The organism is Pseudomonas sp. D8002 (assembly GCF_013385695.1).
GTDB lineage: Bacteria > Pseudomonadota > Gammaproteobacteria > Pseudomonadales > Pseudomonadaceae > Aquipseudomonas.
In genome coordinates, this window is the sequence record NZ_JACAPM010000008.1 from 1 (window position 1) to 57501 (window position 57501).

Genomic DNA, 57501 nt, shown 5'->3' on the forward strand with positions numbered 1-57501 from the left:
ACATTGATGGGTGCGAAGAGGATGTTCATGGACTCTTACGCACACATCTTTACTTGTACATACAAGCATATGCAATCAAGCGGCCAACTTTGCGCGCAAGGTTTGAAGATTTTTCCGGGACGAGGGTGGAAGCCTTGGAAAACAAGGCTTCGCAGCATGATGAATTTTCTTACGGGGGATTTTTACAGTGCGGGAGACTTGTCATCGAGGCAGGGCTTTGCGCCATGCTGGGGCGTTCGGTAACAAGTTGGTGCGCGAAGAGGGAAACAAAATGTGGGGGAAGAAACCCCCACCTGTTCAAGCGGCGGCAGTCAATTCGATAACGCAGCAACGGCCAGTCACGCTGACGTCCAGCAGGGCGGTGTTACCGTCCAGTTGCAGGCAGTCGTGACGGTTCAGCCGCTCACCGAGCACCTTCACTTCATCGGCCACGCTGAACACCAGCACGGTGTGCGCGGCACTGAAGAAACGCTGCGTGCCGTCCATCCATTGCAACCGCGCTTGATAGCGCTGCGGCGAATAGATGAGGTTGAAATCGCGGATCGGCCCGCCGATCAAGCGGCAGGACACCTGGCTGTCACCCTTGAACGGGAATGGCTGCAGCGGTAACAACCCGAGCTGTTCCTCGCCATCCACCGTCAGCACCATGCCCGAGCCTTGCAGCACGGTGATAATGCGCTGGTACCCGGCAAAGGTGGAGAACCCGCCCGACTCGGCGATATCGGCAATCGACAGGCGCCAGCCGAAACCGTCCAGGCCCTCCCCCGCGTCACGGGTGATCTCTTCAGTGCTGCCGCCGCCGTTTTTCCACGGCATGCGAATGTAATCGGTAGCGCGCCAGACTTTCATCGAACTCATTTACTGAAACGTCCTTCCAGGCTATGACGGGAACCGGGGTGGATCAAACGTGCGGCCGTGACCGGCTGGCGGCCAGACCAGGTGCGGCGGCGAATCAGCAGGCACGGCTCGCTGGTTTCGATTTGCAGCAGCTTGCATTCGTCGGCGTCGGCCAGGATCGCCTCGACCACGTGCTCGCCTTCGGTCAGCGGCGCCACCTGGTTGAGGTAGGCATAGGGCGTTTGCTGGGTGAAATCCTGCTGCAGGTATTCCGGTGCTACCAGGGCGTTGACGAAACGGTCTTCGATTTGCACCGGAATGTCGTTTTCGTAGTGCACGATCAACGAGTGGAACACCCGCCCGCCTTCGCGCATTTCCAGCGCGACGGCGCGCTCGGAGCCGGCGGCTTCTTCACCGAGGGTAATGACCTTGCACGTATGGCGATGACCGCGGGAGGCGATCTCATCGGCAATGTTGTGCACTTCAAACAGCGCCGACTGGCTCTTGGGCTCGGCGACAAAGGTGCCCACACCTTGCATGCGTACCAGCAGACCTTCGGCAGTCAACTCGCGCAGGGCGCGGTTGATGGTCATGCGGCTGAAGCCCAACTGGTTGACCAGTTCGCTCTCCGAAGGCACGCGATAATGCGGCGGCCAGTTGCCGTTGAGAATCTGCTGGCTGATCATCTGTTTGACGCGGGCATACAAGGGCGCCGGACTTTCGTCCATGTGGGCAGCCAGTGGAGACTTGGCGGGCGGAGTCGACACAGGAAATCCTTGTAGGTGAAAAAGAAGCATAGCTTGCCGGAGTTTACCGAGCAGGCAAACGTCTGTATATGTATATACAAATAAACACACGACTGGGGTGCCTGAATCATGTCCGCTTTCTTTGCCGAACGCGCGCTGCTGCCTAATGGATGGGCCAACGATGTACGTCTTGAAGTCAGCGCCGATGGCCTGCTGACCAAGGTTGAGCCCAACACCAGTGCAGACGGTGCCGAACGGCTCAGGGGCCCCGTGCTGGCGGGCATGCCGAACCTGCATTCCCACGCATTCCAGCGCGCGATGGCCGGGCTGGCGGAAGTGGCCGGCAACCCGAATGACAGTTTCTGGACCTGGCGCGACCTGATGTATCGGATGGTCGGCAAGATCCGCCCCGACCAGTTGCAGGTCATCGCGCGCCAGTTGTATATCGAAATGCTCAAGGCCGGCTACACCTCGGTGGCCGAATTTCACTACGTGCACCACGACGTCAGCGGCCAGCCCTATGCCGACCCTGCGGAGCTGTCGCGGCAAATCAGCCAGGCCGCCGCCAACAGCGGTATCGGCCTGACGTTGTTGCCGGTGCTCTACAGCCACTCCGGTTTCGGCGGCCAGGCACCCAATGAAGGCCAGCGCCGCTTTATCAACAGCACCGAAAATTACCTGAGCCTGCAATCACGCCTGCAACCGATTCTGGCCGCGCAACCGGCACAACGGCTGGGCCTGTGTTTCCACTCGCTGCGCGCCGTCACACCGCAACAGATCAGCGAAGTGCTGGCCGCCAGCGACAAGGCGTGCCCGGTGCATATCCACATCGCCGAGCAGCAGAAGGAAGTCGACGACTGCCTGGCCTGGAGCGGCCAGCGCCCGCTGCAATGGTTGTATGACCATGTTGAAGTGGATCAGCGCTGGTGCCTGGTGCACGCCACCCACGCCAATCCGGAAGAAGTGACGTTGATGGCCAGGAGCCGGGCGATTGCCGGGTTGTGCCTGACCACTGAAGCCAACCTGGGCGACGGGATTTTCCCGGCGGTGGACTTCCTGGCCCAGGGCGGGCGCATGGGGATTGGTTCCGACAGCCATGTGTCACTGAGCGTGGTGGAAGAATTGCGCTGGCTGGAATATGGGCAGCGGCTGCGGGACCAGCGGCGCAACCGGCTGTATCGCAGCGATCAACCGATGGTTGGGCGTACGCTGTTCGATGCCGCGCTGGACGGCGGTGCCGAAGCGCTGGGGCAGCCGATTGGGCGCCTGGAAGTTGGCAAGCGTGCGGACTGGCTGGTGCTGGACGGCAACGATCCGTACCTGGCGACAGCGAACGAAGACGGGATCCTCAATCGCTGGTTGTTTGCCGGTGGTGATCGCCAGGTGCGCGATGTGCTGGTCAACGGGAAGTGGGTGGTGCGCGACGGGCATCACGCCGCCGAAGAAGACAGCAGCCGGGCGTTTACCCAGGTCCTGCGGGATTTGCTGGGCTGACAGACGACACATAACAAATGTGGGAGCTGGCTTGCTCGCGAAAGCAGTGGATCAGTCAATACATCTGGTGACTGTCACACCGCCTTCGCGAGCAAGCCCGCTCCCACATTGGATTGGCGCTGTTTCGTATTACTGCGAGGTCTTCGCCATCTGCTTGTCCGACGTACGCCAGATCAAACGCGTGGTGTCATACCCCTGCTGCCGCGCCCTGCTCAGCAGGTCTTCGCGGGTGTCGGCGCTGACCGTCGGCGTGCGCGACAGCAACCACATGTAGCGCCGGCTCGGGCTGCCGACAATGGCGGTCTTGTAGTCATCGCTGACGTACAGCACCCAGTAATCGCCCTTGGCCACGCCCGGCAACAGCGAGGTGAACCAGTTATTGAATTCGACCCACAGTTTGTCGGTCTTGCCGGCGACCTGCGGCGTTGCGGTGCCCTTGGCTTCCTGCCACTTCCACTCAGGGGTCAGGCAGCGGTTGAACACCGACATGTTGCCATCGGGCAACAGCGTGTAGCGGGCTTCGGACTGCGCACAATTGCGCTGGAAGTACATCGGCAAACGGGCCAGCTCATACCAGGTGCCCTGGTAACGCTTGAGGTTGACGCTGCCAACAGTCTTGGGTTGCAGATCATCGCCAGAATGGCTGGCGCAGCCCGCCAAAAACAGGCTGGCGCAGAGGTATAGAACGAAACGCATCATGTTGTTTTTCTCCCGCAGGCTTTCGCCCCGGTTTACTTCAGGCCTTGCCCGGAAAAAATCAGTACTTTGTCACCGGCATATTGCACGCTGATAAAGCTGTTTTTATCGCCCCAGGTGCAACTGGACATACCCAGCGCGCCAGAACAATCAGTCGGCTTGCCCAACAACGACTCCACCTCGGCCTTTGGCATGCCGGCCGACAGTTTTGCGTAATTTTCTTGAGTGACCTTGCTGCAAGCGGCCAGAAGCACGCAAAACGACAACAGGGCGAGACGGCGTAACGACATGGAAAAACTCCTGGAGAGACGAAGCAGCTTGGGGGTCTGCCAGAAGCTTAGAAGGGAAAAGAGGTGTCTGGTTCCCGACGAGCGAAAACAAAAAAGCCCCGAAAACGCTGAAACGTTTCGGGGCTTTTGCTTACCGCAAGGACTTACGCCTTGTGGTAGCCGGTCACACGCTCAACTTCTTCCTTCGAACCCAGGAACACCGCTACGCGCTGGTGCAGGCCTTCAGGCTGGATGTCGAGGATGCGCTGGTGGCCGTCGGTGGACGCACCGCCCGCCTGCTCAACCAGGAACGACATCGGGTTGGCTTCGTACATCAGGCGCAGCTTGCCTGGCTTGGACGGCTCGCGGCTGTCGCGTGGGTACATGAACAGGCCACCACGGGTCAGGATGCGGTGCACGTCGGCAACCATCGCAGCCACCCAGCGCATGTTGAAGTTCTTCTTCAGCGGGCCTTCTTCGCCGGCCATCAACTCGCCCACGTAGCGGGTAACCGGCTCTTCCCAGTGACGCTGGTTGGACATGTTGATTGCAAATTCCTGGGTGGACGCAGGAATGGTGATGTCTTCGTGGGTGAGCACGAAGCTGCCCATTTCGCGGTCCAGGGTGAAGCCCTTGACGCCGTCGCCCAGGGTCAGCACCAGCATGGTCTGTGGGCCGTAGATCGCGTAACCGGCAGCTACCTGCTCGGTGCCCGGCTGCAGGAAGGCCTTTTCGTTCAGGGCTTCGTTCTGGCTCAGGTATTCGTTCGGGCAACGCAGTACCGAGAAGATGGTGCCGACTGGCGCGTTGATGTCGATGTTCGACGAACCGTCCAGTGGGTCGAATACCAGCAGGTACGCGCCTTTCGGGTATTTGCCCGGGATCTGGTAGGCATTGTCCATTTCTTCGGACGCCATGCCGGCCAGGTGACCGCCCCACTCGTTGGCTTCGAGCAGGATTTCGTTGGAGATCACGTCAAGCTTCTTCTGCACTTCGCCTTGTACGTTTTCAGTGCCCATGCTGCCCAGGACACCACCCAGCGCGCCTTTGGACACGGCGTGGCTGATTTCCTTGCAAGCACGCGCCACCACTTCGATAAGGAAGCGCAGATCGGCAGGCGTGTTGTTGCTGCGGGTCTGCTCGATCAAATAGCGACTCAGGGTAACGCGGGACATGGAAGGCTCCGGAAATGGGGGGCTAAAAACCCGCGCAGTTTAACGCGAGTCGGGGCGTATTTCCTCCTATCAGAGGATTTAAACCCAATAGAGTTCATGGACTTTATTTAACGTGCCACCGGTGGCTTGCGCAGCAAACTGTAGGCCATGGCGCCCAGGGCCGCCACACCGAGCAGCAGCACGGCCCAAAGACCGAGCTTTTTCCAGTTCGGCCCGGCAACAACCGGGGCCGCGACCGCAGCCGATGTGACCACCGCCTCGCCCGCCACCTTGGCCTGCCCAAGCCCCGCGAGACGTTCGGCGCTGTAGTCCGGAATCAGGGTCGACAGCGGCAAGTTCGCGCCTTTCACCGACGGATTGCCGAGCACAAGGGTGAACGGTGGCTCGCCCCGCGCCAGGAACACCAACTGCGTGGCCCGCACCGCAAAGCTCAAGGTCGGCGCCTCCACGCCCAGGCCACCACCACGCTCGTCCACGTCGAGCTTGAGCTGCGCAACAGCCTGGCCCGGCAACTGCAGTTCGTTCTGTAAAACGTCCTGGCCATTTTGTGTCAACCGGTAGAGCAAACCGCTGCTCATGGGCTGCCAGGCCTGATTACTTTCCCGGCGGCCCGACAAGGTGACCGGCGCCAGGCTGTTGGGTTGGCTCAAGTCGATTCGCAAGCGTTCGACGTTCAGTGCGTTGGGTAACTGCCAGCTGTATTCCCCGGCCTTGAGCCGGCTGCCCGACAACGGCTGCGACCACACCAGCGGCAACGGCAGGTTGTGGGCGCTGACACTCTCCAACTGCGCCGACGTCAGCGCCGGTGCCGCCTGGCCTTTCCACAGCAGACGCAGATACCGCGCCGACTGCCCCGGCAAACTCACTTCATGCTGCTCGACGCGCTCATCGGCAAACGACAACCGCGCCACCTGCCCTTCGCCCCAGGCGCGCCAGTGCTGCAAGTCGTCGCTGGCTTCGATGCTGAAACGCTGGAAGCCGTCGCGCTCGCTCGTCCAGTCGAGGATCAGTTGCTGCAACGGGGCCTTGATCGCACTCGCATCGAGCAGCCAGCCGCGCAGCACTTCTTCGCCGGCCTCCAGTTGGCTCGGCGGCTGCACTTGCACCAGCGTGCCGGTGGACGTGGATTGCACACGCACGCTGGGCACGGCTTCGGAGGAGTCAGCCGCAGCGTACAACGGGAACCACTTCACGTTGGACAGGCTGCGGCTTTCGGTGCTTTGCGCCGACTGCCGCGCCAGCGCGTAAGCCTGGGGCTCGCCAGCGGCGTTGAACACCCGCACATCACTCAGGTCGGCCTGACGGGCGCTCAATTGCACCGCCAGCGGCAGTTCCAGGCGGTACCACGGGCCTTCGCCAATGACCGTCAGCGGCACCCGCGTGGTGAAATCGGCGGGCGTCTCCTGGGCCCAGGCCGATAACGTCGTGCACAACCCCAACAGCGCCACACTCAGCTTGCCCATCAAGAGGCCACTCCTTCAGTTTCAACCACCGGCTCGGGGCGCTTGGGCGGCAGCGGCGCGAAATAGCCCACCACCAGCAACAGCCCGCCCACACCGATAAACGATACGATCCGCGCCAGCCCGCCGCGGTTGCTCAATTCGACGAAGAACAATTTGGCCACCACGACGGCAATCAATGCCGCACCGATCAGCCACACCTCACGCCGGTGACGCAGATGGCCGCCGATCATCAGGCTCAGGGCAATCAGGGTCCACACTATCGACAGCCCGGCCTGCACCAGCATCGACTCCAGCAACGCATCCAGATGGAACGGCACGCCACCCCAGTGATGAGCCGTGCGCATCACCAGCGCAGTGAAGAAGGCGAACAACGAGACACCGGAGACCGCCTGGGCGACCAGTTCGGCGCACGGCCCGCGTTGCGGTGCGGCACTGCGGGACCACAGGTACACACCCAACAGCGCGAATAGCAATCCAATATCCAGCGGGTTAAGCAGCGGCACATACGGCAGCGGCTCGGCGGTGCCGTCGCTGAAGATATTCGCCAGCCAGAACCAGCCGAGCATCAACACCGCCAGCGGCAACGCGGCATACAACCGGTACTCGCGCGGGTACGCCGACACCGGCCACGGCCAACTGCGTGGCGCGGCGGCCAGCACCAGGTATAGGCTCGGCAGGATCGCCCAGCCCAGCCAGCTCCAGGCGTTGTATTCCTCGGACAGCAGCAACAGGCCGTAGCGCAGCTCCAGCGCCAGCACGCCGATCAGCAGCCAGCAGCCGAGCACGTGCGCGGCGCCCAGGGCTTTTTCCGGGATGACCAACGCCAGGCGCCGCAGCGACACGAAATGCACCGCAAATACCGCTGCCCAGGCCAGCCAGGCGAAGTTCGCCGCCGGGTGATAACGCGAGCCCCACGCGCCCAGCAACACCACGCCCACCGCCGGCATCAACAGCGTGCACAGCAAGCCCAGCGACGCCCATTGCAGCCTCAGGGCCAATACCGCCCAGATCACCACACTCACCGCCGCTACCGCCAACAGCCAGGTGCCTTGCAGCATCGACGGTGCAAAACGCAGCACTTCGCTGACCAACGCCAGCGTCCACCAACCCGCACCCCACACCAGCAGTACGTCGGACAGCCGCTGCAAACTCAACGCCTCGAACACCGGCGCATGAGGCCTGCGCTGCAAGCGCCAGGCACCGACCAGCGCCGCCAGCCCGAGCACCATTGGCGTCCAGAAACCGCTATGGCCCAAAGGACGCAAACCCTCGCTGGTCAGCGGCCCGAGCAGGTCCGGCACCGCGATCAGGAACGAAGCGCCGCCGATCACTTGCAGCAACAACCCGAAGACAAAACTGACGCGCTGTTGCAGGTACAGGCTCAGCCAGATGATCAACAAACCACTGGCCGCCCACACGCCGCTGGCGGTCTCCCACGGCAGCACAAACAGCACCGCCAGGTTGATCAGCACCAACCCGGCGAGCAACACCACCGACAGGCCACGCAACAACCGCACATCGCTGCGCACCATGGTGTCCCGCGCGGCCAGCAGCATGCCGCCGATCAATGCCAGGCCAATCAGCGATGCGGTGAGCAAGCCGCTCCAGCCCGCACTGAACACCGCGCCTGAATCAGCCCCCGCTTGCAGGCGCAGCAGGAACAGCGCACCACCCAGCAGTTGCACGGCAAACGCGGTGAAGAGGAACGTGCGCGAGCCGATTCGCAGGCCCACCAACAAGGTCGCAAGACCGGCAAGCGCCCAACTGATGGCCGTGCCCTGGGTCCACAGCAGCAACGGTGCGAGCAGGTACAAGAAGCCCAGGCCCACACTGGCCAATACCGGCAAGCCTCGACGCTCCCACTGCGCCGCGTGCTCCACCGGCGCCTTGCGCAACTGGTCGAAACTGAACAGCAAGGCCGCCCCCAGCAACAACGCACCCAAGGGTGCACCGTCCAGCAGGCTGGTCTCGCCAATCCGCAATTCGCTGAGGAACGCCAGCGCCGAACCGACTTGCAACAGCAAGCCAAACGCCCGTGCCAAAGGCCGCTGCTGACGCAGGCCGAGCCAGAAAATCCCGGCGCCTTCCACGGCCCAGGCCGCCGCGGTCCAGCGTGCGTCAAGGCCCAACGGAATCGCCAGGCTGGCGAAGATCACACCCAGCGCCAGGCAAGTTTCCGCCAGCAGCAAGGCGCGCCCGCCACTCAGCAAACGAGCCAGGCCCATATAGATAATGCCCAGGGCCAGCGCGCTGAACGCAGCGGCAAATTCCAGGTGCTGCACCAGCGCAAACTGCAAACCGAAGCCCACCAGCGGCGGACCGAACAGCATGCTGCCGTCGACATAATCGCCCTTGGCCGCCGACCAGCGCAGCAACGCGCCACGGCTGTCATCGTCCGGCGCGTCGCGCATCTCCAGCAACTTGCGCCGGGCGAACAACAGGCCGATGCCCAGGTACATCAGGAAAAATAGAATCAGGAACGGCTCGGTGCTCCACAGCAGCTCCGTTGTATAGGAGCGCATGCCCCAGGCGAAGCCGATGCCGAAGGTGCCGACAAAACCGATCAAATTGAGCAGGCGCCAGGCCTTGAACCAGGCGATGGCGAGAATGCCTGCGTTTAGCAGGGCGAAATAGCTGAACAGCGCCACATGGTTGCCGGCACCGGTGGACGTGAGGATCGGTGCCGCAAAACCGCCGAGTGCAGCGGCGCAGGCCAGGCCGAGGGCGTCCTGGGTAATCGCCAGGATCGCCGAGAAAACGGTGACCGCCACCAGCAAGCCGAGTGCCGCGCCGGGGTCGAGCAGCGGGTGCAGGCGCATCGCGGCGAACACCGTGAGGTACAACACCGCAATGCCGGTGCCCTGCAGCATCAACCCGTAATTACTGTTGCGCAGCCGCAGCCACCAACCCAGGCCCAGCAGTGCCAATGCGCAACCGGCGACACCTGCGTAACGCAACTCGATTGGCACCACCATGCCTTCAGTGGCATAGCGCAGCAGGAAGGCCAGGCCGAGGAACAACAACACCACGCCGACCCGCAGCACGGTGTTGCCACCGAACAGCCAGTTGCGGGCACCGCTGATTGCGCGCTCGATAAAGTTGGGGCCGCGAGGCACCGCAGGCGCGGCAGGTTGTTCAGGGATTTTCGCGCTCGGTTCGGCCCGCCACACATCAGCCGGCAATGGCTGGCTGGGTTCGGCCACCACACTTGAGTAGGCAGGTTCCAGTTCGGCGGGTAATTCCCAGACGAGTTCAGGCGGCGCCGCTACCGGCAGCGGCTCTTCGACAAACACAGGTCCGGCGGTTTCAACGGCGGCAGGGCTTTCCAGCAAGGCCAGGCGTTGCTCGACCACTTTCAGGGCGTTGCGGGCAGACTCCAGCTGACGGCCTTGTTCCTCCGTACGCGAGGCGAGCATCGACAGGCGAATCGCCTGGCCAATGCCCAAACCGAGCAGCGCACCAATGCCCGCATCACTGAACGACTCGTCGAGCGTCCAGCCGAGCACCAGGCCAATCAGCATGAAAATCCATTGCATGGCGGATATCCCTAAGCAGCCCGAAGCGGGCAAAGGCGATGCTCAGTATATCGACACGGACCCCATGTGGGAGCGGGCTTGCTCGCGAAGGCGGTGGATCAGTCACAAATTTGTCGACTGACGCTGCGCTTTCGCGAGCAAGCCCGCTCCCACATTTTTTATTGCGGTGTCTAATCCAACGCTTTCCAGATTTCCGTCGCGTATTCGCGGATGGTCCGGTCCGACGAGAACCAGCCCATGCGCGCGGTATTGAGCACCGCCGAACGCCACCATTCCTTGGAGTCGTGCCAATGGGCCTCGACCCGCGCCTGGGCATCCCAGTAGGAATCGAAGTCGGCACAGACCAGGAAGCGGTCGTAGTCGATCAGCGAATCCACCAACCCGGCATAACGGCCCGGATCATCCGGTGAGAACACCCCGCCACGAATCGCTTGCAGCACATCATTCAAGCGATGGGACGCGGCGATCTCTGGCCCGGCGTTGAACTCGCCCGCGTGTTTGCGCGCTTCCACCTGCTGGGCACTGAGGCCGAAGATGAACATGTGGTCGGCACCCACGCGCTCGTGCATCTCGACGTTGGCGCCGTCCATGGTGCCGATCGTCAGCGCGCCGTTGAGGCCGAATTTCATGTTGCTGGTGCCCGAGGCTTCAAAGCCAGCGGTGGAAATCTGCTCCGACAAGTCGGCCGCCGGAATGATGCTTTCCGCCAGGCTGACGTTGTAGTTGGGCAGGAATACCACCTTGAGCAACCCGCGCACGGTAGGGTCGTTGTTGACGGTACGGGCGATGTCGTTGGTCAGCTTGATGATCAGCTTGGCCTGGTGATAGCTGGCCGCGGCCTTGCCGGCGAAGATCTTCACCCGCGGCACCCAGTCGGTGCCCGGCTCGGCCCGGATCGCCTGGTACAGCGCGACGGTGTGCATCAGGTTCAGCAGCTGGCGCTTGTACTCGTGGATCCGCTTGACCTGCACATCGAACATCGCCGCCGGGTTGACCGAAATCCCCAGGCGCTCGTGAATGATGTCGGCCAGTGCCCGCTTACTGTGCAGGCGCTGTTCGGCGAAGGCCTTGCGAAAGGCTTGCTTCTCGGCAAACGGTTCCAGGTCTGCCAGGCGCTGTTCGGGGTTATCCAGCACGTCCGGGCCCAGTGCCTCCACCAGCATCGCCGTGAGCTTGGGGTTGGCCTGGTACAGCCAGCGGCGGAAGGTAATGCCGTTGGTTTTGTTGTTGATGCGGTCCGGGTAGAGCTTGTGCAGTTCGGAGAACACCGTGCTGCGCATCAGTTGCGTGTGCAGGCCGGATACGCCGTTGACACTGTGGGAGCCGAGGAACGCCAGGTTGCCCATGCGTACGCGGCGACCGTTGTCTTCTTCGATCAGCGAGACGGCACGCAGCACGTCGAAGTCATGGATGCCCTTGGCCCGCAGCGAGTCGATATGCTGGGCGTTGATCAGGTAGATGATCTGCATGTGCCGCGGCAGCATGCGCTCCATCAGGCCGACCGGCCAGGTTTCCAACGCCTCGGGGAGCAAGGTGTGGTTGGTGTACGAAAGGGTTTCGACGGTGACGTCCCAGGCGGCATCCCACGGGATGTCGTGCAGGTCCACCAACTGACGCATCAACTCGGCCACCGCGATCGAGGGGTGAGTGTCGTTGAGCTGGATGGCCGCGTGCTCGCCCAGGCTCAATACCGAGCCGTGCATGTTCTTGTGGCGACGCAGCAGATCCTGCAACGAGGCGGAAACGAAGAAGTACTCCTGGCGCAGGCGCAGCTCCTGCCCTGCTTCGGTGCTATCGGCCGGGTAAAGCACTCGGGAGATGCTTTCGGCGCGGGCCACCTCGGCGACGGCGCCCAAGTGGTCACCGGCGTTGAAACGTTCCAGGTGCAGGTCTTCCACCGCACGGGCACGCCACAGGCGCAAGGTGTTGACGCTGGCGCCGCGCCAGCCGACGACCGGGGTGTCATACGCCACCGCACGTACGGTTTCATTCGGCGACCAGACCTGGATCGACTTGCCGGACGCGTCCAGCACGGTTTCCACACCACCGCCAAAGCCGATCGGGTAGATCACTTCGGCGCGCTCGAACTCCCAGGGGTTGCCGAAATCCAGCCAGCGTTCGGTTTGCTCCTGCTGCCAGCCATCGACAATCGCCTGGCGAAACAGCCCGTGCTCATACCGAATGCCATAGCCATGGCCGGCGATGCCCAGGGTCGACATGCTTTCCATGAAGCAGGCCGCCAGGCGGCCAAGGCCACCGTTGCCCAGGGCCGCGTCGGGCTCCAGCAGGCGAATGCGCTCCATGTCCACACCCAACTCGCTCATGGCCTCACGGGCCACGTCCAGCAAGCCAAGGTTGCTCAGGCTGTCGTAGAGCAGACGGCCGATCAGGAATTCCAGCGAGAGGTAATAGACCCGCTTCTGTCCCTTGCGGTAGATGTGCCGCGTGTGGTCCATCCAGTGGTCGACCATGTGGTCGCGGGCGGCCAGTGCGATGGCTTCAAACCAATCGTGGTCGAAGGCGTGATCGGGGTCCTTGCCCACCGCATAGGTAAGTTTGGTCAAGACAGCATCGCGAAATGCGGCTACCTCTGCTTCTCGTACAAGCGGTTCCTGAGACATCGATGCGACCTCGGGCGAGATAGAAGGAGTTGCTAGAGCCTAGACGGTCTGACAGACGGTAGACGCTCTGGTTCGGCAGTTTTTTAACTCATTCACCTTTGCGGGAATTTGATGCAGGGGCCGTGCCCGTTTGTGGCCCGGCACAGCCTTCGAGCTGAAAGCTGGAAGATATTGTTCAAAAAACCACCAGTTCCGGTATGATCCCGCGCCGGATAACACCCCTCTTGGAAACCTGATGAAGCCTCAACTGATCGCCGCCGCGGAACTCGACCGTCTCGAGACCTGGCAGAAATACTCAAGCCATATGTGTGGCGGCTGTGTGTCGAGCTGCTGCACCCTGCCGGTTGAGGTGAAGATCAAGGACCTGATCCGCATCGGCATCGTCGATGAGTTCGAGCGTGGCGACCCGCCGAAGAACATCGCCAAGCGCTTGCAGAAGGAAGGCATCGTCGAGCGCTTCAACGCCAAATCCGAGATCTTCACCCTGCAGCGCATGAGCAACAACGATTGCCTGTACCTGGATCGTAAGAGCCGCTTCTGCACTATTTATGACAAGCGCCCGGATACTTGCCGCAATCACCCGAAAATCGGGCCGCGCCCGGGGTATTGCGCGTACAAGCCGAAGGAAGTGGTGCGCGAGACCAGGTTCAAGACCCTCGACAAGTTCTGATCCAGATTTTTTATTGCTTGAACTACCGCTTTCGCGGGCAAGCCCGCTCCCACACTTGACCTCATTCATCCTGAAAAAACGCGGTCGAATGTGGGAGCGGGCTTGCTCGCGAAGGGGCCCGCACAGTCACTACAGATATTGCAGGCATAAAAAAACGCCCCCGGCCTTTCGACCGGGGGCGTTTTTCATTCAGCCTGAGTTAACTCAGTTCTTGGCTTTCTTGGCAGCGCGGGTACGCTCGCCTTCGTCCAGGATCTTCTTACGCAGGCGGATCGACTTAGGCGTAACTTCGCACAGCTCGTCGTCCTGGATGAATTCCAGAGCCTGTTCCAGGGTGAAGCGAACAGGTGGAACCAGAGCGATGGTTTCGTCTTTACCCGAAGCACGCATGTTGTCGAGCTTCTTGCCTTTGGTTGGGTTGACGCCCATGTCGTTGTCACGGCTGTTCAGGCCAACGATCTGACCGTTGTAGATCTCTTGACCGTGTTCAACGAACAGCTTGCCACGCGCCTGGAGGGTTTCCAGGGAGTAGGTCAGCGCCTTGCCGGTTTCTACCGATACCAGAACACCGTTCTGACGGCCGGACATGTCGCCGGACTTCATGGTGTCGTAGCGATCGAAGATCGAGGTCAGGATGCCAGCACCGTTGGTCAGGGTCAGGAACTGGTTACGGAAACCAATCAGACCACGAGCAGGGATGTTGTATTCCAGACGCACACGGCCTTTGCCATCCGGCACCATGTTGGTCAGGTCGCCCTTACGCAGGCCCATCTCTTCCATGACCTTGCCCTGGGATTCTTCAGGGGTGTCGATGGTGACGTTTTCAAACGGTTCCTGCTTCACGCCGTCAACCTGACGGATGATCACTTCAGGACGACCAACGCCCATTTCGAAGCCTTCGCGACGCATGGTTTCGATCAGTACCGAGAGGTGCAGCTCACCACGGCCGGAAACCTTGAACTTGTCAGCCGAGTCGCCTTCTTCAACGCGCAGAGCAACGTTGTACAGCAGCTCTTTGTCCAGACGTTCCTTGATGTTACGGGAAGTCACGAACTTGCCTTCTTTACCGCAGAAAGGCGAGTCGTTTACCTGGAAGGTCATGGAAACGGTTGGCTCGTCAACGGTCAGAGGCTTCATCGCCTCGACGTTGTCCGGCTGGCACAGGGTGTCGGAGATGAACAGCGAGTCCATACCGCTCACACACACGATGTCACCGGCAAACGCTTCTTCAACGTCGATGCGGTGCAGGCCGTGGTGACCCATCAGCTTCAGGATACGACCGTTGCGCTTCTTGCCGTCGGCGCCGATGGCGACCACCGGAGTGTTCGGCTTGACGCTACCACGAGCGATACGGCCAACACCGATAACACCCAGGAAGCTGTTGTAGTCCAGTGCCGAGATTTGCATCTGGAACGGGCCTTCACGGTCAACTTTCGGAGCCGGTACGTTGTCGACGATCGACTGGTACAGCGGGGTCATGTCTTCAGCCATGTCGGTGTGTTCCAGACCGGCAATGCCGTTCAGGGCCGAGGCGTAGACGACTTTGAAGTCCAGCTGTTCTTCGGTGGCACCCAGGTTGTCGAACAGGTCGAAGATCTGGTCCAGAACCCAGTCCGGACGCGCGCCTGGACGGTCAACCTTGTTGATGCACACGATCGGACGCAGGCCGGCTTCGAAAGCCTTCTTGGTCACGAAACGGGTTTGCGGCATAGGGCCGTCTTGAGCGTCAACCAGCAGCAGAACGGAGTCAACCATCGACATTACGCGTTCAACTTCGCCGCCGAAGTCGGCGTGGCCCGGGGTATCCACGATGTTGATGTGGTAGCCGTTCCAGTTGATGGCGGTGTTTTTCGCCAGAATGGTAATACCGCGCTCTTTCTCCTGGTCGTTGGAGTCCATCACGCGCTCGTCGTTGAGCTCGTTGCGCTCCAGGGTGCCGGATTGACGCAAGAGTTTGTCTACCAGGGTGGTCTTACCATGGTCAACGTGAGCAATGATGGCGATGTTGCGTAGATTTTCGATCACTTGTGTATCTCGATCAGAGGATTCGGTGTGCTGACAGGTCGTGGCAGCGATTAACAGTAGAGTCAGGCCTTGCCGTTACAGCTTGACGGCAGAGTCGGGGGGCCGGTGACGCAGGCCACAGGCAAACAGCCCCGGGCTCTTAGCTCGGTCGATAAACGCGCACATTGGCATGCCCCTCACTGAGCAAATGGTGGGCATGCAGGCGACTCATCACGCCTTTGTCGCAATACAACAGGTACTGACGGCTGTCATCCAGTTCCTTGAAACGCGCATTCAATGCATAGAACGGCAGCGTTTGTACGTCGATGCCAGCAATTTCCAGCGGCTCGTCTTCAGCGGCATCCGGGTGACGGATGTCGATGATGATCTGACCGGCCAGAGCCTCGCTGACTTCTTCGATCTGCAAATCCTGGCCCAATTCGTCGATAACCCGATCGATCGGCACCAGCTTGGCGTTCTCAAGCGCACGCTCGAGCACCGCCATATCGAACTGTTGTTCTTCGTACTCCACGCGGTTGCGCTTGGCGTGGGTCTTGGGGTTCACCGAGATGACCCCGCAATATTCCGGCATGTGCTTGGCGAAATCCGCCGTGCCGATCTGGGTCGCCAGGTCGATGATGTCTTGCTTGTGACTGGCGATCAGCGGGCGCAGTACCAGCTTCTCGGTCACAGAGTCGATCAACGACAGGTTCGGCAGGGTCTGGCTGGACACCTGGGAAATCGCTTCACCGGTGACCAGTGCGTCGATTTCCAGCCGATCCGCGATTCGGGACGCAGCGCGTAACATCATACGCTTCAATACTACGCCCATATGACTGTTATCGACTTTCCCGAGAATTTCTCCCAGGACTTCCTCGAACGGTACGCTGACAAACAGCACCCGTTGCGAGCTGCCGTACTTCTTCCAGATGTAATGCGCGACTTCCATCACGCCCAATTCGTGTGCACGCCCGCCCAGGTTGAAGAAGCAGAAGTGGCTCATCAGCCCGCGGCGCATGATCTGGTAGGCCGCGACAGTGGAATCGAAACCGCCGGACATCAATACCAGGGTCTGTTCCAGGGCACCCAGCGGGTAGCCGCCGATGCTGTCGTGCTGGCTGTGGATCACAAACAACCGTTGGTCGCGAATTTCCATCCGCACTTCAATTTGCGGCTCTTTCAGGGAAATTCCGGCAGCGCCGCACTCGCGACGCAGCTTGCTGCCCACGTATTTCTCGACATCCATGGAGCTGAACGGGTGCTTGCCGGCGCGTTTGCAACGCACTGAAAACACCTTGCCTGCCAGCACATCGCCGTAGTGCTGCTTGCACTTTTCGGTGATGTCGTCGAAGTCGCCCAGCGGGTACTCGTCGACCTGCAGGAAATGCGCGATGCCCGGCACGCAGCTCAGGCGCTCGGTCATGTCCTTCAGGGCCTTGGGGTCTGTGAGGCGGGTTTCCAGCTCGAGATTGTCCCACACACCATTCACCACCACAGCCGGGTCCAGATCGCGGAGCACGGCACGGATGTTCTTGGCCAATTGACGGATGAAACGCATCCGTACCGGTCGGCTCTTGATGGTGATCTCGGGGAAGACTTTAACGATTAATTTCATGAAAACAGCGCGCGCAGGCCCAGCCGAAAAAGGGGGGCGCGGATTATAGCGGAAATCGCTCAAGGTTTAACCAGTTAATATGCAACTGACCTTTCGCGCACCAAAACGGGCCATAAACCAAAATAAGCGCTACATTGCGGTGCGCAATTTCTTCCGTTTCAGCGGATTGCACCTTTATAGGGGCGTTTTTGTGGCAAAAAACCCATGTCGGGGCACTGGCATGCAATTTGCTCTCTTGTGAGGCAGGTTGCCTTGGTCGAGTATTCGCGCCGGCATCACCCACATTCTAAGGGCTACTCCACTACCCCAGCCCGAAGCCACCCGGAGGACACTATGTCGAAGTCGGTTCAACTCATCAAAGATCATGACGTCAAATGGATTGATCTGCGCTTCACGGACACCAAAGGCACTCAGCACCACGTGACCATGCCGGCTCGCGACGCGCTGGATGACGCCTTCTTCGAAGAAGGCAAAATGTTCGACGGCTCCTCCATTGCCGGCTGGAAAGGAATCGAAGCGTCCGACATGATCCTGATGCCGGACGACAGCACTGCCGTACTCGACCCGTTCACCGAAGACCCAACCTTGATCATCGTCTGCGACGTGATCGAGCCTTCGACCATGCAGGGCTACGACCGTGACCCACGTGCGATCGCCAAGCGTGCCGAGGAATACCTGAAGTCGACCGGTATCGGCGACACCGTATTCGTAGGCCCGGAACCAGAATTCTTCATCTTTGATTCGGTCAAGTTCAAGTCCGACATCTCTGGCTCCATGTTCAAGATCTTCTCCGAACAAGGTTCGTGGATGTCCGACCAGGACGTGGAAGGCGGCAACAAAGGCCACCGTCCAGGTATCAAAGGCGGCTACTTCCCGGTTCCTCCGTTCGACCACGACCACGAAATCCGTACCTCCATGTGCAACGCCATGGAAGAGATGGGCCTGGTCATCGAAGTTCACCACCACGAAGTGGCGACTGCCGGCCAGAACGAAATCGGCGTGAAGTTCAACACCCTGGTTGCCAAGGCTGACGAAGTTCAGACCCTGAAGTACTGCGTACACAACGTGGCTGATGCCTACGGCCGTACCGCTACCTTCATGCCTAAGCCTCTGTACGGCGATAACGGTTCGGGTATGCACGTTCACCTGTCCATCGCCAAAGAAGGCAAGAACACCTTCGCTGGCGAAGGTTATGCCGGCCTGTCCGACACTGCCCTGTACTTCATCGGCGGTATCATCAAGCACGGTAAGGCCCTGAACGGCTTCACCAACCCATCGACCAACTCCTACAAGCGTCTGGTTCCAGGTTTCGAAGCTCCGGTAATGCTGGCCTACTCGGCTCGCAACCGCTCCGCCTCGATCCGTATTCCTTACGTGTCCAGCCCTCGCGCTCGCCGTATCGAAGCCCGTTTCCCGGATCCGGCAGCCAACCCGTACCTGGCCTTCGCTGCCCTGGTCATGGCCGGCCTGGACGGTATCCAGAACAAGATCCACCCTGGCGATGCCGCCGACAAAAACTTGTACGACCTGCCGCCTGAAGAGGCCAAAGAGATCCCACAAGTGTGCGGCAGCCTGAAAGAAGCCCTGGAAGAGCTGGACAAGGGCCGTGCGTTCCTGACCAAAGGCGGCGTGTTCAGCGACGACTTTATCGATGCCTACATCGCCCTGAAAAGCGAAGAAGAAATCAAGGTCCGCACCTTCGTACACCCACTGGAATACGAGCTGTACTACAGCTGCTGATCCGGTAGCGCTGCGTAACGCGGCGTGATGAAAAAGGCCTCCTTCGGGAGGTCTTTTTTTGCCCGCAAAACCCTGTGGGAGCCGGCTTGCCCGCGAAAAATTCAAAGGCACCGCATTTCTTCAATACTTACGCGTTATCGTTAACGACCTTCGCGAGCAAGCTCGCCCCTACAGAAGAGGGATCTGCCTTGAAACTCAAAATTGGGTTCATCTTGCTGGCCATCAGCGCCAATGTATTCGCAGCACCACCCACCCTCGCCCCGCTGCTCGACAGCATTGCCGAACGCCTGGCGATTGCCGACCAGGTGGCCCTGAGCAAATGGGACAGCCACAAGCCCGTCGAAGACCGCCCACGGGAGCAGGACGTGATCGCCAGCGTCGTCGCCCAGGCGCCGAGCTACAAACTGGCACCGGCACAGGCCGAGCAGTTTTTCTCGGCCCAGATCGAGGCGAACAAACTAGTGCAGTACGCCCACCTTTCCGACTGGCAGCTGCAAGGCAAGGCGCCGAATGACCCACGCCCGGATCTGGTCGGCCAGATCCGCCCTAAACTGGACCTGCTGCAAAAACGCCTGCTGCAACAGCTGGCGGACTTCACCCCGGAGCGCACCAACCCGCAATGCCCGCAATGGCTGGCCCAGGCCAATCACGCACCTGCCAAAGACTCGCTGCACCAGCTGGCAATTATCCGCGCCACTGCCGAGCTGTGTATCTATAAAATCTAAAATTGCGAACCCCATCAAAATGTGGGAGCGGGCTTGCTCGCGATGGCGGTGTGTCAGTTGATATATGCATGACTGACACGCCGCCTTCGCGAGCAAGCCCGCTCCCACAATTTAGATCCGACCCATTCAGCCAATCAGTCGCTGCCACCAGCTTCCTGAACAGACTTTTCAAAACCGCACTATATTGGTGCGATACGCTGCACCCTTCCCACTTACGCAACCCATTTTGGTTCGAAACTTCCCGTCCAAGCTGGCAGAACGCCACAGTTTCGCGCCTTAATCCCCCATTTCAGGGCTTTAACGCTTCTTTTCGGAGCTTTGGTTTGGTTTTTGCATTTTCCTTGTATCAGCGTGTGCCTCAAGCCCGCGCCTTGCTCCAAAAGAGGTCCTAATGACCATCAGCGACGCACTGCACCGCCTGTTACTCGACAACCTGACCACCGCGACCATTCTGCTCAATGACGAACTGCGCCTTGAGTACATGAACCCGGCGGCGGAGATGCTGCTGGCCATCAGCGGGCAGCGCAGCCATGGGCAATTCATCAGTGAGCTGTTCACTGAGTCGGCCGAGGCCTTGAGCTCGTTGCGCCAGGCCGTGGAGCAGGCGCACCCGTTCACCAAGCGCGAAGCGATGCTCACCGCCCTCACCGGCCAGACCCTCACCGTCGACTACGCGGTAACACCGATCCTCAGCCACGGCGCCACCTTGTTGCTGCTGGAGGTGCATCCCCGCGATCGCCTGCTGCGCATCACCAAGGAAGAGGCGCAGCTGTCCAAGCAGGAAACCAGCAAGATGCTGGTGCGCGGCCTGGCCCATGAGATCAAGAACCCCCTGGGCGGGATTCGCGGTGCCGCACAGCTGCTGGCCCGCGAGCTGCCGGACGAAAACCTCAAGGACTACACCAACGTCATCATCGAGGAAGCCGACCGCCTGCGTAACCTGGTAGACCGCATGCTCGGCTCCAACAAGCTGCCGTCTCTGGCAATGACCAACGTGCACGAAGTGCTGGAGCGGGTTTGCCAGTTGGTGGAGGCCGAAAGCCAGGGCTGCATCACCTTGGTGCGCGACTACGACCCAAGCATTCCCGACGTATTGATCGACCGCGAGCAGATGATCCAGGCGGTGCTCAATATCGTGCGTAACGCCATGCAGGCCATCAGCAGCCAGAACGAGCTGCGCCTGGGCCGCATCAGCCTGCGCACCCGTGCCCTGCGCCAGTTCACCATTGGCCACGTGCGCCATCGCCTGGTGACCAAGGTCGAGATCATCGACAACGGCCCCGGCATCCCTGCAGAACTGCAGGAAACCATCTTTTTCCCAATGGTCAGCGGCCGCCCGGACGGTACCGGGCTCGGCCTGGCCATTACCCAGAACATCATCAGCCAGCACCAGGGTTTGATCGAATGTGAGAGCCATCCCGGTCACACCACCTTCTCGATCTTTCTGCCACTGGAACAAGGAGCCCCATCGACATGAGCCGTAGTGAAACTGTCTGGATCGTCGATGACGACCGTTCTATCCGCTGGGTCCTGGAGAAAGCCTTGCAACAGGAAGGCATGACCACCCAGAGCTTCGACAGCGCCGACGGGGTGATGAGCCGCCTGGCTCGCCAGCAGCCCGATGTGATCATCTCCGACATCCGCATGCCCGGCGCCAGTGGCCTGGACTTGCTGGCGCGGATTCGCGAGCAGCACCCGCGCCTGCCGGTGATCATCATGACCGCGCACTCGGACCTGGACAGCGCTGTCGCGTCCTATCAGGGCGGCGCCTTTGAATACCTGCCAAAACCGTTCGACGTGGACGAAGCGGTGGCGCTGGTAAAACGCGCCAACCAGCACGCCCAGGAACAGCAGAACCAGGAAGCCCCGCCGGCCCTGACGCGTACCCCGGAAATCATCGGCGAAGCGCCGGCGATGCAGGAAGTGTTTCGCGCCATCGGGCGCTTGAGCCACTCCAACATCACCGTGCTGATCAATGGCGAGTCGGGTACCGGTAAAGAGCTGGTGGCCCACGCCCTGCACCGTCACAGCCCACGGGCGGCGTCGCCGTTCATTGCGCTGAACATGGCGGCGATCCCGAAAGACTTGATGGAGTCGGAACTGTTCGGCCATGAAAAAGGCGCGTTCACCGGTGCGGCCAACCTGCGCCGTGGCCGTTTTGAACAGGCCGACGGCGGCACGCTGTTCCTCGATGAAATCGGCGACATGCCGGCCGACACCCAGACGCGCTTGCTGCGGGTCCTGGCCGACGGCGAGTTTTATCGGGTAGGCGGGCACACGCCAGTCAAGGTCGACGTACGTATCATCGCGGCGACGCACCAGAACCTGGAAACCCTGGTGCACGCCGGGAAATTCCGTGAAGACTTGTTCCACCGCCTGAACGTGATCCGCATCCACATCCCACGGATGTCGGACCGTCGCGAGGACATCCCGACCCTGGCCCGTCACTTCCTCAGCCGCGCCGCCCAGGAGCTGGCCGTCGAGCCGAAGCTGCTGAAAAGCGAGACCGAGGAATACCTGAAGAACCTGCCATGGCCGGGCAACGTGCGTCAGCTGGAGAACACCTGCCGCTGGATCACGGTGATGGCTTCGGGGCGCGAAGTGCATATCAGCGACCTGCCGCCTGAGCTGCTGAGCCTGCCGCAGGATTCGGCACCGGTGACCAACTGGGAGCAGGCGCTGCGCCAGTGGGCCGACCAGGCCCTGGCACGTGGCCAGTCGAACCTGCTGGACAGCGCTGTGCCGGCTTTCGAGCGGATCATGATCGAAACCGCCCTCAAGCATACTGCTGGACGTCGTCGCGACGCCGCCGTGCTGCTGGGCTGGGGCCGCAATACGCTGACACGCAAGATCAAGGAGCTGGGGATGAAGGTTGACGGTGGGGATGATGATGAGGGCGATGAAGGCTGATTGATCCCTCAAGTACACCGAAGATCCAGTGTGGGAGCGGGCTCGCTCGCGAAGGCGATGGTTCAGTCAACATAAGTATCGACTGACGCGCCGCCTTCGCGAGCAAGCCCGCTCCCACATTTGGATCTCCACAAGGTTTCAGCACTGTGCACCGCTTCAATGCACCACGAACCGGCATCGCGCACTTATCCAACGCCTGCAACCCATGCCTTGTTAAGAAAATATTAAAACCAAAAAAAGCCAAAGCCCCGTATTCCGGGGCTTTGCGCTTTCTGAAGAAATTTTTTGGCGCCACTTCGCAATTCTGGCACGCGCCCTGCAATAACCCTGTTACTACCCAGTTTCGGGGACCTTGGTACAGGCAGGCCGAGAATCCCCTCTTTAACACCCGGGGTGCTTGATGCGGATCGCGTCGCGCCCCACACCCGTTTCGGGAACCTCGGTACAGGCAGGCCGGGGATTCCCTCTTTAACACCGAAGCCTTTGGCTTCACCCCGTTTTGGGAGCCCTGGTACAGGCAGGCCGGGAACTCCCTTCTTTACACCCGGGGCTTATGAGGCAACGCGCCCATAGCCCCAGCCCGTTTTGGGAACCTTGGTACAGGCAGGCCGGGGATTCCCTCTTTTATTGCTCCTGGAGATGGATCTCCACCCGCCAGCGTCCATCGGCCTTCTCTCCCGACCACTCCCCGCGCAACGGCCGAGCCGCCACCAGGTTCAGCAGCAAGCCGCCATCGGTCTTGCGTACGCGCCAGTTCACATCCTTGTCATTGACCTTCAATTGGCCGCCGTGGGCCTTGCCAAGCGCATCGAACAGCAGCGCCACGGTGCCGTCGATATGCTCGCCGTGCAGCTTGGGTTCGCTGTTGAACCACACCACCAGGCCATCGGCGGCGGGCTCTACCTGCTGCAGCTCAACCGGGTCTGGCGTGGTCAGCCGGCCGATCATCAGGCCCACCATCAAGCCGACAATCGCCAACGAGCCTAAAACCCGTGGCAATAGCTTCGGCCTGGGGTCTTCTTCAGGGGTAGAATGCAGCGCATCTTTGCCTTCGGAGCCGTGCATGTTTCACGTCATCCTTTTTCAACCAGAAATTCCGCCGAATACCGGCAACGTTATCAGGCTGTGCGCCAACAGTGGCTGCCACCTGCATTTGATCGAGCCCTTGGGTTTCGACATGGACGACAAGCGCCTGCGCCGCGCCGGGCTGGACTACCACGAGTACGCCACCCTGCAACGCCACGCCGACCTTGCCAGCTGCCTGGAAAGCCTGAACCACCCACGGTTGTTCGCGTTTACCACCAAGGGTTCGCGGCCGTTCCATGATGCCAGCTTTGCCGAAGGCGACGCCTTCCTGTTCGGCCCGGAAAGCCGGGGCTTGCCGGCAGACGTGCTGGACGCCCTGCCAGACGGCCACCGCCTGCGCCTGCCGATGCGCGAAGGCTGCCGCAGCCTGAACCTGTCCAACACCGTGGCCGTCGCGGTTTACGAAGGTTGGCGGCAACTGGGGTTCAAGTAACACTGCATAACGAATGTGGGAGCGGGCTTGCTCGCGAAAGCGGAGTGCCAGTCAACGAAGATATCGACTGAAGTACCGCATTCGCGAGCAAGCCCGCTCCCACATTGGATCGGCGTCGTTGCTCAGAACAGCTTACTGAACCGTTGGCGAGCCTTCCTGTTGCATGCGCTGCAGCTCTTGCGCATACAGGGCATCGAAGTTCACCGGAGCCAGCATCAGCGCCGGGAACGAGCCACGGGTGACCAGGCTGTCCAGGGTCTCACGGGCATACGGGAACAGGATGTTCGGGCAGAACGCGCCCAGGGTGTGGCTCATGGACGCTTCGTCCAGGCCCTGGATCAGGAAGATACCGGCCTGTTGCACTTCAGCAATGAAGGCCACTTCTTCGCCGTTCTTGACGGTGACCGACAGGGTCAGCACGACCTCGTGGAAGTCACCTTCCAGGGCCTTCTGACGGGTGTTCAGGTCCAGCGCAACGCTCGGGGTCCATTCCTGACGGAAGATGGCCGGGCTTTTCGGCGCTTCGAACGACAAGTCACGCACGTAAATACGCTGCAGGGAAAATTGTGGGCCTTGAGCTTCTTCTGCTGCCGCTTCGGTGTTCTGTTGGTCAGTCATCGCAGATCCTTCGTGATCTTGGGGTCTTTTAGGGGTTAGGAGTCAGACGTGAAGCAGCGCATCCAGTTTACCGGCGCTGTCCAGGGCGACCAGGTCATCGCATCCACCGATATGCTCATCACCAATCCAGATCTGTGGCACGGATGAACGCCCTGCCTTCCTGGTCATCTCGGCGCGCAACTGGGGCTTGCCATCAACCTTGATCTCTTCGAAGGCGACGCCCTTCTTCCTGAGCAGGGCCTTGGCATGCGAGCAATAAGGGCAATAATCGCTGGAATAAACGACAACCTGGCTCATATCACTTCACCAGCGGCAGGTTATCGCCACGCCAGCTGGAAATACCACCCGACAGTTTGGCGGCGTTGAAGCCGGTTTTCAGCATCTCGCGGGCGTGGGTGCCGGAGTGCTGGCCCTGGGCGTCGACCAGGATAATGGTCTTGGCCTTGTGCTTTTCCAGCTCGGCCAGGCGCGAAATCAGTTTGTCCTGGGGAATGTTCAGCGCGCCGACAATGTGACCGGCGGCGAAATCCTTGGCGGGACGAATGTCCACCACTACGGCCTCATCCTTGTTGACCAGGGCGGTCAGCTCGGACGTGCTGAGGCTGCGGCCACCGCGGCTCAATTCGTGAGCGATCAGCAGCGCCAGCAGTACGACGAACGCACCAGCGAGCAAATAGTGGGTAGTGGCAAATGCAATCAGGTGATCAACCATCAAGGAGGTTCCAGGGCGTTAAAATGGCGGTAAGTATACACAGCCGTCATGGTCGGCCAACCCCCGTAAAGCGGTGACGTGGTCGGAACTTCGCTTTAAACTGCCACTCCCTTTTCTATTCCCTTCATTCATTACCGCCGCGAGAGGATCTATGACTACTACGCCTAAACCTTTGGTCCTGATAATTCTCGATGGCTTCGGACACAGTGAAAGCCACCACGACAACGCCGTGTACTCGGCCAGCAAGCCAGTACTGGACCGTCTGAGCGCTACCGTTCCGAACGGCCTGATCTCGGGCTCGGGCATGGATGTTGGCCTGCCGGACGGCCAAATGGGCAACTCGGAAGTCGGCCATATGAATCTCGGTGCCGGACGAGTGGTCTATCAAGACTTCACCCGCGTGACCAAAGCGATCCGCGACGGTGAGTTTTTCGAGAACCCAAACATCTGCGCGGCAGTGGATAAAGCGGTCAAGGCCGGCAAGGCCGTGCACTTCATGGGCCTGCTGTCGGACGGCGGCGTCCACAGCCACCAGGACCACCTGATCGCCATGGCCGAACTGGCCTTCAAGCGCGGCGCCGAGAAGATCTACCTGCACGCGTTCCTCGACGGCCGCGACACCCCGCCGAAAAGTGCCCAGTCCTCCATCGAACTGCTGGATGAAACCTTCAAGACCCTCGGCAAAGGCCGCATCGCCAGCCTGGTTGGCCGCTACTTCGCCATGGACCGCGACAACCGCTGGGACCGCGTGGCACAGGCCTACAACCTGATCGTCGACGGCCAGGCCGAATTCAACGCCGCCACCGCCCAGGAAGGCCTGGAAGCCGCCTACGCCCGTGGCGAGAGTGACGAATTCGTCAAGGCCACCACCATCGGCGAACCGGTCAAGGTCGAAGATGGCGACGCCGTGGTGTTCATGAACTTCCGCGCCGACCGTGCCCGCGAGCTGAGCCACGTATTCGTCGATGCCGGCTTCAAGGACTTCGAGCGCGCCCGCCAGCCGAAAGTCGAATTCGTGATGCTGACCCAATACGCCGCCAACATCCCGGCCCCGTCGGCATTCGCCCCGGGCAGCCTGGAAAACGTGCTGGGGGATTACCTGGCGAAAAACGGCAAGACCCAACTGCGCATTGCCGAAACCGAGAAATACGCCCACGTCACCTTCTTCTTCTCCGGCGGTCGTGAAGAACCGTTCCCGGGTGAAGAACGCATCCTGATCCCGTCGCCGAAAGTCGCCACCTACGACCTGCAGCCGGAGATGAGTGCCCCGGAAGTCACGGACAAGATCGTCGACGCCATCGAACACCAGCGCTACGACGTGATCGTGGTCAACTACGCCAACGGTGACATGGTGGGCCACAGCGGCAACCTGGAAGCGGCGGTAAAAGCCGTGGAATGCCTGGACCTGTGCGTCGGCCGCATCGTCGACGCCCTGGACAAGGTGGGCGGCGAAGCGCTGATCACCGCCGACCACGGCAACTGCGAGCAAATGTCCGACGAATCCACCGGCCAGGCCCACACCGCCCACACCACCGAGCCGGTGCCATTCATCTACGTCGGCAAACGTGACTTTAAAGTACGTGATGGCGGCGTGCTGGCCGACGTGGCACCGACCATGTTGATGCTGATGGGGCTGGAGAAGCCGAAAGAGATGACTGGCACTTCGATTCTGGTCTGACACAGTTCAGGGGTTGCTCAAAACAGGCAGCCCGTCAATAATGGACTTGAGCGCGAAACCAGTTGCCTCCAGCGGCGATAACTGGCGTAGGAACCCCGCAGATGGCTGGATATCCGCGTAGGGTGAGACCTCCACACCCCTGCTTGAGGGTGTGTATATGAATATCAAGCAAGCACTACTTAGGGCAGTTCGAAAGAGCTGCCCTTTTCTTTGGGCGTCACAAAAGCTCGTAACGCTTGTAGAGCAACTCACCATGACGATGCTTGTTCAAGGCCTTGGCGTCTGCCTGCATGAAGTTCCACAGCACATTGCCAGCCTGAATATTGACCACCACCAGTATCTGCCTCCTGGATTCATAAGCCCCAATGAATGCTAAACGGGCGGAGCAATCGCTATAAGCAACACGCCATATTTCCAGAGGCCCCGTCAATGTGTCCAAGGCGAACCTGACATAACGCTCTCTGGCGTCCTGCCGCTTTTCAACAATGTGCTGCAGACAGCTACGCCTGATCGCTATTTGCCCCAAAGGCGAGGCAACTTCTACTTCCGAACAGCTCGAATGGGCAATGCCAAAATGCATTGCGACTATATCGATGGCCGCTTCGACGTCATTGCCGGCGGCCACTTCCTCAAGTGGACGCGCTCGCAAGGCCCGATCCAGACTACGAAGATCGGGAAGCCCATAATCAAGCCACGTATGCTGGCCTTTTGACTCGTGAATACAAGGCATTACTGACTATGCCGACCGTCGGATTAACAGGGCCGAAGAGTCTATTCCGAGCGCAAATGCACCGTCAGGGTGGAGCATTTCAAGGCATTTCGCGAAGCACACAAAACAACTGCAGAAGCACGACACGACGCTCTCAACCGCTCGTCGCCTTCAAAGGGCTATGGGACTTGCCCACAATTGCTTGCAGAATGCGGCCACTGGGCACCTAACTTGCCTGCCAAGCCGAATTGGGCGTTTTTTTTGCAGCGCTTGGCGGGCATACTAGGCCGTCCCTTTCCCTGGTGTCGCCCGCCTCTATGCTTCGCGCCTTGATTACCCTTGCTCTTGTCTGCCTGCTCCAACCGGCGTTTGCCGATGAGCGCGCACAAACCCAACAACAGTTGGACGCTACGCGTCAGGACATTACCGAGCTGAAGAAGCTGCTCGGCAAGCTCCAGGAAGAGAAGTCCGGCGTGCAGAAAGACCTGCGCGGCACGGAAACCGAGATGGGCAAGCTGGAGAAGCAGGTCCAGGAGCTGCAAAAAGAACTAAAGAAGAGCGAGTCGGAACTGGAGCGACTCGACGCTGAGAAAAAAAAACTCCAGAGCGCCCGCGTTGAACAGCAACGCCTGATCGCGATCCAGGCCCGCGCCGCTTACCAGAACGGCCGCCAGGAATACCTCAAGCTGCTGCTCAACCAGCAGAACCCGGAAAAGTTCGCCCGCACCCTTACCTATTACGACTACCTGAGCAAGGCCCGCCTGGAGCAACTGAAAAGCTTCAACGAGACCCTGCGCCAGTTGGCCAACGTCGAGCAGGAAATCGCCAACCAGCAGTCGCAGCTGCTCGACCAGAAAACCGCCCTCGACAGCCAGCGCGACGAACTGGACAAGGTCCGCAAGGAGCGCCAGCAGGCGCTGGCCAAGCTGAATGACGACGTGAAGGCCCGTGACGCCAAGCTCCAGGCCCGCGAGCAAGACCAGGCCGACCTCGGTAAAGTCCTGAAAACCATCGAGGAAACCCTGGCGCGCCAGGCCCGTGAGGCAGAGCAGGCGCGGCAAAAAGCGCTGATTGCCCAGCAGGAAGCCGAAAAAAAGCGCGAGCGTGAAGCCGCCGAGGCAGTCGCCAGCGCCACTACCGACGCCCCGGCCCCGCGTAAACCGGCGCGTGCAGCGCCTGGCCCGCTGGTTTCCAGCGCCGGCGAATCCTTCGGCGGACCTTTTGCTTCAGCTCGGGGCAAACTTCCATGGCCAGTTGATGGTCGATTACTGGCACGCTTTGGTGAAACCCGTGGCGATGACACCCGCGCCAAGTGGGACGGTGTGATGATCAGTGCCGGTGCCGGCACCCAGGTCCACGCTATCCACGGCGGCCGCGTGGTATTCGCCGATTGGCTGCGTGGTGCAGGTTTGCTGGTGATTCTTGACCACGGTAATGGCTATTTGAGCCTTTACGGCCACAATCAAACTTTGCTTAAAGCGGCAGGTGATGTTGTAAAAGCCGGTGAATCCATCTCCACTGTCGGTAACAGTGGTGGCCAGGACACCCCGGCGCTGTACTTCGCTATTCGTCAGCAGGGCCGCCCGAGCGACCCGGCACAATGGTGCCGTACCCAAGGATAAGGGTCGCATCTACATTAGGAGTTCGTTCGACATGCTGCATTTGTCCCGCCTCACATCGCTGGCCCTGACGATCGCTCTGGTGATCGGCGCGCCTTTGGCATTCGCCGACCAGACCGCCCAGTCGGCCACGGCCGCGACCACCAAGGCCCCGCTGCCGCTGGACGAGTTGCGCACCTTTGCCGAGGTCATGGACCGGATCAAGGCCGCTTATGTCGAACCTGTGGACGACAAGACCCTGCTGGAAAATGCCATCAAGGGCATGCTCAGCAACCTTGACCCGCACTCCGCCTACCTGGGCCCGGAAGATTTCGCCGAGCTGCAGGAGAGCACCAGCGGTGAATTCGGTGGCCTGGGCATTGAAGTCGGCGCCGACGACGGCAACATCAAGGTCGTTTCGCCGATCGATGACACCCCTGCGTCCAAGGCCGGCATCCAGGCCGGTGACTTTATCGTCAAGATCAACGGCCAGCCGACCCGCGGCCAGACCATGACCGAAGCCGTCGACAAGATGCGCGGCAAGATCGGCCAGAAAATCACCCTGACCCTGGTGCGCGACGGCGGCACGCCGTTCGACGTGACCCTGACCCGCGCCACCATCACGGTCAAGAGCGTGAAGAGCCAGCTGCTGGAGTCGGGCTACGGCTACATCCGTATCACCCAGTTCCAGGTCAAGACCGGCGACGAAGTGGCCAAGGCCCTCGCCAAGCTGCGCAAAGACAACGGCAAGAAACTCAGCGGCATCGTGCTCGACCTGCGCAACAACCCGGGCGGCGTGTTGCAGGCCGCGGTGGAAGTGGTCGACCACTTCATCACCAAGGGCCTGATCGTCTACACCAAGGGCCGTATCGCCAACTCCGAGCTGCGCTTCTCGGCCACCGGCAACGACCTCAGCGAAGGCGTGCCGATGGTTGTGCTGATCAACGGCGGCAGCGCCTCGGCTTCGGAAATCGTCGCCGGCGCCCTGCAAGACCAGAAACGCGGCGTGCTGATGGGCACCACCAGCTTCGGCAAAGGCTCGGTGCAAACCGTGCTGCCGCTGAACAACGAGCGTGCCTTGAAGATCACCACGGCGCTGTACTACACGCCGAACGGTCGCTCGATCCAGGCCCAGGGCATCGTGCCGGACATCGAAGTGCGCAAGGCCAAGATCACCAACGAAGCCGACAGCGAGTTCTACAAGGAAGCGGACCTGCAAGGCCACCTGGGCAATGGCAACGGCGGCGCCGACCAGCCGACCGGCAGCGGCTCGAAAGCCAAACCGATGCCGCAGGACGACGATTATCAGTTGGCCCAGGCGCTGAGCCTGCTCAAGGGCCTGAGCATTACGCGCAGCCGTTGATATGCGCCGTGGACTGATCATCGCTTTGCTGTGCTGTCTGGCGGGTGTCGCCCAAGGCAACCCCGCCAGTGCAGCCCCCGCTGAACACAAAGCCTACCTGACCCTGATCATCGACGACCTTGGGCAAAACCTGCCCCGGGATCGTCGTGTGCTCGCCCTGCCCGGCCCGGTGACCACGGCGATCATGCCCGACACACCCCACGCCGCCGAATTCGCCCGCGAAGCCCACAAGGCCGGCAAGATCGTCATCCTGCACATGCCCATGGACCCGGCCACCGGCCCGTTCGCCTGGCACCCCGACCTGCCTATCGAAGAGCTGGGCAAACGCCTGGACGCGGCCTTCAAGGCCGTGCCCTACACCGCCGGCATCAACAACCACATGGGCAGCCGCATGACCGCCCAGCCGGAGGCCATGGCCTGGTTGATGGGGGAGCTGCAACGACGCCACAAGTTCTTCGTCGACAGCCGCACCAGCGCTAAAACCGTCGCCGCCGCCGAGGCGCAAAAGATTGGCCTGGCCAGCGTCTCGCGGGATGTGTTCCTCGACGACGAACGCACCGAAGCGGCCATCACCACCCAGCTGCAGACCGCGATCAAGCTGGCCCACAAACAGGGGTCGGCGGTGATGATCGGCCACCCTTATCCACAGACCCTGGCGGTACTCGAACGTGAGCTGCCCAAGCTCAAGGCCCAGGGCGTCGAGTGGATCGATATCAAGTTGATGATCAGCCTGCGCAGCAACCAGGCCATGGCCGGGCACGGAAAAAACGGCACTTACCGCTAGTGCTATATAGCTACCGCGCCTGACCGAGCGGACTCTTCGATAGTGGATCTTCGTATCCACTGGAGAGTCTGTAGATGAACTCACTGCAATACAAAGACCTGCTGATCAACTTCACCACCGAGTTCGTTCCTGTATGGAACGACAAAGGCACTCGCGCCGAAAAACCCGTGACCTTCTGGCGCCCGAGCACATCCTCCGACGCGCTGGGCAACTTCGTCCCGCTGGGTGATGTGGCGGTGGCGGGTTACCACAACATCAATCAACTGAACATCGTCGCGGTTGTCAGCGAAGTTGACCGGGAGAATGGCACCGCCTTGCGGCCCCCCGTCGACTTCGAGAGAGTCTGGGAACACTCGGGACCAAGGGCGCGCGCCAATTTCTCAATCTGGCGGCCCACCGCTCCAGAAGGTTATGTGGCGATGGGGCTGGTCTGTGGCCTCGGTAACGACAAACCACCACGCAATACCATCCGCTGTGTCAGAGAAGACCTGGTGACTCAGGCCTATGTCGACCAATTGATCTGGAGCGACCAAGGCAGCGGCGCCCACCGGGACTTCAGCGCCTGGGGTGTCTCCCCGTCGCAAGCAGCTCCTGGCCAAGCCTACCTGGCACCGGGCACCTTTACCGGCGCCGAGGGCTATGCCAAGCCAACCAGGCAAAGCCCGGTGCACGCCCTGCGGCTGGACCTTGCGCTTCATTCCGAGGATTTGCCGCCACTTTCACCCGAAATGGCACCAGGACGCACGATGCCGGAGCAGGTAACAGAGGGCATTCATGTGTGCGAACTGCCCTGGTTTACCGTGAACGACCCGACCCTGACGCCCCTGGAAAAACTGCAAACGTGCCCGGTATATCGGTTGAAAAGAATCGACCAGTACAGCTTGGTGGCCAGCGGTCAAAACACCACGCCAGCAAGCCAAACCTTCAGTTGGGTATTCGCAAAAGGAGAGATCAGTGACTTCTCCTTGGGCCTGCGCTCCTTGACCGGCGTCGATATAAAGGCTGCCTGGGCACCCCGCCATCCGTTGAGTATCAGTGCCAACCTCAATCGCGACTTCACGCATACGGGCTTGACCGCACAAGGCTGGGAACGGGAGGGCGTGGCGGATGTGATGGCTTACATCCCGGCGAATAAATCCATCGCTGCCTACCTGGTCAAAAGCCGATACGAGCTATTGCGGGCTGACGGCAGCCAGCTCGGGCCAACCCTGACCTATGCCAGCGGAGATAACGTCTACTTCAGCGAGCTGCTGCAACCTGAAGCGGCGGTTACTGCTGTTGAGGAGCCAGAGGAAGTACCAGCAGCGGTGCCCGAGCCCACAGAAAACAACCTAGAGATAACGCCCCATGATTTCATCGACGACACCCTCCTGCCGTAACTGATCGAGGGCCGCCTGGAGTTTCGCCACTACGTCATCCGGCACGTTTTTGTTCAGCGCCAGGTACAGCTCCGCGCTGTTGAAACGCAACACAGTCTTGAGCCCGGTCACCCCGACCTGGCGTGCCAGATAACGGCCCGCCGGGTCCCCGGTGGCCCACAGGTCGATCTGGCCATCCACCAGCTTTTTCGCGTTGTCCTGATCCCGCAACACGATCACCGGCTTGAGCCCCTGCTTCTCTAGGCTCTCGGCGATGGCGTCGCCCTTGTAGGCGCCGATCTTGTAGCGCCGCGCCTGCTCAAGGTCGCTCAGCTGAATCTTGCTGTCAGCCTTGGCCAGCAGCACCCAATCGTCCGGGCCGATGGGGCCGACCCATTTGAACAGCGCCTCACGGTCCGGCAAGCGCGCCATCACGAACACGCCGTAACCGGGTTTTTCCAGGGCGAGTTTGTAGATCCGGTCCCAAGGGAACCGCAGGGTCAGGTTGTAGGAAATACCGGCACGCTGGAACGTCTCGCGGACGATGTCCACGGCAATGCCTTCGATGTTCTCTTCCTTGGCGAAGTTCTTGCCGTTTTTCGCCATGTTGTACGGCGGGAAGTTTTCCGTCAGCAACACCAGGGAAGCGCCGTCGGACGGTTCATCAGCGTAAGCCGAACCCGTCAGCAGAACGGTGGTACTGGCGAGGGCGAGCAGCAGGTCTTTGAACATGAAAGTTACCGGAATCCATGGCAAGCCCAGAGAGTGCCGCGAGCCTGCCATGGTGTCCAGTGACGTTTAGCGTACGACGATACCGCGCGCCGCCATGTAGGCCTTGGCCTCAGGCACGGTGTATTCGCCAAAGTGGAAAATACTCGCCGCCAGCACTGCGCTGGCGTGGCCTTCGATCACGCCGTCGGCCAGGTGCTGCAGGTTGCCGACGCCGCCGGAAGCAATCACCGGGATGCCCAGGGCATCGCTGATGGCGCGGGTCACGCCCAGGTCGAAGCCGTTTTTCATGCCGTCCTGGTCCATGCTGGTCAGCAGGATTTCACCGGCACCCAGGGCTTCCATCTTCATCGCCCACTGCACGGCATCCAGCCCGGTCGGCTTGCGCCCGCCGTGGGTGAAGATCTCCCAGCGCGGGGTTTCGCCCGGGCCGGAGACTTTCTTGGCGTCGATGGCAACCACGATGCATTGCGAACCGAAGTGCTGTGCGGCTTCGCCGACAAATTCCGGGTTGAACACCGCGGCGGTGTTGATCGAAACCTTGTCCGCGCCGGCATTCAGCAAGTTGCGAATGTCCTGCACGGTGCGCACGCCACCGCCCACGGTCAGCGGGATAAACACCTGGCTGGCCATGCGCTCCACGGTATGCAGCGTGGTGTCGCGACCATCGACGCTGGCGGTGATGTCGAGAAAGGTAATCTCGTCGGCACCCTGTTCGTCGTAGCGACGGGCGATCTCCACCGGGTCGCCGGCGTCACGGATGTTCTCGAACTTGACGCCCTTGACCACGCGACCGTTGTCGACGTCCAGGCAAGGGATGATGCGTTTGGCCAGCGCCATGGTCAGTCCTCAGCCGTTGTAGGCGTCGCAGTAAGCCTGGGCTTCAGCGACGTCCAGGGTGCCTTCATAGATCGCCCGGCCGGTGATCGCGCCGATGATCCCCGGCGCCTTCGCGTCCAGCAGCGACTTGATGTCGCCCAGGTTGTGGATACCGCCGGAAGCGATCACCGGGATCCTGGTGGCGGCGGCCAGCGCAGCGGTGAACGGTACGTTGCAGCCCTGCATCATGCCGTCTTTGGCGATGTCGGTATAAACGATGGCGGAGACGCCGTCGGCTTCAAACTGCTTGGCGAGGTCGATCACCTGGACGGTGCTGATCTCGGCCCAGCCGTCGGTGGCGACGAAACCGTCCTTGGCGTCCAGGCCCACGATCACTTTGCCGGGGAACGCACGGCAGGCTTCGGCGACGAAGGCCGGGTCTTTCACGGCCTTGGTGCCGATGATCACGTAGCTCACGCCTGCTTTCACGTAGTGCTCGATGGTTTCCAGGGAGCGGATACCGCCGCCGATCTGGATCGGCAGGTTCGGGTAGCGCTTGGCGATCGCCGTCACCACTTCGCCGTTGACCGGCTGGCCTTCGAACGCACCGTTCAAGTCCACCAGATGCAGACGACGGCAGCCGCCTTCCACCCACTTGGCAGCCATGCTCACCGGGTCATCGGAGAACACCGTGGAATCTTCCATGCGGCCCTGGCGCAGACGTACGCAGGCGCCGTCCTTGAGATCGATAGCGGGAATAATCAGCATCTGGCAAACCTTATTCGATATTCAGCGTTGCTCGGGAAATCAGGGTTTCTCGAGCGCCCACAAGTCGCTTTCGATGCTTTCGAACCTTTCTTTAAGGTGCGTCTGCACATCGAAAATCGCCCTGTTGTAATAGTGCGGAGCAATTTCAGTGGTGAACAGTTCGAGGATTTCTGCGACCTCGAACGAGCCGAGCTTGAGCTCGAAGCGGTCTTCCATGAAACGCTTGATCTTGTCGGTGGCCTCACTCTCCTGCTGGGGAGTGAGGTTCAAGATCGGCGGCTTGACCTTCTTGGCCATTACCAGCGCCCGTCCCACGCGGCGAAGTTCTGCAGCAATTGCAGGCCATGGGTATGGCTCTTCTCCGGGTGGAATTGCACGGCAAAGCGCGAACCGTCGGCCAGGGCCGCAGCGAAGTCGACGCCATAGTGCCCGCCACCCACCACCTGGCGCGGGTTACCGGCGGCGATGTAATAGCTGTGCACGAAATAGAAACGCGCCAGGTCCGGCACTTCGTGCCACAGCGGGTGATCCACGGTCTGGCGCACTTCGTTCCAGCCCATGTGTGGCACCTTCAGGTGCTCGCCGTCTTCGTGCAGGTCCTTGCCGAAAAACTTCACCTGGCCCGGAAACAGACCGATGCAGTCGACGCCGTCGTTCTCTTCACTGCTGTCGAGCAAGGCTTGCATGCCCACGCAGATGCCGAGGAACGGCCGGTCCTGGCTGACTTCACGCACCAGGCTGTCGAAGCCCAGGCGACGAATCTCGGCCATGCAGTCGCGAATCGCGCCAACCCCCGGGAACACTACCCGGTCGGCTTCGCGAATCACGTCGGCATCGCTGGTGATCAGCACCTTGCCGGCACCTACGTGCTCGAGGGCCTTGGCCACCGAGTGCAGGTTACCCATGCCGTAGTCGATAACCGCGACCGTCTGCATTACAGGACGCCCTTGGTCGACGGCATTTGCCCGGCCATGCGGTCATCCAGCTCCACGGCCATGCGCAGGGCACGGCCGAAAGCCTTGAACACGGTCTCGATCTGGTGGTGGGTGTTGGTGCCACGCAGGTTGTCGATGTGCAGGCTGACCAGGGCGTGGTTGACGAAACCCTGGAAGAATTCCTGGAACAGGTCGACGTCGAAGCCGCCCACGGTGGCGCGGGTGTACGGCACGTGCATCTGCAGGCCCGGGCGGCCGGAGAAGTCGATGACCACACGCGACAGCGCTTCGTCCAGCGGGACATAGGCGTGACCGTAGCGACGGATGCCTTTCTTGTCGCCGATGGCTTTGGCAAATGCCTGGCCCAACGTGATACCGACGTCTTCCACCGTGTGGTGGTCGTCGATATGCAGGTCGCCCTTGCTGACGATATCCAGGTCGATCAGCCCGTGACGGGCGATCTGGTCCAGCATGTGCTCAAGAAAAGGTACACCGATATCAAATCGGGCCTTTCCGGTGCCATCCAGGTTGATCGAGGCTTTGATCTGGGTTTCCAGAGTGTCGCGCTCGACGGACGCCTTACGTTCGGCCATCACCAGCTCCGCAAAATCATTGGGCGAAAAAGGCAGCCATTATAGGGGCGCGGGCGCTAAACAGAAACATCGGAGGGGATAAGACTGATGGAGTGTCGGGGATAGACATGTCAGTACAAGTGTGGGAGCAGCTTTGTGTGGGAGCGGGCTTGCTCGCGAAAGCGGTGTGTCAGCCAATACATGTGCTGACTGATCCATCGCATTCGCGAGCAAGCCCGCTCCCACAAGGGTTACGTGGTGTTAGTGGAACAGTACTGCGGTTTTCTGCAGGGTGACCCACACGCCCCACGCCAACGGAATGCCCACCGCCAGCCAGGCGGCAACCGCCAATGGCACGCTGCCGGAGGAGGCTTTCCACTCCAGCACGGTGCTGGAATCGGCGCCCTTGTCATGGCCCAGCGCCTGCTCGGCAGCCAGTTCGGCGTCGGTCATGAAGTACTTGTCTGCCACCGGCCGTACCAGCAGGTTGCAGATGAAGCCCAGCACCAGCAGGCCGGCGAGGATGTACAAGGTGATGTCGTAAGCGGCAGCGCGTTCAACGCCGATGCTCAACTGATACTCACGCAGGTAGTTCACCAGCACCGGGCCCAACACGCCCGCCGCTGCCCAAGCGGTCAGCAGGCGACCGTGGATCGCACCCACCATTTGCGTACCGAACAGGTCCGCCAGGTAAGCCGGGACGGTCGCAAAACCACCGCCGTACATCGACAGGATGATGCAGAACGCCGCCACGAACAGCGCGACGTTGCCCAGGTGACCCAGGTTCGGGATCAACGCGTACAGGGCAAAGCCCAGGGCGAAGAACACGAAGTAGGTGTTTTTACGGCCCAGGTAGTCGGAGAACGATGCCCAGAAGAACCGGCCACCGATGTTGAACAGGCTCAACAGACCGGTAAAGCCGGCTGCGATGGCCGCGATGGAAGCCAGTTGGCCGGCATCCAGTTGGCCAAATGCCAGGCCGTTACCCAGCAACTTGCCGCCGAACACTTCCTGCAGCAGCGGCGAAGCCATGCCGAGGATGCCGATGCCGGCAGACACGTTCAGGCACAGCACCAGCCACACCAGGCGGAATTGCGGGGTTTTCCAGGCCACGTTCACGTGCACGTGACGATGGGTGATCATCGCGTTGCTGGCTTTTTTCGCCGGGGCAGTCCAGCCCTCAGGCTTCCAGCCGGTAGGCGGAACACGGTAGGACAAGGCGCCGCCGATCATGAACACGAAGTAGATCACGGCCATGACCACGAAGCTCTGCCACACGCCAACGCTGGTCGGCGAGGCAAAGTGGCCCATCAAGGCGGCTGCCAGCGGGGCACCCACCATCGCGCCGCCGCCGAAGCCCATGATCGCCATGCCGGTAGCCATGCCGCGCTTGTCCGGGAACCACTTGATCAGGGTCGAGACCGGCGAGATATAGCCCAGGCCCAGGCCGATACCGCCAATGACCCCGGAGCCGATCCACATCAGCCAGATCTGGTGGGTATAGATCCCCAGCGCGGAGATCAGCAGGCCGCCACACCAGCACAAGGCCGAAACGACACCAGCCTTGCGTGGCCCGGCATGTTCCAGCCAGCCGCCCCAGATCGCTGCGGAGCAGCCGAGGAAGATGAAGAACAGGGTGTAGATCCAGCCCAGCATGGAGATGGGCCAGTCGCATTGCGACGAGAAGACCTGGCTGATGAAGCTCATGTCCGGCGCGCAGGCGACCGGTGCGGTGATCCCCAGCGCCTTGGACAACGGCAGCCAGAACACCGAAAAACCGTAGGCCATGCCGATACACAGGTGGATCGCCAGGGCGGCCGGTGGTACCAGCCAACGGTTGAACCCGGGCTTGGCGATAATGCGTTCCTTGGACAGGAACGCAGGCTGTGCAGCAGTATTACCCGCCGCAGTGCTAGTGCTCATTGGTGTTTCCCCCAGTTATTAGTATGTGTCCGTCGGGCGCTCTCTCCCTCGGCCTTACACGCAAGGCGTGGCCGTTTTGTTGAGTAAAGCTCCTTTTAAACGCGACGTTTAGTCGCAGACGGCAGACGAACATGCGCAGATTAGCATCTGTGGATGACAGAAAAACCAAACTGATATCACCTTTCTGGAGTTATCTGATTTGTTTGACGCCATGTAACGATCCCTAAACAGCCATAGGGCTACGAGCGTTATACTCTTCGGCTAAATTTTAAAATCGACATACAAGGACTCGCCCATGAAAGCGTTCGGCAAAATCCTGGGTCTGGTACTTCTCGGGCTGTTGCTGATCATTGTGGCTCTAGGCTTTGCCCTGACCCATCTCTTCGATCCCAACGACTACAAAGACGAGATTCGCCAGATTGCCCGCGACAAGGCCCACATCGAGCTGACGCTCAATGGCGACATCGGCTGGAGCCTGTTCCCCTGGCTCGGTCTTGAATTGCACGAGGCCAGCGTTGCGACCCTGACCAATCCGAGCCAACCGTTTGCCGACCTGCAGATGCTCGGCCTGTCGGTGCGCGTACTGCCGCTGCTGCGCCGTGAAGTGCAGATGAGCGATGTACGTGTCGAAGGCCTGAACCTGCGCCTGAACAAAGACGTGCATGGCCACGGCAACTGGGAAGACATCGGCAAGAATGTGCCGGACCCGGCTACCGCCGCCGCCACGCCTGCCGTGGCTGAAGCGGCCACACCGCCCAAGCCTGAAAAGCCGCCGCAGCCGATCCGCTTGGACATCGACAGCCTGACCATCAACAACGCCCGCGTCGAATACAACGACGAGCAGACCGGCAAGCAGTTCAGCGCCGAAAGCATCCAGCTGAGTGCCGGCGCCGTGCACGAAGGTGCAAGCATCCCGGTCAAACTCACCGCGTTCTTCGGCACCAACCAGCCGCTGATGCGCGTCAAGACCGAGGTCAATGGCAACCTGCGCATTCAGCGCGCCCTCAAGCGCTACCAGTTCGAAGACATGAAGGTCACTGGTGAAGCCACCGGCGAGCCGCTGCAAGGCAAGACTGTGACCTTTTCGACCCAGGGCCAATTGCTGGTGGACCAGTCTGCGAATATCGCCGAATGGACCGGCATGAAGCTGTCGCTGAACCAACTGCGCGCCCTGGGCGAGCTGAAGGTCAACGACCTGGACAAGACTCCACAGCTCAGCGGCGCCCTGTCGATTGCCCAGTTTGACCTGGCCAAGTTCCTCGACAGCGTCGGCAACCCGCTGCCACCGATGGCCGCCGGCAGCCTGAGCAAGGTCGAGCTGGTCAGCCGCCTCAAGGGCACGCCGACCAGCCTGGCGCTTGAAGACCTCAACCTGAAACTCGACGACAGCACCTTCACCGGTCGCGTGGCCGTGGATGATTTCGCCAGGCAATCCCTGCGGGTGCAGCTCAAGGCCGATACGTTCAACGCCGACAACTACCTGCCGGCCAAGTCCGAAGCCGCCAAGGGCGCCGCGGCCGCGCGCCAGGCTGAAGTGCAGAACAGCGAAGCCGGCGCCATGGCGGCCGGTGGCACCACACCGTTGCCGGACGCCCCGACCAAAGCCGCGTGGAGTACCGACAAGCTGCTGCCGCTGACCCGCCTGCGCACCCTGGACGTAAACGCCGACCTGTCCTTTGGCCAACTGACCCTGAGCAAGCTGCCGATCCAGAATGCCGCCCTGAAAGCCTCCGGCCTCGATGGCCAGCTCAAGCTCGATACCTTGAGCGGCGGCCTCTACAACGGCACCTTCCAGGCCAACGGCAACCTTGACGTGCGCCAGGACATCCCGCTGCTGGCGCTGCAAACCCGCATCAAGCAGGTACCGGTCGAACGCATCCTGCAAGCCCAGGGGCAGAACCCGCCGGTGAAGGGCCAGCTCACCCTCGACAGCAACCTCAACGGCCGCGGCAATAGCCAGAAAGCCCTGATCGACAGCCTCAACGGTACCGCCAGCTTCGCGATCAACAACGGCGTGCTGCTCAACGCCAACATCGAGCAACAGCTGTGCACCGGCATCGCCCTGCTCAACCGCAAGACCCTCAGCGGCGACCAGCGCGGCAAGGACACCCCGTTCCAGGAACTCAAGGGCAACCTGACCTTCCGCAATGGCGTGGCCAGCAACCCCGACCTGAAAGTGCGCATCCCGGGCCTGACCGTCAACGGCGACGGTGACGTCGACCTGCGCGTGCTGGGCATGGACTACCGCGTCGGCATCATCGTCGAAGGCGACCAGCGCGACGTGCCGGACCCGGCTTGCCAGGTGGGCTCCAACTTCCAGAACATCGAAGTCCCGCTGCGCTGCCGTGGCCCACTGGAACTGGGCGCCAAGGCCTGCCGCCTGGACAAGGACGGCTTGAGCCAGGTCGCCATCAAGGCGGCAGGCAACAAGCTCGGCGAGAAGCTTGAACAGAAGCTCGACAAGGTCAATCCACAGCTGAAAGACGCGCTTAAAGGCCTGTTCAAACGATGAGAAACGAGCAGTTTTCAACGGCGGTGCTCGACTGGTACGACCGCCACGGTCGCCATGACCTGCCCTGGCAACAGGGCATCACGCCTTACCGGGTGTGGGTCTCGGAGATCATGTTGCAGCAGACCCAGGTCAGCACCGTGCTGAACTACTTCGACCGGTTCATGGCGTCCTTGCCAACGGTCGAAGCCCTGGCTGCCGCGCCGGAAGACGAAGTGCTGCACCTGTGGACCGGGCTGGGTTACTACACCCGGGCGCGCAACCTGCAAAAGACCGCGAAGATCGTCGTTGCCGAATATGGCGGCGAGTTTCCCCGTGACGTCGAAAAACTCACCGAACTGCCCGGCATTGGCCTGTCCACCGCGGGTGCGATTGCCAGCCTGAGCATGGGCCTGCGAGCGCCGATCCTCGATGGCAACGTCAAGCGCGTGCTGGCGCGCTTTACCGCGCAAGAGGGTTACCCGGGCGAGCCGAAGGTCGCCAAACAGCTGTGGGCCACCGCAGAGCGCTTTACGCCCCATGACCGCGTCAACGCCTACACCCAGGCCATGATGGACATGGGCGCCACCCTCTGCACCCGCAGCAAGCCCAGCTGTCTGCTGTGCCCGCTGGAAAAGGGCTGCGAAGCGCACCTGCTCGGCCTGGAAACCCGCTACCCGATCCCCAAGCCACGCAAGACCGTGCCCCAGAAGCGCACTCTGATGCCGATGCTGGCCAATGGCGAGGGCGCGATCCTGCTTTACCGTCGCCCCTCCACGGGCCTGTGGGGCGGTTTGTGGAGCCTGCCGGAGCTGGATGACCTGGCAGACCTGGAACACCTGGCCAACCAGCACTCGCTGGCGCTGGGCAAACACCAGGAGCTGCCGAGCCTGATCCACACCTTCAGCCACTTCCAACTGGCTATCGAACCCTGGCTGGTCCAGGTCCAGGAGTCTGCCCATCACGTGGCCGAGGCTGACTGGCTCTGGTATAACCTCGCCACCCCGCCGCGCCTGGGCCTTGCCGCCCCGGTGAAAAAACTGCTGAAGCGCGCGGCTGAAGTATTGAACGCAGGAGTTCCGTCATGACCCGCACCATCATCTGCCGCAAGTACCACGAAGAACTGCCCGCCCTGGAGCGCGCCCCGTTCCCTGGCACCAAGGGCCAGGACATTTTCGACAACGTTTCCGCCAAGGCCTGGGCTGACTGGCAAAAGCACCAGACCCTGTTGATCAACGAAAAGCGCCTGAACATGATGAACGCCGAAGACCGCAAATACCTGCAGGGCGAGATGGACAAGTACTTTTCCGGCGAGGATTACGCCAAGGCCGACGGCTACGTGCCACCTGCTGAATAATTGATCAAATTTGGGGGTTGGCCCGTAAGCGACGGTAATAATTAAATATTTTTTGAAAACTTGCTTGACGACCCCCTGAAAAACCCGTTTAATGCGCCCCGTTGCCCAGATAGCTCAGTCGGTAGAGCAGGGGATTGAAAATCCCCGTGTCGGCGGTTCGATTCCGTCTCTGGGCACCACTAATTAGTTTCAGGTGGTGCAAACGTCATCTGAAACACACAAAAAACCCGCCTGGTGCGGGTTTTTTGTTGCCTGCCGTTTTTGACTCCTTCAGCCCCCGCCCCGCATCAACGTCAACACCGCAACCCGCTCCTGCTCGGAGATGTGAAAACCACTCTCCTCCACGCGCGCAATCCAATCCTGCGCCGAGAGCGACTCGCCAAAACGCACCAGGCGTCCGTAGCGCCTGAATACAGCCTCCAGCACGCTGATCATCGAGGGGTAGCTGCAGCCTCCGTCAAAACAGATGCTGAGGCCGCCAAGCCAGGAACGGCCGATCACGTGGGCACTACCGACGCTCTCGGCACCGGCATACTCAAAATCCATTTTTACTGCTTCCATGTTGCACCCAAACTCATCACCACGAAAGTACCCAAGCCTAGCAGGCGCCTGTTTTGCGGCAGGCTGCAAAGCGCTCCAATCAGACCAACCGGTCATCCAGGCGGCGACCATACAGTAAGACGATCCAAAGTGCCGGTTATCAACACCTCATTCCGACCCCATTGATCCATCCTTAATTCCCCAGTGATCGCCACTCTCGTCGGCGTCACCACCGACAAGGATGTCAAGGCGACTGAGTCACTTCATCAGGAACACCAGCAGCGGGTTGTCATTCAACCGCCCATTGAACACCGGCGCCATGTGTTCCAGCGGCGTGCCGCTGAGCAATGCGGTTTGCTTGCGCTCCACAATCACCCAGGCGGGGCGCGGTAGCGTATCCACCAGCAAGGGTTGGTTGCGCCCGATGAACAGCGGCTGCTCGTCGTGATCCAGGTTCATGATGTAGCGAATCGCCCAGGTGTCCTTGGCCAGATCGACGAACACCAGGGTCCCGGGATTATCGGCACGCAGCTTTTCCACCGCGCTTACGAAGTTCCTGGTGTCGAATTGCAGGTCCTTGGCCGGCTCCACAACCTTCACCAGCACCAGCCATTGGGTGGCCAGCGCAATCAGGCTGAGCACCACCAGGCGCTGGCCGAGATTGCCCTGCAAACGGCGCCAGGCAATCACGGCTGCGAGTTGCAGCACGATCAGCACACCCACCAGCGCCGGCACTGAAACGTCCGGCCAGTAGCCGTGCTTGTGCCACAGATGCCGACAGACAAACACCACGACAATGCCCAGCACCGGCAGGACCGCCACCAGGCACTCATAGCCACGCCGCACGCCGAGCAACCAGCCCTGGGCCTGGAGCAAGCCATAGGCGGCCACCGCGGCAAACATCGGGACCATGGGCACGATGTAGTAGGCGCGCTTGAAGTGCGGCACCGACAAGCCCAGCAAAATCATCAGGCCGCAGGCGGCCAAGCGCAGCATCAACTGCACATCGGCATCGTCGTGGCGGGCCGACCATTTGTGGCGCAGGGCAATCATCGTCGCCAGGGCCAGCGGCACCACCGGGAAATAGCGGTACAGGCTCAGCTTGAAGTAGAAGTAGAACGCCTCACCGGTTTCATCAAGGCGCCCGGTGAATTGCATCCGCAGCACATCATCGACGAAAGCATCGCCCCCGCTGATCCGCGCCAGTTTCAACAGCGCCCACCAGCAGCCGGCCAGCAGGATCAAACCGACCACGCCGTGGGCAATCACCTTTTTCAGCAGTGCAATCCGCTCTTGCCGCGTACGAGCGGTGCCCAGCGCCCAGTAGACACAGGCCACCCCGCACACCTCGATCAACCCCAGCGGCCCGCGAATGGCAAACGCCACCACGAACAACGGAAAGATCGCATATTGGCGCAGCCGCGAGCCCAGGCGCTCACCGGTATGCAGCAGGTAGAAACACCCCAGGCACAACAACGAGATCATCTGGTCCAGGCACACCGAGCGCGACTTCTCCAGCAACTGGGCAGTCAATGCGGTGAGCAGCACCGTCAGCAGCGCCCACGCCCGGCCCGACGGCACCAGCAAGCGGTAGATCAGCGCCATGACCCCGGCAGACGCCAGGGCGGTGGGCATCACGTTAGCCAGGTCGTTGGGCGCGCCGAATAAACGGGCAAAGAGGTAGCTGAGGTAGGTCGCGGTGCCCGGATAGTCCGGGTAAGGCTCACCGTAGGTGGTAGGAAACAGGCTCGCGCCGTGGCGAAACATCTCTTGCATGAACACGGCCCAGCGGCCGTCGAAGCCCTGTGGCTGCTGGTCCCAGATGCCCAGGGTGAACAGCAGCAGGGCGATGAGGAAAATACCCAGCGATTCCATTCGAAAGCGATTGTGTTGATCCATTATTCAGCCTGTCAGGTGGGGTAAACCGGCTCATGTTGCCGAACGCCACCCTGAATAAGCCCTGAACGGAATCAAACATTCATCCGCCTAACGACGAGCGGGCCAGACCAGCAGCGGCAGCAGGCGGATATAGAGTAGCTCCCCTACCAATTCCACCAGGGTTTGCGTGATCACCGCTGCAGCAGCGAGCCCGCGGATCTCTTCGGGCAACGCCAGCGCCAGCGGCAGCACCACCAGGGAATTACGCGTGGAGGCGCTGAAGGTGACCGCCCGCGCCGTGGGCGCCGATAGCTTGAACAGGCGCGAAGCCAGCGCCCCCATCAGCGGGGCCAGCAACAGGAAGCCGATATACACCGGGATCACCGGCGCCAGCAGGCCGATATCGCGGACCACGGCGGTGATCTGCGAACCGATCACCACCATCAGCACCAGCGCCATGGCCGGCACGGGCAGCCAGGCCCAAGCATCGTTCCAGGCACTGACGACCGGTGAGCGCCGGGACTGGGAAGTGGTCAGCACCGCCAGAATCATGGGGGCAACGATCAGCAGCAGGAAGGCCTCGACAAACGGCCCCACTGCAACCACCACCTGCGACTGCGCCCCCAGCATCAACCCCAGGTAGACCGGCAACAGCAGCAGTTGCAGCAACAACAGAATCGGGGTCGCCGCCAGCATCAACCGCGAGTCACCCTTGCCGATATGGGTAAACACCACCACGTAGTCGATGCACGGCGTCAACAGCACCAGCAACGCACCCACCAGGATCGCCGGGTGTTCCACCAGGCCCCGAGTCAGCGCCCACACCAGCAGCGGAATCAGGATGAAGTTGGCCAGCAGCAACGCGGCCATGAAGTGTTTGTTGCCCAGCCCCTGGCGCAGGTCCAGAAACGGGATTTGCAGGAACATCGCGTACATCAGGACGGCGATGGCGGGCGTAACCAGGGCGGCCACACCTTGAGCCATGGAGGGCGCCAGCAGGCCGACAACGGCAGCCAGCACCACGCTGGCGAAGTAGATCGGGATCTGGTTTTGTTCGAGGGTGTCGCGGGTCATGGGCCGGCTCTGGTGGGCGAAAGGGTCTAAGCCTAGGCATCTGTGCCGCTCAGGTCGAGCCTCAGAAAAATCCCCGGGGTCTTCATAGCAGAAATTTGTTAGTTTCGACTTCTCATAAAACTGCGCACGGGCCTTTGACCCCCCATCGAAAGCGCAATGATCGAGCCTGTTCATGAACCTGCCAGTCCGACCTCAAGCCGAAGCATTCCGCGAGCCCACAGCCGATGGGCATTCCATCGGAGGCTTCACGTGGCGCCATCCGCGCACAGACGTTGAACGCCCGGTCGTCATCATCAACGCCGCCACCTCCGTACGCTGCCGTCACTACTCACGGTTTGCCGATTACCTGTTTGCCAATGGCTTCGACGTCATCACCTACGACTACCGCGGCATCGGCGAATCCCGCAGCGGCTCGCTGAAAGGGTTCAAGGCCTCATGGTCCGATTGGGGCGTGCTGGACTTCGAAGCGATCCTGCAGCGGGCCCAGCGGGAGTTTGCCGGCCAACCGATTGATGTGGTCGGGCACAGTTTTGGCGGATGTGCGGCGGGGCTCGGGGCTTCCGGCGCGGTGATTCGACGCCTGGTGACGGTAGGCGCGCAGTTTGCCTACTGGCGCGACTACGAGGCGAGCGGGCGCTGGCGGATGCTTGCCAAATGGCATGTGGTGATGCCGCTGGTGACAGCGGTTTTTGGCTACTTCCCGGGCAAACGCATAGGCTGGCTGGAGGATACCCCGGCGGGCGTGGTACGCGACTGGAGTACGCCGACGCCGAGTTATGAAAAACGTCCGAGTGGGCGAGCCTTGCCCGAGTTGCCGTTTTCGCGGGTGAAGGCACAGATATTGGCCATCAGCATTACCGACGATCCGTTTGGTACCGTCGCAGCAATCGAACGCCTGCTGGGTTACTTCGACGGCAGCGAGCGCACGCATCTGCGAATCGCGCCTGAAGATATCGGCGAAAAAGAGGTCGGACACTTCGCATTCTTTCGCAGCCAGTATCAGGATCGGTTGTGGCCGATTGCATTGGCTTGGCTGCAAAGGGGAGAGTTGGCCAACGGCACGCCGGGGCGCCAAGTGACGGATCGCACCTAGAAAGCCTTGGGATTTCTCCAGACCTGCGCTTCAATACCCCACCCCCAGATCCTGACACCAAGGACGTGAGCCCATGGCTTCGCCGAACAAGCAGCAAAAACGCGCCCACCGGGCAAAAGCCAAGGCCAAGCAGAATCGCACCCAACGCGCCGTCGCCACCAAGCCGGATGCCTTTGCCGGCGATGACAGCCGCATTGATCTTGAATCGGTGGATTTGACCGAGCTGTTCCTGGAGATGCGCACCGCTGGCGAAACCAGCCAGCAGGCGCTGTGTGCCGTGTTCCTGGCGCACCCGCTGCTGGCAGTGGTGCTGGAGCAGGAAGGCGAAGAAGAAGCGACGGACTTTATCCTCGCGGCGCTGATCGAGTATCGCCAGTGGGCCACGGATACCGAGGATGAAGCGGCAGCGCTGGCGTGGATTGAATCGCCGGAATTCCAGGCCGATTACGTCGCGGCGTCACAGGCGCTGGTTAGCTCCGAAGACTGATACAAAACGAAATGTGGGAGCGGGCTTGCTCGCGAAGGCAGTGTGTCAGTCAGCTCAAATGTCGACTGATCCACCGCATTCGCGAGCAAGCCCGCTCCCACATTTGATCAACGGTATTGCGACGAAAGCACTCCGTCAGTTAAGCACCGCAGCCCCAACCTTCCGGCCCTTGCGCCGACGCGACACCATCAGCCCCGCCGCAACTACCAGCAAGCTCAGGATCCCGGTGGCAATGATCTCCACCTGATGCGCTTCCTGGAACAACATGATCGTCAGCACGCCCACGATGAACACGATCACCGCATACGTCAGGCCCGGGAACAGCCACATCTTGAAGGCAATCTTCTCGCCCGCTTCCGTGCGTTTCTGGCGCATGCGCAGTTGCGACACGGCGATCACCAGGTACACCAGCAGCGCGATGGCGCCGGAGCTGGCCAGCAGGAATTCAAACACCGCCGCCGGTGCCACGTAGTTGGCGAATACCGCCAGGAACGCCGCGCCGGTAGACAGCAACACCGCCCAGTAAGGCGTGCCGCTCTTGTTGGTGATCTTGGACACCGCCGGTGCATCACCGCGACGGCCCAGGGAGAACATCATGCGCGAAGCGGTGTACAGCGCCGAGTTCAGGCAACTGGTCACGGCCACCAGCACCACCAGGTCAACGATCAGCTTGGCATTCGGGATGCCCATGCGTTCCAGCACGGTCTGGTAGGAACCGACCGCTGCCAGCGCAGGATCATTCCACGGCACCAGGGCCACGACGATGAAGATCGACACCAGGTAGAACAAGCCGATCCGCCAGATCACCGAGTTGGTGGCCTTGGAAATCTGCTGGCCCGGGTTCTTCGATTCAGCGGCCGCGATGGTCACGATCTCGGTGCCCATGAACGAGAACATGGTGGTCAGGATCGCCGCCAATACCGCGCCCATGCCGTTGGGCAGGAAGCCCTGGGTGTCGAACAGGTGCGAAACGCCGCTGACCTGACTGCCCGGCAGGAAGCCGAAGATCGCCAGGATGCCGAGGATCACAAACCCGATGATCGCCACCACTTTGATCAGCGCAAACCAGAACTCGAACTCGCCGTAGTTCTTCACACTGAACAGGTTGGTCGCGGTCAGCAGCAAGGTAATGATCAGGGTGAAGGCCCAGATCGCCACGCCGGGGAACCAGGCGTGCAGGATGGTCGCGGCAGCGTTGGCTTCCAGCGGAATCACCAGCACCCAGAACCACCAGTACAACCAGCCGATGGTGAAACCGGCCCAGTGCCCGATCGCACGGTCGGCATAAGTAGAGAACGAACCCGTGTCCGGCGATGCCACGGCCATCTCGGCCAGCATGCGCATCACCAACACCACCAGCGTACCGGCGGCGGCATAAGCCAGCAGCACGGCCGGGCCCGCCGCAGCAATCGCGTGGCCGGAGCCCACAAACAACCCGGCACCGATAACGCCGGCAATCGACAGCATGGTGACGTGACGCGGTTTGAGCCCCTGTTCGAGGTCATTGGAGCTTTGCGTACTACTCATTGACACACCTTTGCGAGGAATTGCGAATACGGTCCACCCGGTCTGGCGTCTTTCTCGTGAAAAGAAACCAACGGGGCGTTCTTTATTTTTTACGCAAGATTTGCGCCAAAATGTTACAGAGCCACGATTGACGCGGGCTGTAGGGAAACTCAATAGCTCTCGTAAGTCACTGACACTAATGGCATTCCGCTATAGCGTTACTGTGCGACTCACTTGAAAGACGAATCAGTGCACCAAAAACACACACAATTTGTGCGTGACGCCCCATAAAAGGGCTGATAAGGACCGTTCGCCGGTTTAACCCTTCCAACACCCGGCCAAAGCTGGCACCATCGCGCCCTTTTTTACGCGAAACCTGTAGGAATACTGGTTCAAACGGCTGTTCGGTTGTTGATGGCGCGACACACTGCTGTGCCGATGCGACACCCTGCCGCAGACCGTCTGTTTACCGCCTGCAGGGCTGTTGGCTGTCATCCGGACGCTATGCTAGCTTGGCGCCTCGCCAGGAAGGCGGGCCAACAGCAGGAGCGCAATGAACACAATGAGGACCGCACATGGCTGAGGCCACGCCCGCGCTTGAAATCCGCAACTTGCATAAACGCTATGGTGAGCTGGAGGTGCTTAAAGGTATCTCGCTGACCGCCCGCGACGGCGATGTGATCTCGATCCTGGGTTCCTCCGGTTCCGGCAAGTCCACGTTCCTGCGCTGCATCAACCTGCTGGAAAACCCGCACCAGGGACAAATCCTGGTGGCTGGTGAAGAGCTCAAGCTCAAGGCTGCGAAAAACGGCGAACTGGTGGCCGCCGACGGCAAACAGATCAACCGCCTGCGCAGCGAAATCGGTTTTGTGTTTCAAAACTTTAACCTGTGGCCGCACATGAGCGTCCTCGACAACATCATCGAGGCCCCGCGCCGAGTGCTCGGCCAGAGCAAGGCCGAAGCCACTGAAATCGCCGAAGCCTTGCTGGCCAAGGTCGGCATCAGTGACAAGCGTCATGCCTACCCCGCGCAACTGTCCGGCGGCCAGCAACAACGCGCCGCGATCGCACGCACCCTGGCCATGCAGCCCAAAGTCATCCTGTTCGACGAGCCCACATCGGCCCTTGACCCGGAAATGGTTCAGGAAGTACTTAATGTGATCCGCGCCCTGGCCGAAGAAGGCCGCACCATGCTGCTGGTCACCCATGAAATGGGCTTTGCCCGCCAGGTGTCCAGTGAAGTGGTGTTCCTGCACCAGGGCCTGGTCGAAGAGCAAGGATCGCCACAGCAGGTATTTGAAAACCCGCTTTCGGCGCGCTGCAAACAATTCATGTCCAGCAACCGCTAACGGAGCAACATGCATGCAGAACTATAAAAAATTCCTCTTGGCCGCCGCTGTTTCGATGGCGTTCAGCGCCACGGCGATGGCTGAAACCTTGAAAATGGGGATCGAAGCGGCCTACCCGCCGTTCAACAATAAAGATGCCAGCGGCAACGTCGTCGGCTTCGACAAGGACATCGGCGACGCCCTGTGCGCCAAGATGAAAGTCGAGAAGTGCGAAGTGTATGTCTCCGACTGGGACGGCATCATCCCGGCCCTGAATGCCAAGAAGTTCGACTTCCTGGTCTCCTCGCTGTCCATCACCGATGAACGCAAGCAGGCCGTCGACTTCACCGACCCGTACTACTCCAACAAGCTGCAGTTCATCGCGCCCAAAGCCAACAAAGACTTCAAGACCGACGCGGACTACCTGAAGGGCAAGATCATCGGTGCACAGCGCGCAACGCTGGCCGGTACCTACCTGGAAGACAAGCTGCCGGACACCACCGCCAAGCTCTACGACACCCAGGAAAACGCCTACCTCGACCTGACTTCCGGCCGCCTGGACGGGATGCTCGCCGACAAGTACGTGCAGTACGAGTGGCTGAAAAGCAAAGACGGCTCCGCCTACGAATTCAAGGGCGACCCGGTGGTCGAGAGCGACAAGATCGGTATCGCCGTACGCAAAGGCGACCCGCTGCGCGAGCGCTTGAACAAAGCCCTGGCTGAAATCAAGGCCGACGGCACCTACAAGAAGATCAACGACAAGTACTTCCCTTTCAGTATCGAGTGATCCTGAATGGCCTGCCCGGCGTGCTCGCTTGAGTGCGCCGGTCCTGAGCTTTGCCTTGCGAAACGACTAAACCATGAATTTCGACCTCTACGGATTCGGCCCGGCGCTCGCCGCCGGCGCGCTGATGACCGTCAAGCTGGCGCTCACCGCCCTGTGCCTCGGGCTGGTGCTCGGGCTGGCCGGCGCCCTGGCCAAGACTTCCCCGTACAAGCCGCTGCAATGGCTTGGCGGCAGCTACTCCACCCTGGTTCGCGGCATCCCGGAACTGCTGTGGGTCCTGCTGATCTACTTCGGCACGGTCAACCTGATGCGCTCCCTTGGGGAGTTTTTCGGCAACCCCGACCTTTCCCTCAGCGCTTTCGCCGCCGGGGTGATCGCCCTGGGCCTGTGCTTTGGCGCCTACGCCACGGAAGTCTTCCGCGGCGCGATCCTGGCCATTCCCAAGGGCCACCGTGAAGCCGGTGTCGCACTGGGCTTGTCGAAGGTCCGGATCTTCACCCGCTTGATCATGCCGCAGATGTGGCGCATCGCGCTGCCGGGCCTGGGCAACCTGTTCATGATTCTGATGAAGGACACCGCGCTGGTCTCGGTGATCGGCCTGGAAGAAATCATGCGCCACGCGCAGATCGGCGTGACCGTCACCAAGCAGCCCTTCACCTTCTTTATGGTCGCGGCCTTCATGTACCTGGGCCTCACCGTCCTGGCGATGACCGGCATGCACTTCCTGGAAAAACGTGCCGCGCGCGGCTTTGCGAGGAGCACGCAATGAGTGGCGACTACAGCTGGCTGTCGCATTTCGACCTGGGCCTGAACTGGGCCGTGATCATCAAATGGCTGCCGAAACTGGCCCAAGGTGCAACCCTGACCCTGGAGCTGGTGGCCATCGCCGTGATCGCCGGCCTGCTGCTGGCAATCCCGCTGGGCATCGCCCGCTCGTCACGCCTGTGGTACGTGCGCACCCTGCCCTACTGCTACATTTTCTTCTTCCGCGGCACGCCGCTGCTGGTGCAGCTGTTCCTGGTGTACTACGGCCTGGCACAGTTCGACGCCGTGCGTGAAAGCTTCATGTGGCCGTACCTGCGGGACCCGTTCTGGTGCGCCACCGCCACCATGACGCTGCACACCGCCGCCTATATCGCCGAGATCCTGCGTGGCGCGATCCAGGCCATCCCGCCGGGTGAAATCGAAGCCGCGCGGGCGCTGGGCATGTCCAGGCCCAAGGCGCTGTTCTATATCATCCTGCCGCGTGCCGCGCGCATCGGCCTGCCGGCCTACAGCAACGAAGTGATCCTGATGCTAAAGGCCAGCGCCCTGGCCAGTACCGTGACCCTGCTGGAACTGACCGGCATGGCCCGCACGATCATTGCCCGCACCTACCTGCCGGTGGAGATCTTCTTCGCTGCGGGGTTGTTCTACCTGCTGATGTCCTACGTCCTGGTGCGCTTCTTCAAGCTGCTGGAGCGCTGGTTGCGGGTCGATGCCTGCCAGGGCCGCTGACGCCTTGCTGACGGGTGAGCAACTGCTCGCCCGCTTCCAGGCGCTGGATGCGTTCCTCACCGAACATCAAGGGCTGTGGCGACCACGGCCCTTTACCCATCTGCAATTGCCGTGGGAAACCCAGCATCCCGAACTGGCCCATTGGCTGCGCCAGCGCTCGCTGGCCGAAGCGGAAACCAGCCATAACCAGCCTCACCATCTGCCGGCGCCTGCGCCTTTCCCTGAGCTGGCCATGCAGTCGCTGAATCTCAGTGCTGTGGATAACTTACCGTCCCGCCCGCTACCGGCCGCCCGTCATCGCCTGAACGTCGATGTACCCGGCCGCAAATGGCAGCAGATCGAAGCCTTCGGCGCCGCGCTGCAATTTCGCCAAACCCCCGAACACTGGCTCGACTGGTGTGCCGGCAAGGGCCACCTCGGCCGCCGCCTGTTGCAACCCGGGCAGCAACTGACCTGCCTGGAATACGACCCGGCCCTCATCGCCTCAGGGCAAGCCCTCAGCGAACACCATCAATTGCCCGTCACCCATCGCCTGCAAGACGTGATGGCCGACGTACAGATCAGCCGCGACCAAACCCCGGTGGCACTGCACGCCTGCGGCGACCTGCATGTGCGCCTGCTCCGACTGGCCAGCGCCGCCGGCTGCCAGCAGTTGGCCGTGGCGCCCTGCTGCTACAACCGCATCCGCGCCGAGCAGTACCAGCCGCTGTCGATTGCCGCCCAGGCGTCGTCACTGCATTTATCGGTGGAAGACCTCGGCCTGCCGCTGAGCGAAACCGTTACCGCCGGCGCTCGGGTGCGCCAGCAGCGCGATACGTCGATGGCCAGGCGCCTGGGTTTTGATGTTCTGCAGCGGCAACTGCGCGGGAGCGATGCTTACCTGCCCACTCCGTCCCTGCCCGCGAGTTGGCTGGCCAAGCCGTTCGCCGACTACTGCCGCGAACTGGCGGCCCTCAAGGGATTATCCACAGGGGAACAGGATTGGTCGGCACTGGAGGCCCAAGGCTGGCAGCGCTTGGCACAGGTGCGAAACCTGGAATTAGTGCGTGGTCTGTTTCGGCGCCCGCTGGAAATGTGGCTGGTACTGGACCGGGCATTGTTTCTCGAAGAAAACGGTTACAGGGTTCAAGTCGGCAGCTTCTGCGAAACACCGCTCACCCCGCGCAACCTGATGCTGCTCGCCGAGCGCAATTAAAGGGCATTTTGTCGCAGCGTGCCCTGTGGATAACTCTGTTGATGGAATTCTGGCAGAGGCCCTGCCGGCAAGCTTCGCGGCGCAAAATGCTGACTGGTCATTTTTTGTTCACAAAATAAAACGCACGCAAAACAGGCAGTTGCAGCGTGATGAGAACCGCTCCGCAAAATTGCGGTTTGATGACAGGTCGAACCAACCGATTGTGCATAAGCACCTGAGGTTAGCGGCATAACCCGGGCTTTTCAGCGGGCAACCAGCAGGCGACAAAGCGCATTGATATCGTCACAGGCCATGCTTGCGGCTTGGTTATCCAGCGGATCGCTGCCAAAAGCCAGGGCCTCGCTGATCGCCGGATCCCGATGCACCATCTCCAACAGGCTGTCACCCAGGCGCTTCCTGAACACCTCGACCATGTCCAGGCTAAAGCCCGAGGTCTCGTCGAGTTGGTTGATCACGAAATGGCAACGCAGCGCCGGCCGATTATCAAGGTGTGGCGCCAGCAACTGCTCCATCTGCTCCAGGGTGCCAAGGGAAGCCGCATCCGCCTGGGCGATGACCAGCACCACATCGGCCACGTTCAGTGCCTGATGCAGGTAGACGTTATTACCCGCCGGGGTGTCGATGATCACCGTGTCCTGCTCACCCAAGCCCAGGGCCGACAAATGTTGCGCCAGCCAATGCGGCTCCTGTTTCAGCCAGCGCTGGAGGTCTTCCTGCTGACGGATATCGGTTTCGCCAAACGTGATCACCTGGCAACCGGCAAAGCCTGAATGAAGGATCTGGCTCCAGCGCTCGTTATGCAGGCTGGTGCGCCCGATGCCGGGCAAGGTGTGGCCCAGGCCGAAGTGGTGATAGAGCGCGTTTTGCGGGTCCAGGTCCAGCGCCACCACTGGCTGCCCCAGGCGCTGCAAACCGCTGCTCAGCGCGGTGGCCAGGGTGCTGCGGCCGACGCCGCCATTGACCGAAACCAGCGCTACCACCTTCGCCCGGATGGTCGCGGCTTCGCGGGACTGCTCGTTGGCACAAGGGGAATGTCGGGAGAACGACGCGCCACTGCCCATATTGAGGCTGGCACTGTCGTCGACCGGCATGTCTTCGAAGAACTGCAGCATCGAATCCATCCCTTGAACATCACTGGCAGTCGTCTTATCGAACAACGAAAAAAGATCATCGGTACGGCTCATCGCCAACACTCCCTCACGACGCATCTTAAAGACGTGAAAGGTCAGCTGTACTGATGCTTACCGCAGGTCTTTTTGTGGGCGCCTTTGTGTACGCATTCTGTGACAAAGGAATGAAGGTGTCATTATTTTGGTGTTTCTGAAGAAATCTTTAAGACGAGCGGTAAATGGTCAATTTACTGACTAATCTTTATCGGGTCGTAAGGTGTTTGCAAATCCCGCTCCGGGATCTCCCAGATCAGCAGCTTGGGCGGCGTCTGCTTGAACGCCGGGCTGTCGAAATAAGCCTTGGCGGCGCCTGAAAATTCGCCGCCGTCCTTGCTGAAGTTACCCACCGGAGCGTTCAGGGCTTTTTGCAGGAAACCCACGAAATTCGAATTGCGCGAAAACGAGGTACCGATCAGCGCCACGTTCGGCAGGCCGGCGTCACCAAACAAATCGTCAGGGTTACTCGACGCCGCCGGGCCGTTCTCATGCGCGGTGCTGGCCGCAACCTGCTCGCCCACCGGCTGTAACTTCGGCGGCAACCAGTCGAGACCGGCCAGGCGCACCAGGTCACCCGGTCGCGGTGCGAGCGGTGCCTGGGTAATGTCGAAGGCTTGCTCCGGCTTGGCCTGGATACCGCGCTGCTGGATGCGCAGGGCCACGGCGCGGGCGCCGGCATTCGAGCCGATTTCGCTCCAGTGCGTGTCGGTACGCAGATAGGCGTCCGGGCCGAGGGGTTTCAGGGTGTCGGTCAAATCCAGCACTTCAACGCCCGCCGCTTGCAACAGCGTGCTCCATTGCTGAATCCGACCATCCAGCACGGCCGGACGATACAAGCCGCAACGCTGGGCAGCGGCGATGCGGGTTTTATCCGGCACCACCATCACTTGCAGATCAATACCGCGCTGGCCTAGCTGCTTTTTCAGGTCGATCACCGCGTCGGCCTTGGTGCGCGCATTGTCTTCGGCGTGGCGGTTGAGCTTCAGTTCATCGCTGATAAACAGCCAGCCCGGGCAGCCCTGGCGCACCCGCGGCCCGGTGTCGCCGAACGCCAGCCAACTGGCGCCGCGCTCCAGGTTTGCCGCTTCGATGGCCATCGGTGCCTTGGACAATTCCTTGGCAAACCGATGGGTCACTTCACCGTGCAGCAGCATGTCGCTGTCGACCTTGGGCGGCAGGAAACTCACCGGCCCCTTGACCATCAGCCAGACGCAAGACAACAGCCCCGCCGCCAGGAAAGGCACCAACACCCAGCCCGCCAGGGGGCTGGTGCGGACGGCCAATTCACTCGGTGGGGTCGGCGCGGTAGGGGCGGGCATCGTCAGGCTTCCTTAGAACTGAAAGTACAGAAACGGCACGGCATCGCGGCTGGCAATCAGCGCGAACGACAACACAAACCCCGCCACCGGCCACAGGGATGCGGCCACCACAAACCAGGGCTGCGTACCAAAACGCTGCTCGCAGCGGGTCTGCCAGATCGGCGCGATGATGCACACCAAACCGAGCAACGCGGCCATGCCATGGGCCGGGCGCATGGCCACGGCCAACGCATCACCCAAGGCCATGCCATGCATGCCGAATTGGCCGGCGTACATGGTCAGTGCCGAATGGAAGTCCGGTGCGCGGAACAGCGTCCAGGCCAGGCACACAAACAGCAGCGTCAAGATGTGCGACAGCACCGGCGGAATGCTCGGCAGGCTCGAGCGCGACCACGCCCGGTCAATGCACAACGCGATACCGTGGGCCGAACCCCACAACAGGTAGTTCCAACTGTCGCCGCCATGCCACAACCCGGCAATCGCCATGGTCAGGAACAGGTTGCGGTAGGTACGCCATACGCCATCGCGGTTACCGCCGAGGGCGATGTACAGGTAGTCCCGCAGCCAGCTGGACAGCGACAAATGCCAGCGCCGCCAGAAGTCCTGGATGCTGCTGGCGAGGTATGGCCGGTTGAAGTTTTCCGGGAAGTGGAAGCCCAGCATCAAGCCCAGGCCGATGGCCATGGCACTGTAGCCGGCGAAGTCGAAAAACAGTTGCAACGAGTACGCCAGGCAGCCGATCCAGGCATCCACCAGGCTCGGATTTTCCAGGTGGAAGGCGATGTCCACCAACGGCGACAAGGTGTCGGCCACCAGCACTTTCATGCCCATGCCGATCATGAAACGCCGGGCGCCAAGGCTGAAATTCGGCCAGTTGAAATAACGCTGGTTCAGCTCGCGCCGCACCCAGTCATAACGAATGATCGGGCCCGCAATCGAGTGGCCGAACATCGAGATATAGGTCGCGTAATTAATGAAGCTGCGCTCCACCGGCACGGTGTGCCGATGCACATCCACCAGGTACGAAATCGCCTGCAGCACAATGAACGACAACCCGGCCGGCAACGCCACGCGCTGCCAATCCAGCGGCATCGCGCCGTACCAGGTGATCACCTCACTCACGGTGCCCGCGACGATGTTGGCGTACTTGTACCAACACAGCACCGCGGTGTTGAACACGATCAACGCGATCAACAGCCG

The 57501-nt window shown here is 61.0% G+C and carries 51 protein-coding genes and 1 tRNA gene (1 of these 52 only partly in view); 23 read left to right on the forward strand and 29 right to left on the reverse strand.

The window, feature by feature from the left end; translation table 11 throughout:
* Positions 1–297: 297 nt before the first annotated feature.
* Both HX807_RS05095 and hutC read right to left on the reverse strand, forming a co-directional pair.
* Complete coding sequence (locus HX807_RS05095; protein WP_177049432.1) at positions 298–858, reverse strand: HutD family protein; 561 nt, start codon at positions 856–858, stop codon at positions 298–300.
* Positions 855–1565 carry a histidine utilization repressor gene (hutC, locus tag HX807_RS05100; protein ID WP_003217980.1) on the reverse strand — a complete coding sequence of 237 codons (711 nt, stop codon included), beginning with the start codon at positions 1563–1565 and terminating at the stop codon, positions 855–857. The genes HX807_RS05095 and hutC overlap by 4 nt, the downstream gene beginning before the upstream one ends.
* A 147-nt stretch (positions 1566–1712) precedes the next feature.
* Between hutC and HX807_RS05105 the strand changes: the two genes are divergently transcribed.
* Positions 1713–3077, forward strand: a complete 1365-nt coding sequence (locus HX807_RS05105; RefSeq protein WP_177049433.1) for a formimidoylglutamate deiminase — start codon at positions 1713–1715, stop codon at positions 3075–3077.
* A gap of 129 nt (positions 3078–3206) precedes the next feature.
* Here the strand turns inward: HX807_RS05105 and HX807_RS05110 are convergent, their stop codons facing one another.
* The 6 genes from HX807_RS05110 to HX807_RS05135 all read right to left on the reverse strand — a co-directional run bounded on the left by HX807_RS05110 (position 3207) and on the right by HX807_RS05135 (position 12837).
* Positions 3207–3776 (reverse strand): lipocalin family protein, encoded by a 570-nt coding sequence (locus HX807_RS05110; protein WP_003217984.1) that lies wholly within the window; start codon positions 3774–3776, stop codon positions 3207–3209.
* A gap of 32 nt (positions 3777–3808) precedes the next feature.
* Positions 3809–4063 carry a hypothetical protein gene (locus HX807_RS05115; RefSeq protein WP_003217986.1) on the reverse strand — a complete coding sequence of 85 codons (255 nt, stop codon included), beginning with the start codon at positions 4061–4063 and terminating at the stop codon, positions 3809–3811.
* 143 nt (positions 4064–4206) lie between these two features.
* Positions 4207–5217, reverse strand: a complete 1011-nt coding sequence (locus tag HX807_RS05120; RefSeq protein WP_003217989.1) for a class 1 fructose-bisphosphatase — start codon at positions 5215–5217, stop codon at positions 4207–4209.
* Positions 5218–5324: 107 nt separating this feature from the next.
* Positions 5325–6680, reverse strand: coding sequence for a DUF3999 domain-containing protein (locus tag HX807_RS05125; protein ID WP_177049434.1), 1356 nt, complete (start codon positions 6678–6680; stop codon positions 5325–5327).
* Positions 6680–10216: a DUF2339 domain-containing protein gene (locus HX807_RS05130; protein WP_177049436.1), complete on the reverse strand. Its 3537-nt coding sequence runs from the start codon at positions 10214–10216 to the stop codon at positions 6680–6682. Before HX807_RS05130 ends, HX807_RS05125 begins: the two co-directional genes overlap by 1 nt.
* 170 nt (positions 10217–10386) lie before the next feature.
* A complete protein-coding gene (locus HX807_RS05135) occupies positions 10387–12837 on the reverse strand; it encodes a glycogen/starch/alpha-glucan phosphorylase (RefSeq protein ID WP_003217995.1) in 2451 nt (816 codons plus the stop codon).
* Between the two features lie 235 nt (positions 12838–13072).
* Here HX807_RS05135 and HX807_RS05140 point away from each other — a divergent pair, with 235 nt between their 5' ends.
* Positions 13073–13507 carry a YkgJ family cysteine cluster protein gene (locus tag HX807_RS05140; protein WP_003217996.1) on the forward strand — a complete coding sequence of 145 codons (435 nt, stop codon included), beginning with the start codon at positions 13073–13075 and terminating at the stop codon, positions 13505–13507.
* Between the two features lie 204 nt (positions 13508–13711).
* On the opposite strand, the gene typA is transcribed toward HX807_RS05140, so the two are convergent.
* Positions 13712–15532, reverse strand: a complete 1821-nt coding sequence (gene typA / locus HX807_RS05145) for a translational GTPase TypA (RefSeq protein WP_003217997.1) — start codon at positions 15530–15532, stop codon at positions 13712–13714.
* Between the two features lie 139 nt (positions 15533–15671).
* Positions 15672–17126, reverse strand: coding sequence for a tRNA uracil 4-sulfurtransferase ThiI (gene thiI, locus HX807_RS05150; RefSeq protein WP_023659343.1), 1455 nt, complete (start codon positions 17124–17126; stop codon positions 15672–15674).
* Between the two features lie 333 nt (positions 17127–17459).
* On the opposite strand from thiI, the gene glnA reads away from it, so the two are divergent.
* From glnA to ntrC, 4 genes are all read left to right on the forward strand, one after another.
* Positions 17460–18866 (forward strand): glutamate--ammonia ligase, encoded by a 1407-nt coding sequence (glnA, locus tag HX807_RS05155; protein ID WP_003217999.1) that lies wholly within the window; start codon positions 17460–17462, stop codon positions 18864–18866.
* Between the two features lie 188 nt (positions 18867–19054).
* A complete protein-coding gene (locus HX807_RS05160) occupies positions 19055–19591 on the forward strand; it encodes a chorismate mutase (protein WP_177049438.1) in 537 nt (178 codons plus the stop codon).
* Positions 19592–19982: 391 nt separating this feature from the next.
* A complete protein-coding gene (gene glnL, locus HX807_RS05165; protein WP_003218001.1) occupies positions 19983–21068 on the forward strand; it encodes a nitrogen regulation protein NR(II) in 1086 nt (361 codons plus the stop codon).
* Positions 21065–22501, forward strand: coding sequence for a nitrogen regulation protein NR(I) (ntrC, locus tag HX807_RS05170; protein WP_003218003.1), 1437 nt, complete (start codon positions 21065–21067; stop codon positions 22499–22501). Before glnL ends, ntrC begins: the two co-directional genes overlap by 4 nt.
* 624 nt (positions 22502–23125) lie before the next feature.
* Here the strand turns inward: ntrC and HX807_RS05175 are convergent.
* Positions 23126–23566 carry a hypothetical protein gene (locus HX807_RS05175; protein ID WP_177049441.1) on the reverse strand — a complete coding sequence of 147 codons (441 nt, stop codon included), beginning with the start codon at positions 23564–23566 and terminating at the stop codon, positions 23126–23128.
* On the opposite strand from HX807_RS05175, the gene HX807_RS05180 reads away from it, so the two are divergent.
* The gene (locus tag HX807_RS05180; RefSeq protein WP_003218007.1) at positions 23565–24020 is read left to right on the forward strand and encodes a tRNA (cytidine(34)-2'-O)-methyltransferase; all 456 of its coding nucleotides are present in this window, start codon (positions 23565–23567) and stop codon (positions 24018–24020) included. The genes HX807_RS05175 and HX807_RS05180 overlap by 2 nt on opposite strands.
* 132 nt (positions 24021–24152) lie before the next feature.
* On the opposite strand, the gene secB is transcribed toward HX807_RS05180, so the two are convergent.
* The 3 genes from secB to HX807_RS05195 are packed head-to-tail and all read right to left on the reverse strand — an operon-like array spanning position 24153 to position 25350.
* Positions 24153–24638 carry a protein-export chaperone SecB gene (secB, locus tag HX807_RS05185; RefSeq protein ID WP_003218009.1) on the reverse strand — a complete coding sequence of 162 codons (486 nt, stop codon included), beginning with the start codon at positions 24636–24638 and terminating at the stop codon, positions 24153–24155.
* A gap of 42 nt (positions 24639–24680) precedes the next feature.
* Positions 24681–24935, reverse strand: a complete 255-nt coding sequence (gene grxC / locus HX807_RS05190) for a glutaredoxin 3 (protein ID WP_177036574.1) — start codon at positions 24933–24935, stop codon at positions 24681–24683.
* A gap of 1 nt (position 24936) precedes the next feature.
* A complete protein-coding gene (locus HX807_RS05195) occupies positions 24937–25350 on the reverse strand; it encodes a rhodanese-like domain-containing protein (RefSeq protein ID WP_003218014.1) in 414 nt (137 codons plus the stop codon).
* 151 nt (positions 25351–25501) lie between these two features.
* On the opposite strand from HX807_RS05195, the gene gpmI reads away from it, so the two are divergent.
* Complete coding sequence (gene gpmI / locus HX807_RS05200; protein WP_087693337.1) at positions 25502–27028, forward strand: 2,3-bisphosphoglycerate-independent phosphoglycerate mutase; 1527 nt, start codon at positions 25502–25504, stop codon at positions 27026–27028.
* Between the two features lie 217 nt (positions 27029–27245).
* Here gpmI and HX807_RS05205 read toward each other — a convergent pair whose 3' ends face one another.
* Positions 27246–27677 carry a PBECR2 nuclease fold domain-containing protein gene (locus tag HX807_RS05205; RefSeq protein WP_256346889.1) on the reverse strand — a complete coding sequence of 144 codons (432 nt, stop codon included), beginning with the start codon at positions 27675–27677 and terminating at the stop codon, positions 27246–27248.
* 377 nt (positions 27678–28054) lie between these two features.
* Between HX807_RS05205 and HX807_RS05210 the strand changes: the two genes are divergently transcribed.
* From HX807_RS05210 to HX807_RS05225, 4 genes are all read left to right on the forward strand, one after another.
* Complete coding sequence (locus HX807_RS05210) at positions 28055–29359, forward strand: murein hydrolase activator EnvC (RefSeq protein ID WP_087693335.1); 1305 nt, start codon at positions 28055–28057, stop codon at positions 29357–29359.
* A gap of 31 nt (positions 29360–29390) precedes the next feature.
* The gene (locus tag HX807_RS05215; protein WP_003218023.1) at positions 29391–30698 is read left to right on the forward strand and encodes a S41 family peptidase; all 1308 of its coding nucleotides are present in this window, start codon (positions 29391–29393) and stop codon (positions 30696–30698) included.
* A 1-nt stretch (position 30699) separates the two neighbouring features.
* Entirely contained in the window at positions 30700–31482 is a 783-nt protein-coding gene (locus HX807_RS05220; RefSeq protein WP_008435686.1) for a divergent polysaccharide deacetylase family protein, read from the forward strand.
* Positions 31483–31556: 74 nt separating this feature from the next.
* Positions 31557–32861, forward strand: a complete 1305-nt coding sequence (locus HX807_RS05225) for a Vps62-related protein (protein WP_177049445.1) — start codon at positions 31557–31559, stop codon at positions 32859–32861.
* On the opposite strand, the gene HX807_RS05230 is transcribed toward HX807_RS05225, so the two are convergent.
* The 7 genes from HX807_RS05230 to HX807_RS05260 all read right to left on the reverse strand — a co-directional run bounded on the left by HX807_RS05230 (position 32814) and on the right by HX807_RS05260 (position 38586).
* On the reverse strand, positions 32814–33572 hold the full coding sequence (locus HX807_RS05230) for an ABC transporter substrate-binding protein (protein WP_003218028.1): 759 nt from the start codon (positions 33570–33572) through the stop codon (positions 32814–32816). The two genes, HX807_RS05225 and HX807_RS05230, sit on opposite strands and share 48 nt — an antisense overlap.
* A gap of 66 nt (positions 33573–33638) precedes the next feature.
* Positions 33639–34409 (reverse strand): imidazole glycerol phosphate synthase subunit HisF, encoded by a 771-nt coding sequence (gene hisF, locus HX807_RS05235; protein WP_003218030.1) that lies wholly within the window; start codon positions 34407–34409, stop codon positions 33639–33641.
* A 9-nt stretch (positions 34410–34418) separates the two neighbouring features.
* On the reverse strand, positions 34419–35156 hold the full coding sequence (hisA, locus tag HX807_RS05240; RefSeq protein ID WP_008435688.1) for a 1-(5-phosphoribosyl)-5-[(5-phosphoribosylamino)methylideneamino]imidazole-4-carboxamide isomerase: 738 nt from the start codon (positions 35154–35156) through the stop codon (positions 34419–34421).
* 39 nt (positions 35157–35195) lie between these two features.
* Entirely contained in the window at positions 35196–35453 is a 258-nt protein-coding gene (locus tag HX807_RS05245; RefSeq protein WP_003218033.1) for a DUF2164 domain-containing protein, read from the reverse strand.
* The gene (gene hisH, locus HX807_RS05250) at positions 35453–36091 is read right to left on the reverse strand and encodes an imidazole glycerol phosphate synthase subunit HisH (RefSeq protein ID WP_003218034.1); all 639 of its coding nucleotides are present in this window, start codon (positions 36089–36091) and stop codon (positions 35453–35455) included. Before hisH ends, HX807_RS05245 begins: the two co-directional genes overlap by 1 nt.
* Complete coding sequence (hisB, locus tag HX807_RS05255; RefSeq protein WP_003218037.1) at positions 36091–36684, reverse strand: imidazoleglycerol-phosphate dehydratase HisB; 594 nt, start codon at positions 36682–36684, stop codon at positions 36091–36093. The genes hisH and hisB overlap by 1 nt, the downstream gene beginning before the upstream one ends.
* 240 nt (positions 36685–36924) lie before the next feature.
* Positions 36925–38586, reverse strand: coding sequence for an OFA family MFS transporter (locus HX807_RS05260; RefSeq protein ID WP_003218039.1), 1662 nt, complete (start codon positions 38584–38586; stop codon positions 36925–36927).
* Between the two features lie 295 nt (positions 38587–38881).
* On the opposite strand from HX807_RS05260, the gene HX807_RS05265 reads away from it, so the two are divergent.
* From HX807_RS05265 to HX807_RS05280, 4 genes are all read left to right on the forward strand, one after another.
* Positions 38882–41098, forward strand: a complete 2217-nt coding sequence (locus tag HX807_RS05265; RefSeq protein WP_177049446.1) for an AsmA family protein — start codon at positions 38882–38884, stop codon at positions 41096–41098.
* Complete coding sequence (gene mutY / locus HX807_RS05270) at positions 41095–42162, forward strand: A/G-specific adenine glycosylase (protein WP_008435691.1); 1068 nt, start codon at positions 41095–41097, stop codon at positions 42160–42162. Before HX807_RS05265 ends, mutY begins: the two co-directional genes overlap by 4 nt.
* Positions 42159–42431 (forward strand): oxidative damage protection protein, encoded by a 273-nt coding sequence (locus HX807_RS05275; RefSeq protein WP_177021041.1) that lies wholly within the window; start codon positions 42159–42161, stop codon positions 42429–42431. The genes mutY and HX807_RS05275 overlap by 4 nt, the downstream gene beginning before the upstream one ends.
* 103 nt (positions 42432–42534) lie before the next feature.
* Positions 42535–42610: transfer RNA gene (locus HX807_RS05280), tRNA-Phe, on the forward strand.
* A 91-nt stretch (positions 42611–42701) separates the two neighbouring features.
* Here the strand turns inward: HX807_RS05280 and HX807_RS05285 are convergent.
* From HX807_RS05285 to HX807_RS05295, 3 genes are all read right to left on the reverse strand, one after another.
* A complete protein-coding gene (locus tag HX807_RS05285) occupies positions 42702–42992 on the reverse strand; it encodes a hypothetical protein (RefSeq protein WP_256346888.1) in 291 nt (96 codons plus the stop codon).
* Between the two features lie 237 nt (positions 42993–43229).
* Positions 43230–44870, reverse strand: a complete 1641-nt coding sequence (locus HX807_RS05290) for a glycosyltransferase family 39 protein (protein WP_177049447.1) — start codon at positions 44868–44870, stop codon at positions 43230–43232.
* A gap of 87 nt (positions 44871–44957) precedes the next feature.
* Positions 44958–45923: an arsenic resistance protein gene (locus HX807_RS05295; RefSeq protein ID WP_177049448.1), complete on the reverse strand. Its 966-nt coding sequence runs from the start codon at positions 45921–45923 to the stop codon at positions 44958–44960.
* A 172-nt stretch (positions 45924–46095) separates the two neighbouring features.
* Between HX807_RS05295 and HX807_RS05300 the strand changes: the two genes are divergently transcribed.
* Together HX807_RS05300 and HX807_RS05305 are read left to right on the forward strand one after the other, a co-directional pair.
* On the forward strand, positions 46096–47016 hold the full coding sequence (locus HX807_RS05300) for an alpha/beta fold hydrolase (RefSeq protein WP_102604466.1): 921 nt from the start codon (positions 46096–46098) through the stop codon (positions 47014–47016).
* Positions 47017–47089: 73 nt separating this feature from the next.
* Positions 47090–47503: a hypothetical protein gene (locus tag HX807_RS05305; RefSeq protein ID WP_063033519.1), complete on the forward strand. Its 414-nt coding sequence runs from the start codon at positions 47090–47092 to the stop codon at positions 47501–47503.
* Positions 47504–47638: 135 nt separating this feature from the next.
* Here the strand turns inward: HX807_RS05305 and gabP are convergent, their stop codons facing one another.
* Entirely contained in the window at positions 47639–49030 is a 1392-nt protein-coding gene (gabP, locus tag HX807_RS05310; protein WP_003218057.1) for a GABA permease, read from the reverse strand.
* 554 nt (positions 49031–49584) lie between these two features.
* On the opposite strand from gabP, the gene HX807_RS05315 reads away from it, so the two are divergent.
* From HX807_RS05315 to HX807_RS05335, 5 genes are all read left to right on the forward strand, one after another.
* A complete protein-coding gene (locus tag HX807_RS05315) occupies positions 49585–50358 on the forward strand; it encodes an ABC transporter ATP-binding protein (RefSeq protein WP_003218059.1) in 774 nt (257 codons plus the stop codon).
* Positions 50359–50371: 13 nt separating this feature from the next.
* Positions 50372–51124 carry an ABC transporter substrate-binding protein gene (locus HX807_RS05320; RefSeq protein ID WP_003218061.1) on the forward strand — a complete coding sequence of 251 codons (753 nt, stop codon included), beginning with the start codon at positions 50372–50374 and terminating at the stop codon, positions 51122–51124.
* A gap of 73 nt (positions 51125–51197) precedes the next feature.
* A complete protein-coding gene (locus HX807_RS05325; RefSeq protein ID WP_003218063.1) occupies positions 51198–51893 on the forward strand; it encodes an ABC transporter permease in 696 nt (231 codons plus the stop codon).
* 38 nt (positions 51894–51931) lie between these two features.
* A complete protein-coding gene (locus HX807_RS05330) occupies positions 51932–52621 on the forward strand; it encodes an ABC transporter permease (RefSeq protein ID WP_032899447.1) in 690 nt (229 codons plus the stop codon).
* Positions 52602–53816, forward strand: a complete 1215-nt coding sequence (locus HX807_RS05335; RefSeq protein WP_177049449.1) for a methyltransferase — start codon at positions 52602–52604, stop codon at positions 53814–53816. The genes HX807_RS05330 and HX807_RS05335 overlap by 20 nt, the downstream gene beginning before the upstream one ends.
* 242 nt (positions 53817–54058) lie before the next feature.
* Here the strand turns inward: HX807_RS05335 and bcsQ are convergent, their stop codons facing one another.
* From bcsQ to HX807_RS05350, 3 genes are all read right to left on the reverse strand, one after another.
* Positions 54059–55000: a cellulose biosynthesis protein BcsQ gene (gene bcsQ / locus HX807_RS05340; RefSeq protein WP_177049450.1), complete on the reverse strand. Its 942-nt coding sequence runs from the start codon at positions 54998–55000 to the stop codon at positions 54059–54061.
* Positions 55001–55173: 173 nt separating this feature from the next.
* Positions 55174–56301 (reverse strand): cell division protein FtsQ, encoded by a 1128-nt coding sequence (locus HX807_RS05345; protein ID WP_177049452.1) that lies wholly within the window; start codon positions 56299–56301, stop codon positions 55174–55176.
* A 12-nt stretch (positions 56302–56313) separates the two neighbouring features.
* On the reverse strand, positions 56314–57501 hold the 3' portion of the coding sequence (locus tag HX807_RS05350; protein ID WP_003218070.1) for an MBOAT family protein. It continues 228 nt past the right edge of the window; only the last 1188 of its 1416 coding nucleotides appear in the window; the start codon falls outside the window, past its right edge; its stop codon occupies positions 56314–56316.

Bases quoted from the DNA above. Each gene is read 5' to 3' on its own strand.
- HX807_RS05195 (WP_003218014.1), bottom strand. From the start codon at position 25,350: ATGGTTGATCACCTGATTGCATTTGCCACTACCCACTATTTGCTCGCT.
- HX807_RS05095 (WP_177049432.1), bottom strand. From the start codon at position 858: ATGAGTTCGATGAAAGTCTGGCGCGCTACCGATTACATTCGCATGCCG.
- hisF (WP_003218030.1), bottom strand. From the start codon at position 34,409: ATGGCGCTGGCCAAACGCATCATCCCTTGCCTGGACGTCGACAACGGT.
- HX807_RS05115 (WP_003217986.1), bottom strand. From the start codon at position 4,063: ATGTCGTTACGCCGTCTCGCCCTGTTGTCGTTTTGCGTGCTTCTGGCC.
- HX807_RS05305 (WP_063033519.1), top strand. From the start codon at position 47,090: ATGGCTTCGCCGAACAAGCAGCAAAAACGCGCCCACCGGGCAAAAGCC.
- HX807_RS05175 (WP_177049441.1), bottom strand. From the start codon at position 23,566: ATGCACGGCTCCGAAGGCAAAGATGCGCTGCATTCTACCCCTGAAGAA.
- HX807_RS05180 (WP_003218007.1), top strand. From the start codon at position 23,565: ATGTTTCACGTCATCCTTTTTCAACCAGAAATTCCGCCGAATACCGGC.
- HX807_RS05120 (WP_003217989.1), bottom strand. From the start codon at position 5,217: ATGTCCCGCGTTACCCTGAGTCGCTATTTGATCGAGCAGACCCGCAGC.
- bcsQ (WP_177049450.1), bottom strand. From the start codon at position 55,000: ATGAGCCGTACCGATGATCTTTTTTCGTTGTTCGATAAGACGACTGCC.
- HX807_RS05245 (WP_003218033.1), bottom strand. From the start codon at position 35,453: ATGGCCAAGAAGGTCAAGCCGCCGATCTTGAACCTCACTCCCCAGCAG.
- thiI (WP_023659343.1), bottom strand. From the start codon at position 17,126: ATGAAATTAATCGTTAAAGTCTTCCCCGAGATCACCATCAAGAGCCGA.
- hisB (WP_003218037.1), bottom strand. From the start codon at position 36,684: ATGGCCGAACGTAAGGCGTCCGTCGAGCGCGACACTCTGGAAACCCAG.
- hisA (WP_008435688.1), bottom strand. From the start codon at position 35,156: ATGCTGATTATTCCCGCTATCGATCTCAAGGACGGCGCCTGCGTACGT.
- HX807_RS05130 (WP_177049436.1), bottom strand. From the start codon at position 10,216: ATGCAATGGATTTTCATGCTGATTGGCCTGGTGCTCGGCTGGACGCTC.
- HX807_RS05125 (WP_177049434.1), bottom strand. From the start codon at position 6,680: ATGGGCAAGCTGAGTGTGGCGCTGTTGGGGTTGTGCACGACGTTATCG.
- HX807_RS05215 (WP_003218023.1), top strand. From the start codon at position 29,391: ATGCTGCATTTGTCCCGCCTCACATCGCTGGCCCTGACGATCGCTCTG.
- HX807_RS05230 (WP_003218028.1), bottom strand. From the start codon at position 33,572: ATGTTCAAAGACCTGCTGCTCGCCCTCGCCAGTACCACCGTTCTGCTG.
- HX807_RS05295 (WP_177049448.1), bottom strand. From the start codon at position 45,923: ATGACCCGCGACACCCTCGAACAAAACCAGATCCCGATCTACTTCGCC.
- HX807_RS05220 (WP_008435686.1), top strand. From the start codon at position 30,700: ATGCGCCGTGGACTGATCATCGCTTTGCTGTGCTGTCTGGCGGGTGTC.
- hutC (WP_003217980.1), bottom strand. From the start codon at position 1,565: ATGGACGAAAGTCCGGCGCCCTTGTATGCCCGCGTCAAACAGATGATC.
- glnL (WP_003218001.1), top strand. From the start codon at position 19,983: ATGACCATCAGCGACGCACTGCACCGCCTGTTACTCGACAACCTGACC.
- secB (WP_003218009.1), bottom strand. From the start codon at position 24,638: ATGACTGACCAACAGAACACCGAAGCGGCAGCAGAAGAAGCTCAAGGC.
- HX807_RS05325 (WP_003218063.1), top strand. From the start codon at position 51,198: ATGAATTTCGACCTCTACGGATTCGGCCCGGCGCTCGCCGCCGGCGCG.
- gpmI (WP_087693337.1), top strand. From the start codon at position 25,502: ATGACTACTACGCCTAAACCTTTGGTCCTGATAATTCTCGATGGCTTC.
- HX807_RS05315 (WP_003218059.1), top strand. From the start codon at position 49,585: ATGGCTGAGGCCACGCCCGCGCTTGAAATCCGCAACTTGCATAAACGC.
- HX807_RS05320 (WP_003218061.1), top strand. From the start codon at position 50,372: ATGCAGAACTATAAAAAATTCCTCTTGGCCGCCGCTGTTTCGATGGCG.
- mutY (WP_008435691.1), top strand. From the start codon at position 41,095: ATGAGAAACGAGCAGTTTTCAACGGCGGTGCTCGACTGGTACGACCGC.
- HX807_RS05140 (WP_003217996.1), top strand. From the start codon at position 13,073: ATGAAGCCTCAACTGATCGCCGCCGCGGAACTCGACCGTCTCGAGACC.
- gabP (WP_003218057.1), bottom strand. From the start codon at position 49,030: ATGAGTAGTACGCAAAGCTCCAATGACCTCGAACAGGGGCTCAAACCG.
- HX807_RS05285 (WP_256346888.1), bottom strand. From the start codon at position 42,992: ATGGAAGCAGTAAAAATGGATTTTGAGTATGCCGGTGCCGAGAGCGTC.
- HX807_RS05105 (WP_177049433.1), top strand. From the start codon at position 1,713: ATGTCCGCTTTCTTTGCCGAACGCGCGCTGCTGCCTAATGGATGGGCC.
- HX807_RS05345 (WP_177049452.1), bottom strand. From the start codon at position 56,301: ATGCCCGCCCCTACCGCGCCGACCCCACCGAGTGAATTGGCCGTCCGC.
- HX807_RS05335 (WP_177049449.1), top strand. From the start codon at position 52,602: ATGCCTGCCAGGGCCGCTGACGCCTTGCTGACGGGTGAGCAACTGCTC.
- HX807_RS05110 (WP_003217984.1), bottom strand. From the start codon at position 3,776: ATGATGCGTTTCGTTCTATACCTCTGCGCCAGCCTGTTTTTGGCGGGC.
- HX807_RS05275 (WP_177021041.1), top strand. From the start codon at position 42,159: ATGACCCGCACCATCATCTGCCGCAAGTACCACGAAGAACTGCCCGCC.
- HX807_RS05135 (WP_003217995.1), bottom strand. From the start codon at position 12,837: ATGTCTCAGGAACCGCTTGTACGAGAAGCAGAGGTAGCCGCATTTCGC.
- HX807_RS05290 (WP_177049447.1), bottom strand. From the start codon at position 44,870: ATGGATCAACACAATCGCTTTCGAATGGAATCGCTGGGTATTTTCCTC.
- HX807_RS05300 (WP_102604466.1), top strand. From the start codon at position 46,096: ATGAACCTGCCAGTCCGACCTCAAGCCGAAGCATTCCGCGAGCCCACA.
- HX807_RS05260 (WP_003218039.1), bottom strand. From the start codon at position 38,586: ATGAGCACTAGCACTGCGGCGGGTAATACTGCTGCACAGCCTGCGTTC.
- ntrC (WP_003218003.1), top strand. From the start codon at position 21,065: ATGAGCCGTAGTGAAACTGTCTGGATCGTCGATGACGACCGTTCTATC.
- HX807_RS05225 (WP_177049445.1), top strand. From the start codon at position 31,557: ATGAACTCACTGCAATACAAAGACCTGCTGATCAACTTCACCACCGAG.
- hisH (WP_003218034.1), bottom strand. From the start codon at position 36,091: ATGCAGACGGTCGCGGTTATCGACTACGGCATGGGTAACCTGCACTCG.
- HX807_RS05210 (WP_087693335.1), top strand. From the start codon at position 28,055: ATGCTTCGCGCCTTGATTACCCTTGCTCTTGTCTGCCTGCTCCAACCG.
- glnA (WP_003217999.1), top strand. From the start codon at position 17,460: ATGTCGAAGTCGGTTCAACTCATCAAAGATCATGACGTCAAATGGATT.
- HX807_RS05265 (WP_177049446.1), top strand. From the start codon at position 38,882: ATGAAAGCGTTCGGCAAAATCCTGGGTCTGGTACTTCTCGGGCTGTTG.
- grxC (WP_177036574.1), bottom strand. From the start codon at position 24,935: ATGAGCCAGGTTGTCGTTTATTCCAGCGATTATTGCCCTTATTGCTCG.